Raw genomic sequence first — 54348 nt, 5'->3', positions numbered from 1 at the left:
AGGTCCGCTGTGACGTGCGCGTCGCGCAGCGCCTGGGCCAGCCGGTGCCCGGAGGCGTAGGTGGCCACCACCAGGCGCCGGCCAGCGCCCCCGAGAAGCCACTTAGTGATCCCGGCCGGGTCGGTGGACACCTGGGCCGGGATGTCCGCCAGGTGCGCGGGGGCGTCGGTGACGGTGTCGTCGCTGCACACAGCCAGCACCGCATCCACCCGGGACGCGGCACGCCACTCGGTGATGGTCTGGGCCACCAGGGCCAGCGACGGGGTGAAGACCACGAGGAGGCCCGTATCGGGGACCAGTCGGGCCGCGGCCCGCACCGACATCAGCGTCTTTCCGGAGCCGCAGGCCGCGTGTAACTGGCCGCGGGCCGCTCGGCCCGCGACGATCGCCTCGACCGCTTCCTGCTGGTAGGGGCGCAGCATCTTGGAGTCGCGCACGAACTCTTGCTGAGGGCTCGGGCCATGGGCAGCGCAGGAAGGCACGCGGCTCACCGGCCAGCCGTCTCCGCGGCCGCCGTGCGGCCGCGGAGACGGTCCTCGGTATCCGCGTACGCGATGGCCAGGCCCGGCACCCGCAGGGCGATACGGGCGACGACCGCGCGGTGCCAGGAGGCGGGGAACAGCGGGTCCAGCTCGGGGTGCGCCGCCCAGTACTCGGCATCCGTACGGTAGGTGAACAAGCCCGGTTCCGGCAGGTCCTGCAGTTTCTCCGCGGCCCCGGCGACGAACTCGCCGGTGCGCTGCTCCAGGTCCTCCATCTCCAGGCGCACCCCGTCCGGGATCTGGTACTTGCCGGCCTCCCAGTGCCGGACCGTGCGCGCGGACACCCCCAGGTGGCCGGACAGCCACTCGGGGGTCAGCCCCAGGTACTCGCGCACGACGCGGAACTCGGCGTCGGTCATCCGCTCGTCCTCGGGCATCCCCGGCGGATCGGTGTATTCAGTCATCGGTTCTCCAAGGTGATGCCGCCCCGGCTGTCGCCGGGGCGGCGCAGGATGAAAACGAGGGATCAGTCGTCGTCTTCCTCGCTGAGGCCGTCGCGCAGCTGCCGCAGGTAGTCGTCCACCCCTTCCAGCACGACCACGCTGCTGTCGCTGACGCTGGCCAGGTCCTGGCGGATCAGCTCCTCGATCTCCATCAGGCGGTCGTCGGTCGTCTCGGCGGTGATGCCGTACTCGTCGGCCTCGCACCTGTTGGTGGCGCCGTCCACGTCCCAGACCGTCACCTGGTCCGATTCCACGAAGCGGTCCTCCAGCAGCCCTTCCAGCTCCTCCTCGGCGGCCCGGGCATCCTCCCCGAGGCGGGCGACCAGGTTGTTGCCGTCCCAGACCTGTTCCCAGTCGGCGAGGATCCGGTCGGCCAGCGGCCTGATGTCGCGCATCGCCTGGTTGGCGGCCTCGGCGTGCAGCAGGGGAATACCGTAGCGGCGCTCGAAGCCGTAGTGGACGCTGAACGGCACGGCGTTGCCGATCTCGGCGTTGTAGCTGGCGAGCAGAACGCCCTCGCGCAGGTCCAGTTCGATGTAGCAGGGCTGGGGTTCGCTCTGGCCGGAGTACTGGCGGTACAGCTCGTCGGGGCTGGTGCACTCGATGACGCGGGTCGTGGTGGTGGTCATGCTGTCCCCCTTCGGGACGGAGCGGACGTGGCGGTGTCGGTGTCAGAGGGCGGCGATGGCGGCGCGGATGCCGGAGACGACGGCGGCCCAGACCTCTTCACGGGAGGCGACGCGCGACTCGGAGAAGCCGTAGCGGCCGTGCAGCTTGCCGTCGGCGGTGTCGAACCAGACCTTGTCGATGCAGCCAGCGAGCTTGTACGCCTGGGAGTTGGAGATGTGCTCGCCCTGCCAGGAGGCGGAGGAGATGTTGCCGGTGTTGTAGTGGCTGGTCTCCAGCCCGGCGAAGGCGGCCCAGTCGTTGAGGTAGACGCGGTCCTTGTCGCCGCGCTGCCAGCGCCTGCCGCCGATCGCGGTCATCGTCTCGACCGAGTACACGACCGCGGCGGTCTTGCGGGCGGGGCGCTTGAGGGCGCCGAGGGCGATGCGGTGGGCCAGGGAGGCGGCGTCGATGACCCAGCGGCCGGCCTGCTTGACGGCGGCGACGGCTCCGAGACGGCACCAGGTGCGGACGGTGGCGACGGTGACGCGGGCTTCGAGTGCGGCAGCGGTGGTGTTCATCGACCGGTTCCTTCCGGCGGGGTCTGGGGCTAATCCCCTGACCTCACAACACCAAGGTAGCTTCCAAATATGGAAGCCGCAAGGGGTAATCCCGAAATGGGTGCCCGAACGGTCTACCACCGCTGCCCACAACGAAGTTGACGCCCCCGGTGAAGTCGGAGGCGTCAACGTTTCGAAGGCGGCAGACCTGGTGCGTTCTCTGCATCGGGTCTGCCAGCCGGTCCCAAGTGCGGAGACCCCAGCTGTTACCCGGGGCCTCCGAAACCCGCCGGCCGACTCTCACCGTACGCCGCGCCGCACAGCCGGGCAGCCGCTTCCGCCCACTTCACCACGGCCGGACAAAACGGCTGACGCGCCCGATGGGACGCGAGGTGAACCACCAAGCGCATCAGCCCACGCTGACGACCTCGCACACAGACGCGACCGGCGCAGCACTCCCCGGACCGCTCCAGCACCCGCTGGGCCCGCACCAGGTCCGGGGCGCCGACGTTGGCGAGAAGCCACGGCACCAGCCGGTCCGCCGACACTTCACTCCAGACGAAGGAGTGCAGCGCTCCCGGCCGCACCGCCGGAACGGCGCGTCACTGCTGGTCCTGTTCCAGCCTCTGCAGCGCTTCATAGAAGAGCTGCCGGTACTCCTCCGCATGAGCAGCGATCAGCTGCTGGATGGCTTCCTCTCTTGCCGCGTCGCGCAGCGGCCGACGCGGACTCGGACGCGGACGGGCGATACGGTCCCGCGCTTCCCGACGGCGCTTGAGCACCTTCTCCTGAAACACGCGCGCCTTCTTGCGCCACTGCCGCGCCTCCGCCGAGTCGTCCTCCTTGCGTTGCGACAACTGACCTTCCAGACTCACGAGTATCTCGGTGAGAGCCAGCTCCCAGCGGCGAAGGTTCTTCCGGTGGCGCAGGGACAGGGCCTCCTCACGAGTGGTCCCCTCACGGATATCGCGTGCCACGATCTCGTCGAACTGCGCTTGAGGGAGATCCCGCAAAAGCAGCTCGTCGCCGTCCTGCGGTAGCAGGCCGGCGGCCTGAAAGTCACGCTCTTGCCTAGCCATCGGGCAGGACTCCCCGTCTCGGAGGTGTGATCTTTCTCGGTGGTGCGGTGGGCGGCGGTGCGGCGTTCGTCTTCGGCCCCGGCCTTCCAGCTGGCCGCGTGGCGCTGCGCTGCAGCGTAGCCGGGGGTGGTGTAGCCGAGCGCGACGAGGCGCGTTGCCACCAGTGTCCCCTGCCCACGACCGCGGCGGTCTTGCGGGCGGGGCGCTTGAGGGCGCCGAGGGCGATGCGGTGGGCGAGGGAGGCGGCGTCGATGACCCAGCGGCCGGCGGTCTTGACGGCGGCGACGGCTCCGAGACGGCACCAGGTGCGGACGGTGGCGACGGTGACGTGGGCTTCGAGTGCGGCAGCGGTGGTGTTCATCGACCGGTTCCTTCCGGCGGGGTCTGGGGCTAATCCCCTGACCTCACAACACCAAGGTAGCTTCCAAATATGGAAGCCGCAAGGGGTAATCCCGAAATGGGTGCCCGAACGGTCTACCACCGCTGCCCACAACGAAGTTGACGCCCCCGGTGAAGTCGGAGGCGTCAACGTTTCGAAGGCGGCAGACCTGGTGCGTTCTCTGCATCGGGTCTGCCAGCCGGTCCCAAGTGCGGAGACCCCAGCTGTTACCCGGGGCCTCCGAAACCCGCCGGCCGACTCTCACCGTACGCCGCGCCGCACAGCCGGGCAGCCGCTTCCGCCCACTTCACATACCGGCGCAGCGCCCGCCCGGACGGCTCCAGCACCCGCTGGGCCCGCACCGGGTCCGGGGCGCCGACGTTGGCGAGAAGCCACGGCACCAGCCGGTCCGCGGGCACCACCGTCACCCCGCGCAGACGGAACCCGCCCGGCTTCGGCGGGGCGTTGTGGGACAGCACCGCAGCGGTGGCCGGCGGGCCGCCGTCGACCGCGCCACGCAGGCTACGCCGCGCTGCCGAGGTAGCGGGCGGCAACGTCCAAAAAATCGTCATGCGCGACCTTCGCGCCCTCGCGAGCGTCGGTCAACGCCTGCCTGCTGGACCACGAGTCATGCATCGCATACGTCAGCGTGATCATTCGTTCAGCGGCAGCACGCACAGCCTGGTCCTCAATGAGGACGCGCACCGCGACCAACGGGCGGGTGACCGCGCTCCGGGTCATGTGGCTTTCGTCTAGCAGCGTTTGCTTCCTCGCAGCCGGAAGCTCTTCGAGGATCGCGTCGCCGCGCATCCACATGGCCCGGCGGTGGTCGCTGACCGCGCAAGCCAGCGCCGTAACTGCCTCCAGCCGGTCACGGCGGACCGCTTCACTGTGCGTGATGTGCGCCGCGCGTTCCGCAGCGCGCTCCTGAAACCGGCCGCTGACGATCGCCCCGAGCAGGGTGCCCGTGATGGCCAGGGCAGCAGTTATAAGTGTCGGTAACACGGGTTCCTCCTCTGAGACACTGGCTGGCCCGGCCACACGCGCGGCTTATGGTCGGGCCAGCCACGTAGTGCCGGTCAGGCGTGTACGGGCACCTTGCGCACCAGGACGTCATCGACGCCCAGGCGCTGCTCGCCGTCGTCGCCGTCGGCCGTCTCGTAGGTGATCTCGATCCACTCCTCACCCGCGCCGTACTCGTCTTCGTCCTCGCCGAAGTGGAGGTCGGTGATGCGGACGGCCTCACCCTCGATCAGCACCGTCTGGTCCACCTCCAGCTCATAGACGCCCACTTCCTCTTCGGCGGCCTCCGGCAGGGCCGGGGCCTCGGCCGGCTCCTGGCCCTCGTCGTCAGCCGCGGCCGCGATGGGTGCCGGGGCCGCCATCTGCCGCTGCTCCGCCGTCCAGCCCAATTCGGCCGTGTTGAGGTGACCGAGGAAGGCCAACGGGTCGTTGGCGTGCTGCGCGGCCTGGGTGTTCATACGGGCTACGAGCTGGTTCCAGATGGCAGCGTCCTCGGTGTCGAACGCATCGTCGTCTTCTGGTGTGAGCAGGCGCAGCACCTGAACCTGCATCGGCCCGTCGGGGCCGGTCGCGATGCCTCGGCCCTGGATGTTGGGCAGGTCGGTGCCGGTGTGCGCGTCGCCCCACATCATGCGCGCGGCTTCCGGCGTGGTCCGGTCCAGGCTGATGCGGAACCGGAAGCTGTCGCGGGCCAGGCCGGACAGGAACTCTGCGTCGGGCCTTTGGATGCCCTGCACCAGGTGGATGCCGGCGGTACGGGCCAGGACCGCCATCCGCCGCCACTTCGCCAGGCAGGGGTGGTCCCTGCCCTTGAGGTCCTTGTTCAGCGCCTTTTCTTCCGCCCACATTTCCGCGAATGCTTCCTTGGCGATGTAGAACTCATCCAGGATGAAAAGGAGGCGCGGGAACTCGCCCTTCTTTGCCTTGCGTTGCTTGATGGCGGTGTAGCGGTACATCATTTCGTCGTGCGTGCGCTCGATGGCCTTGGCGATGTGCTCCGGGTCTGTCAGTACGGTCACGCCCTCCAGGTCTTCGAAGTCCAGGTATTCGGTCATCTTCGGGTCGCACAGGATCACCGGAATGCCGAGCACGCGGGCCGCGACGACGAGGTTGCGGATGAGGACGGTTTTACCGCTGCCCGTGGGGCCGATCACCAAGGCGTGAGGGTTTTTGCTGCCCAGCTTCCAGGACTGGATCGAGTGATCTTCCGCGATGGCGAAAGGCAGCTCGTTCGGCCGGAACTTGTGCAGCAGCGGGTAGCGGACGTTCGTGGGGAACGGTGGCCGCAGCGTGAACGTGACTCGGTCGTTTTCCAGGTCCCAGTTATCGCGCCAGTCCCCGGGCAATTTGCTGTCCATGGAAAGCGTGACGCGGTGCCGGAAATTCGCCGACAGGTCGCGCGACGTTGTCGGATATTTGACTTCGATGCGTGTCGGCGTGTCGCCGTCGAAGGCGAGGTCGGCGACATCGGCGGCGGCGCCCATGATCGAGCGGACGACGCTTGTCGTGCGCTCGCGCAGCCGGGCCTGGTGCTGGGTGTCGTCCTGGCCGACCGGCGACACGGGGGTGTCGCTCTCGACGATGACGCCGGCTGTCGCTGTCGCCTCGACCCGACACAGCAGGCGACGGCGCCGGGTCTCCCATGTCGCCTCGATGTCGGCGCCCATCCGGGTGGCGATGATCTGTCGCACCGCCTTGCGGGCCTTGTCGTCGCTGTCGGGGAAGGTCGCCGGGTAGGTGATCCTGATCTTCTCCGGGAGCCCCGCGTTGCGCGCGGTGATCTTGACCATCTTCCGGGCCCCGGCTCGGTCGGTCTTCATCACGGGGGCGAGGGCGGCGGCCAGGTCCCGCTGGAGCTGGGTGCGGCGGTGGTGCCACAGGCCGCCGAGGCTGCCGAGGACCGCGACCAGGACCACGGCGCCGAGCAGTGGTGCACGCAGCTCGGTGTGGCCGGTCAGGCTGGTGGCCGCCCACCCGACCAGGCCGAGGCCGACGGCGGCCATCAGGACGGAGGGGACCGGCGAGCGGTCCGCTGCGGTGTCGGTGGGGCTGGGTGGTGCTGTCATGCTGGCTGACCTCCGGGTGTGACCTCGTGTGATGGCGCGCTCCAGCGCGCCCCCTCACTGGGCTTGACAGCGGGGTGTACGCTGAGACTGAACCGCACGAAGGAGGATCTGAGGACTCAGCGTCCCCCTCCGCTTCCGCCCATCTCGGGCGAATTTTTCCGTCACGCCCCGTCACTGCCCTTCGGGGCCGGGGCCGGTGGGCTTCCCCCTCGTCTTGCGGTTGTGCGCCCGCAGGCGGGCGCCGCGGACCGCCGCGGAGGAGTCGGGCCCGCTCGTCAGCCGGCCCTCGACCCGGGGGAAGGGGCGGCCGTGGTTGTAGCGGGCCTCCAGCCGCTTGACCTCCCGCAAGATCACGGCGCGCACCAGCGCGCTCTGGTTCGGGGAGCCGTCCGGCCGGTGGGCGGTGTGCTTGATCGCGGCCTTCATCCGCTCCACGAGACTCGGCGCCAGGGTGTAGGAGAACTGCCGCATCGCCTCCAGGTCCTCCTCCGGCGCATCACCGCCGGCGAGGTCGCCGTCGGCCGCCGTGTCGCCGACGCCGGCGGCAACGGCGCCCGTGTTTCCTGTGTCGTCTGTCGCCGACGCGTCGCCTGTCGCCGGGGTGGCGTCTGCGGCCGCCGTGTCGCCTGTCGCCTGTCGCCTGTCGTCGTGTCGCCTTGTCGCTGTGTCGCCCGGGGCGGTGTCGCTTGTCGCCGTGCCGGCTGTCGGCTGTCGCTGTCGCCTGTCGGCCGTCGTGTCGTCTGTCGCCGGGGTGTCCGGTGTCGCCGACGTGTCGCCCGTCGCGTCCGGTGCCGCTGTCGCGTGTCGCCCGGCCGTGTCGCCCAAGACGACATCGACCGGGTCCGGCTCCGTCCTGGGGGTAATGCCCGCAGGCTGTCGGCGGTATTTCGTGCCCGTCGGCATATCTGGCTCCCCCGTGCTTTCTTTGCCCGCCATCATGACGCGCTCTCCTGCCTCGGCAGTGAATCGTAGATGTGCTGGTAGATGTCGCCGACTTCTTTCAAGTCGTCCCCTCCGAATTCACGGCACGGCGTGTGATAGCTTTCGAGCGCTTCGGGAACCCGCGGGCTCCGCGGAACTGGTGGTTCCAGTACTTTGCTGCCGAATCTGTTTCTTATTTCACCGAGGACTCTGCGGGAGTCTTCTGTTTCTTCGAAACCGGTGACGATAACCCCGGCGATTGTCAGCTCCGGATTTCCCTTTTCTGCGATCCGCTGGGCTGTGTAGCGCATTTCTTCCGCGCCTTGTGCGCTCCATACGGTGGCCCTCGCCGTGATGAACAGGTGCTCCATTCCGAGGAGCCCTGTTGCGGACAGCTTTCCCAGGTCCCGCGGCAGGTCGATAATGACGTCGTCCACGAGGCCATCCAGCTCTCCATCAATCCGGGCACGGCGCAGCGTGCCGATTCCCGCGGTGGTGATATCCACCTCGCGATTGGCCAGGAAACGGTCCGCCGGTGCGACCAGGACGCCCTCCCACGCGGTGGGCACCAGGACGTCGGCGAGCGGCAGCGGCTCCCGTGCGCCGGGTCCGTGGGCCTGCAGCGCGTCCTTGATCCCGACCCGGCGGGAGGCCGGTTCCAGTACGGCGGTGGCGTCGCCCTGGGGGTCCAGTCCGATGACCGCCACCCGGCGCCGCCGTGGGCCGTTATGCCGCTGGGTGGCCGCGTAGGCCAGCTCCAGCGCGGTGGTGGTGCAGCCGCTGCCGCCCTTGCCTTTGCCTACTCCTATCCACATCCCATTTGCCCGCAATCTCCCTCGTTGTCGGCCCCCGTCGGTAAAACCCATGGGACATGGTAGGGCTCGCTAGCTGACCTGCAGAGACCGCATATCCGGCCACGCAATACCGCTTCGAAAACCGCGCCGCACACCCTATGCTGGTCAAGTCCCATGGGTTACATGGGTTTTCAACATCCCGTCTCGCAGAAGGGGACACTCCCGTGAAGATCCGGATCCGCGAACACCTGCGCCGCCTGCGGCCGCTGACGCCCGCCCAGCTCACCCACCGCCGGCGCGTACGCCAGCTCCGCACCGGCCACCAGCTCCACGCACTGACCGGTGCTGCCGTCCTCGCCGGCGGCGGCACCCAGCTCGCCGCCTTCGGCACCAACGGCCTGGAGGAGTTCCTGAAAGGGGACGCCCTGCAGGTCGGCATTCTGATCGCCGGCCTCGTCGTGATCTTCAGCGCCAAGAAGAAGGACGCGCCCGGCGCCCTGGTCGTCGGCGGCATCGGCCTGTTCGGCCTGGCGATCATGGGCCTGTCGGGCAAGGGGTTCGACATCGGCGAGTTCCTGTCCGGCTGGATCTGGCACTAGGAGCAGCCGCCATGCAGATGCACACCGACGACGAGATCTACGCGGTGGACGACATTTTCCTGGGCCCGCCGCGCGCCTCTTTCCCGTTCCGCGTGCGCTACCGCGCCTACCTCATCGGCGCGGCCCTCTTCGCCCTGATCCTGGTCCTGGAGATCTGGACGGGCGTCATCGGCCCCTGGAACGCCGTCTACGGCCTGCTCGCGACCATCTGGCTCACGATGCAGGTCATGGAGCGCGTCGACCACGAGCACACCGCCAAGGCCGTCTTCGCCTCCTTCGCGCACGAAGTGGCCGCCCCCGCGGCACGGCCCGCACCACCGGCCGCAGCCGCCTGTCCCTGGCCGGCGTACGTCACCGCGCACGCCGCACCCGCTGACCCACCCGCCCCTGCGTACCCGCCCGGCCCGCGGCCGGGCCCACGCCTGCCCAACACTGCACAAGGGGAACCCGTGAAGAAGAAGACCAAGGAGCAGCGCGGCCTGCTGGCCCGCCTGCTGACCACCAGCCGCCCCACCACCGACGCCGCCTACCGCAGCGGCCTGCAGCTGTCCGACGTCGTCGGCAACCTGGCCGTCAGCCGGTCCGGCACCGTCACCGCCTGGTACGTCGCCGGACCCCAGCGCTGGAGCTTCCTGTCGGATGCCGACCGCAACCAGCTCCTGCTGGCCCACGCCCAGCGCCTGGCCGAGCTCAACGGCCGCCGCATCCACCTGCGCATCACCCACCGCCCCTACCCGGTCGCGCGGTGGGCCCGGGCGCTGGACGACAGCGTCATCAACCCCCTGCCCGGCTGGGACCGCTACCTCGAAGAAGAGCAGCGCAAGGTGGGGCGGCTGCCGCTGGACGACAAGGTCGTCTACTACGGCGTGACCGTCGGGCGGCTGTCCGGCCTGGGCCGCAGCACCCACCGGTGGTTCGCGGCGAGCCAGCGGGAGGTCGACGCCCTGGGCCGCGACCTGCAGACCATCACCGCCACGATGCGGTCGGCCGGCATGACCGCCTCCCCCGCCGACCCCGACGACATGCACTGGCTGCTGACCCGCTCCCTGGGCCTGGGCCTGCCCGCCCCGCTGGACGTCCCACCCCAGCCCGATGACCAGTGGTACCCCGAGGACCTGGCGGAGTTCACCGAGGCTGCCGAGTGGTCCTCCCCCGAGCCCTACACCCCGCACATCGTGGTCACCGGCACCCGGCAGGAGCCCGTCACCCGCTACGTCTCCGTGCTCAGCGTCGGCCGCATGTCCCTGTCCCCCATCCCGGAGTCGGGCGCCTCGCCCTGGCTGCAGCGCCTGGACCGGCTGCCGTTCCCCTACGAGGTCAGCGCCACCTTCGACGTGCGCGAAGGCGACGTCGTCAACAAGGAGATGCGCGACCAGCTCGACCGCATCCACCACCAGGTGCGCCACCACCAGGAGCACGGCGTGGACATCCCCCATCAGCTCGCCCGCCAGCGCCAGCAGGGCCTGGACACCGAGGACGAGGTGAAATCCGCAGGGTTCGCGGGGGTGTCCACCCGGACCCACGGCTGGGTCCGTATCGCCGTGGCCGGCACCACCCCCGAGCAGACCCACGACCGCGTCAGCCGCGTGCAGCAGCTCTACAAGGGGCAGATGCTCATCCACCGCCCGGCCGACCAGTACAAGCTGGCCCGGGAGTTCATCCCGTGCGAGCCGATCGCCAACGACGCCTACAAGCGCAGGCTGCCGGTGACCACGCTCGCCGGGGCCCTGCCCGCCGCGTCCGCCCTGGTCGGCGACCGCATCGGCCCCAACCTCGGCTACACCAGCGGCGCCAGCCGCCGCGCAGTGATGTGGCACCCCTGGCGCTCCACCGAGGTCGCCGAGCGCTCCGGCCTGACCCTCGTCGTCAGCACCCTCGGCGGCGGTAAGAGCACCCTGGGCGGGAAGTTCGCTTACGACTCCACCCGGATGGGCGCACCGGTCACCGTACTGGACCCCTCCGGGCCGATGACCAGGCTGTGCACACTTCCGGAGCTGCGCCCGTTCGCGCGCGAGATCGACCTGATGGGCGCCGAGCCCGGCACCCTCAACCCCTACCGCGTCATCCCCGACCCGCGGCCCGACCATTTCGAACCCGAGCAGTACCGGGATAAGCCGGACCCCGTGCACGCCGCCGACACCGCCTACCGGACCGCCCAGCAGTCCGCCCGGGCGCAGCGCCGCACGCTGGCCGTGGACGTCCTGCGCGGCCTGCTGGACCACTCCCTGCGCTCCTCCGAGGCGACCAACAAGGCGCTGCTGATGGCCTCCCAGCGCGCGGACACCTCCATCCACAGCAGCCCGTACGCGATCATCGACGTCCTGGAAAAGCTGGACGGCTCGCTGGCCGAGCACGGCAAGCACCTGGCCGAGCTGCTGCGCGGCGCGGCCGAACTGCCGCAGGGGCAATTGATCTTCCCGGCGGTCGACGCCGGCGACGACCACTACCTGACCGCCCACCACCGCCTGGTCGTGATGTCCCTCAAGGGCCTCAACCTGCCCACCGCCGGAGTGCCCGCAAGCGAATGGACACTCGATGAGCAGTACTCCATGCCACTGCTGTACCTGGCCGGGTGGTACGCCCAGCGCTCCATCTACGACCGCCCCATGCACGAGCGCAAGGGCCTGCTGATGGATGAGGCGTGGGCGCTGCTCAACGTCTCCAGCGGGCGCGCCCTGGTGAAGAAGACCGGCCGCGACTCCCGTAAGCACAACGCGCGGGCGGTGGTCATCTCACAGGACGCCGGCGAACTGATGGCGGCCGACCTGGGCAACTGGATCGACTCTGTGTTCATCGGCCGGACCACCGGCGAGGAAGCCCAGCGCGCCGCCCTGCGGCTGATCGGCATCGCGCCAGGCAACGGCTACGAACGCGTCCTCGAAGGGCTGTCCGCCCCGCGCCGCAGCACCGGCACCACCATGCAGGCCGACTACATCGACCGCGAATTCATCTTCAGCGACGGCAACGGCGGCATCGAACGCATCACCGTGGACTTGCGCCACCGGCCCTCGCTCTTCAGGGCCCTGAACACCACCGCGGCCCCGCTCTCCCAGCGCACCGGGACCAACCCCTGGACGGACACGGCCGTGCAGGGCCTGGTCCAGCAGAACGGCGGTGCCCGGCGATGACGACGCCTCTCCTGGCCCCGGGGGCCCGGCTGCTGCGCGGCCTGCGGCCCCGGCGCACCTGGGCGCTGGCCCTGCTCCTCGCCGTCCTCGGCGCGCTCCTGGTGGGCCCTTCCGCCCACGCCGCCCCGCCCGACCTGTGCGACAAGGTCCCCGGGCAGGCGGCCGACTGGTGCCAGCGCGACGACAGCACCGAGGCACCCAAACAGCCCCCGTCCCTGGACGACCCGGCGGGCCTGACCCCGAACTGTAAGAATGCCCCCGCCCCGGCGATGCCGGGCAGCGGCCCGGCCGCCTGGGCCGACACGCCGCCCAAGAAGCCGCTGGCCCCCCTCGACCCGAAGTCTCCGGAGGCCCGCGCCCACCTGTACGAGCAGTACGGCCTGTCAGGATTCCGCTGGTCGACCTACGATCTGGGATGCTCCGGGACCGGCGTCGGCGAGATGATCAGCGCGGCCAGCTCCGGCTACGAGACCAAGGTCGCCAACTGGCTCTACAGCGCTTCTACTTGGTGGACGTCGCTGGCGGTCAGCCTCCAGCAGGAGGCCACCGGCGACGGCTACCTGAACAAGCTCAACGTGGTCTTCGGCGACGCCACCAAGGCCGTGGCCGAGGCCATCTACCGGCCGTGGATCAGCATCTCCCTGCTGGTCCTGGGCCTGGGCATCGTCTACCAGGCCCGGCGCAAGAACCTGCCCGACGCGACGAAGTCCGCGGTCTGGGCCCTGCTGGTCATGACCGTCACGAGCGTGGTGTTCAACTGGCCCCAGGAAGCGGGCAAGCTGGCGGATGCTGCCGTGACCGAGACCGTGGGCCGCATCCAGCAGGGGGTGGCCGGGGACGCCGCCCATGGGTCGGCGCCCGCCACCAGCCAGGGCAACCTGATCGCCTCCTCGATCCTGTACGAAGGGTGGGCAACCGGTGTCTTCGGTGACAGCAAGTCCCCCACCGCCCGCAAGTACGGCACCGACCTTTTCGACGCGCAGGCGCTGACCTGGGCAGAGGCCAAGCTGCCGCCCAAGGAGCGCGCGACGGTCATCAACGCCAAGGCCAAGAAGTGGGAGACGCTGGCCGCCAAGGTCAAGGCCGAGGACTCCACCGCGTACGCGCACCTGACCGGCGCCGAGGACGGCCGCCTGGGCACTGCGGTCAACACGGCCCTGGGGGCTATCCCGACGAACGCGTACTCGTTCATGTCGTCCATCGCGATCACCTGTGCGCGCCTGATCCTGAAGATGATCGGGGTGTTCCTGCCCGCCATCGCGGCGCTGGCCATCCACCGGCAGCTCAGCGGCACCCTGCGTACCGTCGGCAAGAGCGCGGCGGCAGCCGTGATCAACGCTCCCGTCTTCGTCCTGGCCGCCTCCCTGGACACTCTCCTGATCCAGGTTCTTCTGCAGGAGGACAACCACCTGCCCCACTGGTTCGCGATCGTCCTGATCTGGATCATCACGGCCATGCTCTGGGCCATGTCCAAGCCGTTCCGCAAGATCAGTTCCATGGTGTCGCCCAACAGCGACTGGTTCGGCGGCGGGGTCGGCATCCTCGGCAAGGCGAAGACCATGGCGTTCGGCGCCGCCCTCGGCTACGCGAAGGGCAAGGTCAACGCCCGCCAGATCGGCAGCATCATCAACCCGAAGGGCAGCGGAGCCAGCGGCCGGGGCGGGGGCGGAGGCCTGCGGGGCCTGGGCCGCGGGCGCGGCGTGGAGGACCGCGGCGATGCCGACGAGCAGCTGCCCGGCGGCATCGACCACGACGACGAGGCCACCACCCGCCGCTTCGTGCGGCGCGAGGGCGAGCCCTGGAGCGAGGAGACCGAGTACGAGCCCGGCCCGGTCACCACCGACCACGACGGCGAGGACACCGGCTACTGGGTACCCGACCACGCCAGCCGCCCCGGCGCCTCCGTAGTCCCCTACCAGGGCGACGGCCAGCAGCCGGCCGTCGGCGAGACCGCGCCGGAGATGCACGCCGACTGGCCGCCGATGCACCGCGTTGACCCTGTCGCGCTCGCCAAGGGCGCCGCCGTGCAGCAAGAGGTGCGCCGGCGCCAGGCGGACGAGGCCGAGCGCCAGGCCCAGGAGGCACGCCGCGCCGAGGCCGCCCAGCAGGCCGCCGAGGCACAGCAGCGCTTCGAGGAGGAGCAGCGGCTCCGCGAGGAAGCCGACCGCGAGGAAGCCGAGCGCCGGGCGCAGCGGGCCCGGGAGGCGGAGATGCTCGCCGCCATCGCCCGGGCCGTCGGCGAGGGTACCGCCGCCGGCCTCGCCGGCCACGGCCGTACCGCCCCGCCGCCGCCCCGTGCTTCGCGCAGTTCGCAGCCGCCCCGGGACCGGCAGGGGACCTACGAGGCAGGCCCCAGCTCGCCGCCGCCCCCGCCGCCGAGTTTCGACGGGGACCGGCCCATCCCGGTCGCGCCGGAGTTCACCGAGGCCGACGGCTCGCGCACGTTCGTCATCTACTCCCCCACCAGCGGCTACAGCACCCACCACGACGACGGTCCGCGTGACAGCGGCAGCACCCCCGAGGACATCTGATGCGCGACCAGATCCGATCCGTGCTGCGCTGGCCGCTGTACAGCCCGCGCCGGCTGGCCGCCGTCCTGACGGCCGCCGTCGCGCTGCTGTTCCTCCTCAACGCCTGCAACGACAAGCAGCGGCCCGCCGACCCCAAGCCCGCCGCCGCTCCCAGCACGGCGCCGCGCACCAGCACCCCGGCGCCGTCCGCCTCCGCGGCCCCCAGCGCCTCGCCGGACATGGCGGCCGCGCTGGACACCGCGCGGGCCTTCGTGACCGCCTGGGCTTCCCACAAGGAGCCCGCCGCCTGGCTGGCCGGCGTACAGCCCCAGGCCACCCCCGCCTCGCCCAGAAGCTGTCCACCGTCGATCCCAGCCGTATCAAGGCGACCAAGGTCACCACCGCGACGGTCACCGACACCGGCGGCGGCGAGCTGACCTCGGCCGCCGTGCAGACCGACGCCGGACCGGTGTCCGTCGGCATGATGTGGGACGGGGCGCGCTGGTGGGTCCGCGACATCCAGCCCGGCGCGCAGGCGGTGGGGTAGATGAGCATCGCTGTGGGGGCGGCGGCCTCGCCGGTCGGACGCCGGCTGGCCGTCTCGGCGGCGGCCCTCGCCGCCCTCGGCTGCGCCGCCGTCCTGTCCCTGGGCAGCCTGGCCATGACCCCGACGGCCACCGCGATGACCGGCGTCAGCTGCCCGGTGGACGGGGTGGCCGTCGGCGACGGCGACGGCTCGACCGGACTGTCCGCCGAGCAGATCAAGAACGCCCAGGCGATCATCGCGGCCGGTCAGCAGATGCAGATCCCCGTCCGCGGCCAGATCGTCGCCATCACCGCCGCACTGCAGGAATCCGGCCTGCGCAACCTCGACCACGGCGACCGCGATTCGATCGGCCTGTTCCAGATGCGCCCCTCCCAGGGCTGGGGCACCCGCGAGCAGATACTGAACCCTGCTTGGGCCGCCCGAAAGTTCTACTCCATGCTGCTGAAAGTGCCCGGCTGGCAGGGCATGACCGTCAACGACGCCGCCCAGGCCGTCGAGCGCAGTGGCTACCCGGACGCGTACGGCAAGCACGAGCGCAAGGCCGTACAGATCGTGACGGCCATCGGCGGCAGCACCGCCGGCGTCACCCCGGCCGACACCGCCGGCTGCACCCCCGTCATCGACACCCCCACCGGGGCGACCGGCACCGCCCTGAAATCCATGCTGGACCAGGTCGGCAAGCCGTATGTGTGGGGCGCGACCGGCCCCGACGCCTTCGACTGCTCCGGCCTGATCGTCTGGGGCTGGCGCCAGGCCGGATACGAGCTGTCGGTACGGACCTCCCAGCAGATGTACAACGTCGCCACTCCGGTGCCCGCGGGCCAGGAGAAGCCCGGTGACCTGATCTTCACCGAGATGGACAAGCAGGCCGGCGTGGCGGGCCCCGCGCACGTCCTGGTCGTCGTCCGGCCCGGCCTCGCCGTCGAAGCACCGCGCACCGGCGTGCCCGTACGCACCCGCAAGTACGACGCGGCCAAGGAACACATGCGCTTCGGCCGCCTCCCGAAATCCGCCCTGACCCCCAAGTCAGCCGCCTGACACGAACCGGGAGAACCCGTGAACGACCACCACCAGCAGCTGCTCGACGCCGCACTGCACACCGCGACCCGGGGCTGGCCCGTCTTCCCGCTCCGCCCCGGCGGCAAAGTCCCGGCCCTCCAGCCCGACGGGCGCCCCGGCTGGGAGAAGAGCGCCACCACCGACCACGACCGCATCCGCCGCATCTGGAAGCGCGACAGCTACAACGTGGGCTTGGCCACCGGACGCACCGACCGGCTCTCCGGCCTCGCCGTCCTCGACATCGGCGACGGGAAGGCCTTCCGGGACCTGTGCGCCGAACACGATCAGCCCGTGCCGCACACCCGCATCGTGCGCACCGCGGCGGGCCGCACCCACCTATACTTCACCGCGCCCGTCGGCGTCCTCTTGCCCAGCGGCACCGGACCGCTCCCGTCCCCGATCACCCTGCACGCTGCCGGCGGATACGTCGTCGCGTCCGGCAGCGTCATCGGCGGCCGCTCCTACGCGACCGTGGGTCCGGCCCTGCTCTACCCGCTGCCCGGCTGGCTCCAGCACCTGCTGATTCCCCGCCGCTGAGGCGAGAAGGTGACACCATGACCACTCGTCACGGCAGCAGCACGACCGCCGGCAGCAAGTCGTCCGTCCGCCCGTACGCCTCGGTCCGCATGTGCCGGCGCTGTCGCTGCGAGGCGACCACCGACTGCCGTATCTGCCGCGCCCCGCTCTGCGCGGCCTGCACCGCCGACCACCACCACGAGGGGTACGGCACCCCGGCCAGCTCCTGAGAGCTGACAACAGCGAAGCGCCCGACCGTAGAACGGTCGGGCGCTTCGTGTGTGGGCAGTGGCTCGCCATCCGCGGATGGTGCACTTCCGCCCTGGGAATCAGGTGGCCTTACCTCCCTCCTTCGCTCCGGCCGCGGTGCTGGCGTGGGTGCGGGCGTCCCGGTCAGCGTCGGCGGCCCGCTGCGGGGAGCGCTGCTCCCGCGCCTGGCGGTAGTCCTCGGCGCACTTCTCGATCAGGCGCCGGTCCCGGGCCATCAGCCGCGGCCGGAGCAGGTCGGGGCCGGGCAGGGCATGAAGACGTTGGACTGGACCCCGGGCGTGGGGTACGAGGTTTCGGCGTACCCGCCCGCATTTCCGCACTGGTTGCAGGGGGGTTCGGGGGACTTGGGCTGGGTGTCGGCGTCGGCAGATGCCTGGGTACGATCCGTCACAGGACCGCCTCCTATGCACGTAGGGGGGTGTCTGAGGCCCTGGGCAGGTGTTGCGAGCACCGGCCCGGGGCCGTTCGCGTTGATACGCGAGGGGTGGGAGCTAGCAGCCCTCACCAACAAGAAAACTGTATAGCGACTAATGCACGATTGGCAAGGGGGTGCCCCGCGCCCGCTCCGCCCCGTCTTCGCGCGGCACCGGCAGCCCTGCGACATACCCGCGACGTCGCAGGGCTGTACTGGTCCCATGGACGAGGCAGCCGCGCGGCGGATCGCGTACACCCTCCTGGAGGCTCTGCGGCCAGCCGAACGCGCTGCCGCGCTGTACTGGCTCTCCGCGCTCGCCGATGACGCCCACGAGCTGACGCCGGACCAGCGCGCGGTCGCTGACACGGTGATGTCACCCGGGCACCCGCCCTATGAACTGGCCGCCCTCCGGTGGGTGCACGCCGCCCTGGCCGGGCTGGTGCCCACCGAGCGGCAGCGCGTACTGGGCTGGCTGCGCCAGCAGTTCCCTCTCTGAAGGGCCTTTTTCTGAACCTCGTCTCGTTCAGCCGGGCACCGGGAGGCCCCGCCTCCCCGATCCGGCCGGGGCCATGCGGCACGATCGGGTCATGACGGAAGAGGAGTACGACGATCTGCTGGAAGAGATCGTGGAGACCGAACTCGACATGTACTACGCGGCCGTGGCCGGAGTCGCGGACGCCGACGAGCTGGACGAGAGCTGACCGCTGGCGCCGGTCGCTACCTCGGCACCAGGTGCCTGGCGAGCCAAGAAGCTGTGTCATCCCCCCGGCAACCACCCTTTACGCCATCCTTGGTGCGCAGCGATCGGAAGTCAGGAGGCTGCGCATGGATGCCGAGGATCTAGAGATCACACCGACGACAGGCCCCAGCTGTGCCGGGGTTCGAGACCTGGTCATGGAGCTGCTGGCCAGCCATCCCCTTGTCACCCGCGTCGGAGAGATCCGCGAGTACCGGGGCGACGTCGGGCTCAAGGTAGAGATCGGCGGTATCGACTTCGATCTCTGGGTGGAACCCGCCTAGACCCCCGGATCACGCTCAGCTTCCAAGACGGCGATCACCGCCTTAAGATCGATCAAGCTCGCCGTCACCTGGTGGCCCCCCGGTGATTTGCCGATCCGGGGTTCAGGTACTGGCACTGAGGCGTCACCCGCGGCTTCCGTCCCCGCCGGTCGGCGACTGCGCGCCCCGGCCCGGCTCCCGGCCGGCCAGCACCTCCTGGACCGCTCGCAGGGTTTCGCGGTCGGCCTCCTCCAGTCGCGCCAGGAGGTTCCACTGGCGGACGTCGGTGACGAGTCCTTCGATGGCCTGGTCCAGGCGCTGGCGCAGGAGGTCCGGGTGCAGCGCCTCGACCTCGACCGCCTCGCGGGGGTCGAGTCCTTCGTCCGCGCATTCCTGCGCGAAGCGCCGGTAATTGACGTCGGCCGCGTTCGCCTGATGGGCGGTGTACAGGCCGCTGCGGCAGTCGGCCGGCGTGACCGCGAGCTGCCGGAAGTCCAGGTCGATGCCCCCGCTGTAGCGCTCCATCCGCTCCGCGATGGAGCGGGGTACTGAGCGGCCGGCCGCGTCCCAATCCCCGACATAAAGCACGGTCAGAGGCTTGCCGATGCGCTCGTAGGCGCGCACCGCTTCATGGATGAACGTTTTCGAGCTCTGGCCGCGACAGGAGTAGAGCCCGACGCCCCAGGCCGAGGTGACCGGGTGCAGGACGCCCGAGACCGAGTCGGACTCGCACCAGACCTCGACCCGCCGGGCCTGGGAGGCCCACAGGTCCCTGCGGAAGATCTGCGCCGTCCGCGCCAGGGCATCCTCCGCCGACTCGTACAGGATTTCTTGCCGTACCAGGCGGGTGCCATCGGTGATCCACTCCCACGGCATCATCCCGTGCTCGCGCATGTAGCCCAGTTCGCGCACCGGCACCGAGTAGTTCTTCCGGGAGCGCCCGCTGTCCTTGTCCCACAGCCGCCCCAGGCCGAGGTAGTACACGTGCCTGACCGAGCACGGCCGGGCCGCCTCCACCAGCGCGTACAGCTCCGCGCGCAGCGCTTCCATCTGCGCTTTCGTCCGCCGCGGCCGTTTTACGGCGCTAGCGCGGTACCCCATCTCTCCAGTCAACACCCGTACGGCGGGCCGGGGTTGGGTTTTGCGGGGCACAAGGGTTCGTCCGTCCGGCGGCGCGTTACGGCAGCACCCACGACACGACCCGTTCGGGGTGTTGACAAGTGTTTAGTGACTGAACACTATGGAGGGAGTCGGGCACTCGCCCGGCCGGACACGCACAGGGGCGCGGCCCCGCTTCCCAACGATGACCGCGCCCCAGCTCCAACAGGAGGGCTCCATTGTCCATGAACTTCCCACACGCCGCACCGCCCCCGGCGGTCGACCCCGGCCTGGTCTCGGACGCCGCGTGCACGCTCGTAGAGCTGAGCACCGTGCCCGACGACGTCGCGCTGCAGGCCCGGGCCGCCAGCCAACTGCCCCAGGTACTGGCGCAGTTGCGGCAGACTACGGTCAGCAACGCCGGATCGGACGCCGACTGGCTGGACGTCTGGCGCGGCATCGGCGTGGTAATCGAGAGGACCCGCTGATCCCATGACGACCACCCCGAGCAGCGCCCCGGCCCCGACCCACCACGTCCGCGCCGTCCTGAGCACGGGCGGGATGTGGCAGGCCGAGGTCATCGAGCTGCCCGAGGTGCGCGATGCGCACCGCTCCCTGTCTCAGCTGGAATCGCGCGTGCGCAAAGCCATCGCCCAGGTGCAGGGCGGGGACGCTGCCCTGCACCTGGAGTTCACCACCAGCACCGGAGACGCCGGCCTCGACGAGCGGATCGCCGAGGCGCGCGAGCTGCGGCGCCAGGCCCTGGAGATGGCCGACCGCGCCCGCGCGGCGGCCGTGCCGCTGGCCCAGCTGCTCGTCCGCCATCACGGCGTCTCCGTGCGCGATGCGGGCACGCTGCTGGACTACTCCGGCGGCGCCATCTCCACGATGACCAAGACCCCCACGAGCTGACCGACCGTCCGACGGGGAACACCCGCCCGCCTCACCAGCGAGCGCCCCGGCCGGACCCGACCCCACCGCACACCCTGCCCAACACCAGGGAGCCCAGATGCCCAACACCATCACCGCCGCCACCCCCTCATGGGTCGGCGGCCTGAACACCAGCCTGGAAGCGCTCCGGGCGGGCGCCGAGCGCGCCCGTACGGCGGCCGACGCCGCGACCACCGCCGCCGAATGCCTCGTACGCGACGCCGAGAACATGAGCGACGACAGCTCGGTCATGGCGGCCACCGTGCAGTGCGAGGGCTACGACCGCACGCACCTGCCCAGCGTCCTGCGGCAGGTCGCCTACGCGCACCACCGCATGGCCCTGGAACTGTCGTGGATCTGGCACCGCGCCGCGCGGGCCTACGCCTACGGCCTCGCGCAGGCTCTGACCGAGCTCAAGCGCGGCCAGAGCCCCGACCAGGCACACATCCGCGAGGACTTCCCCGTGCCCGCGCCGCCGGGGAAAACCGGGTGCTCACCCTCGCCTACGAGGCCGCCTACACCCGCGAACTCGCCCTGACCAACGCCGAGATCAGCACCGCCAGCGCCGCCCAGAGCGCCCCTTCGCTGTGCTGGTCGGAGTCGGCGGCGGCCTGGTCCGCCTACGCCGACCAGCTCTCGACCGTCGTCTGGTACGCGCTGGTGGAGCGCTACCTGCCCACGGACGGGCGGTGACCCGATGACCCTCGCCGACCGCCTGGCCAGCATCGACTGCCTGATGACCCAGCTCAACCAGCTGCACGCCGCCCGCGCCATCGAGGAGCTGCTGAACACGGCCCAGCCCGTGCTCGTCATCGCCTGGGAGATCTGCGGCAACGGCAGCGTGCGCGGACGCCTCGCCCTGCCCGCCCAGACCCGCGAGCAGGCGATCAACGCCGTCCGCGCCGTGCACCTCACGCACAAGCGGCGCTGCACCATCGTCAGCCGCACCGGACGCGGCGGCGGACGCGAACTGGCCGCCCGGCTGCCCAACAAGCTGCTGCGCATCGAGCTGTGGGCCTACACCGAGCCCCCGGCCGGCGCCCCCGCCCAGCAGACCCTGCCGCGCGCCACCTTCAACGCGCCCGCCCGCCCGCACCCCTGACCCCGCACCGCGAGGGCGGGTCCGCCGTGACCCGCCCTCGCCAAGGAATCCCATGCGCAACTTCCTCCGGCGCGGCGAATACCCCAGCGCCACCGACGACCCCGCCCGGCTCGCCCGGTACCTGATGGACCAGCGCGAGCGCTACCTCGGCACCGCGGCCCTGCCCGCAGGACAGCCGGTGCCCGCCCTGCAGATGCAGCAGGACCTGCTGACCGCCGTCACCGAGACGCTCAGCAGCCACCGCACCGCCCAGCTCACCCTCGACTCCGCCCTGCGCCAGCCCGTGGCCGAAGCCCTGACACAGGCCCTGATCTACGCCACCGAGCTGCAGCAGGAAGTCCTGCAAGAGCTGTACACGGCCGTCATGGCCACCACCGACCCGCCCGACAACCACATCTGACCGCGCCGCACCATCCCCGGACGGGGCCCGCCTGCCCAACACAGCCACCCCGTCCGGGCCGCACCCGACCACACACCACCCCACGGAGGACACCGCCGTGCAGCACCTGCCCGTACCCGTCCCGCCCGTACCCGACTCCATCTTCGACGCCGGGAACTCCGCCTTCGACCGCGCCCACACGCTGCGCCAGCAGGAGATCCGCCGCCAGCACCGGCGCGGCATCCCCGGCGTCATCGCGGCCGCCGGCCTCGGCTACCTGCTCGCCCTGCTCATCCCCGTCACACCGGCCAACCCCGGCCTGCTGGCCGCCGTCCTCATCCTGGGCCTGCCCGCAGCCGTCGCCCACCGCGCCTACCGCACCGGCCCGGAAGTCCGCCGCCTGCGCGACGACGCAGGCGGTGAACTCATCACCGCCTGCCTGCTCAACCCGCTCACGCAACACGGCTGGTACCTCCTGCATGACCGCCGCACCGAGGCCGACAGCAACCTCAACCACGTCTGCCTGCTGCCCGACGGCACCGCCGCCTTCTACATCGCCAGCCAGACATTCACCAACCGCCGCTCCGTCGTCCGCCTCGACGGCGACACCCTGTGCTGCGGGGGCCGCGTCTGCGGTTCGACCGTCACCGGCATCAAGCGCGAAGCCCGCTACCTCTCCACGGCACTGGGCGTGCCCGTGACCCCGGTCATCGCCGTACACGGTGCGACCGTGCCCGGCGGCCGCATCCGCGGCGAGGGCATCACCATCGTCTCCGCCGCCCTCCTGGTCCCCGAGCTGACCTCCGTCCTCCACCGGACCGTCCCCGCAGCCGCCGACCAGCTCACCCGGCGGGCCGCCACCGCCCTGCCCCGCCACACCAGGTGACGGTACGGACCATGACCGACTTCCACCGTGACCTGCGCGAGCTGACCGCCGGCGACGCCGACCTGGACGACTGCAGCCGCCTGCTGCGCGACACCGCGCGGGCCGTCATCCAGGGCGACACCGACGCCGACCTCACCGGCCTGTACCCGATGCTGCTCAACGTCGCCGCACTCCTGGACCTCAGCGCCCACCGCCTCCAGGACCGCGACCCCGAGACCGCCGCCGCCCGCCGGGCACTGTCCGTGCAGGTACGCCTGCGCGCCCGCCCCGCCGCCGGCGGCTGACGGCCCCTGGCCGGGCCCGGCACCGCACCCCGCGGGACCGGGCCCGGTCAAGGGCCGGGCAGCCGCCCGGCCGCCCTCACCGGCAAGGAGACGCTATGGACACCCCGGCCCAGGACATCCCCGACCTCAAGCGCGAATACCACTGGCACGCCGCCCGGCTGACCGCCATCGACAGCACAGCCGACACCGTCGACACGGTCGCCGAGTACTGGACGCACATGCAGAAGCGGCGCTCCGCACTGGCCGCCATCACCGGCACCCTCGTGGAACTCGCCGCGGCCCACGACCGGGCCGGTGACCGGCCCGCCGCCCTCGCCATCCGGGAGTTGCACGAGTTCTACATGCGCCTGTACCGGGCCGCCAACGACGCGGCCGCCGCCTCCCGGCCCACCGTCATCGCCGTCGAACACGGCACGGTCCGGGCCCGCTGCGGACGTCTGGGCCACCCCCGGCCAGCCGCTGACCCACCCGGCCGCCCAGCGATCGGTACCGCCTCACCACCCGGAAGGGACCATGAGCACGCACATCGTTGTCAGCCACGGCAGTGATTTCTTCGGCGAAGACCACCTCCCCGTCCGCCGCCTGCGCGAGCTGGGGGAGCACCTGCGCGGCGTACTGCCCGCCTGCGACCACCCGCCCCTGACCCAGCTCCTGGAGACCGCCGGCACCGCCGAGCACACCATCAGCGGCGAACAGGCCGCCCTGCTCGCCGTCCTTCTGCGCCGCGCAGCCGCCAGCAAGCACCTCAGCAAGCCGCACGCCGCCATCGCCGCCCGCCTGGGCTGCGCCGCCGCCAACGCGGCCAGCAGCCCCGACCCCTGGACCTGGCGCACATCCGCCGGAAGCTGACCCCGCACCAACCCGAGGCCCGGAGCCGCCGTAACCGGCTCCGGGCCTCGCCCATGTCCATAACCCCCTCCGGGCCGGTGCCAAACAACGGCCAGCCGGCGGTCTGGCTGGGCACCGCCCCCGACGACCGACACCAGCCACGCCCGACTGCCCCGCCCTCCCCCGGCGGCCGGCGGGACGGGATACTGCCCCGGTGACTGATGGCCTGCAAATCCTCGGCGGCGACTGGTACCTGGCCGTACCTCCGCCCGCCGTTCCCGTGCCCGCGGCCCACGTGCCCGACCTCCCCGGCCGCCGTGCCATCGAGACCTGCCCCGGCACCGGCATCATCACCGGCCTGCGCATCTACAGCACCGACGACCCCGCCACGTGCACGGTCGTCACAGAACTGGACTACTGGCGCGCCCGCATCGTCCCCGGCGGGCCGGTGCCCACCCGCCGCGTGCCCGTCGACCGGCTGCACGTCGAACACCGCCTGCCATACGAGCCGCCGCCGGTCGGCGAGCAGCCCGAAGCCGGCGCCGACCAGTTCGGCATCTTCCGGCGCATCGCCCCCGCACCGGACTCCCCCGCCGCCCGCACCCCCGTCCCCGCCCGCGACGTCCGCAACCTCCACGGCCGGCGCCTCGTCCAGGTGGCGCCCACCGGTTTCGCCTGGGACCTGCGCGCCGTCAGCGAGCCGTACGACCAGGACGGCGAAGTCACCGCCAACGTCACCAGCGCTCACGACTACTACCGGTGGGTGATCACCGGCGAGCCCCCCGAGGTGACCCCGCTGGGCCTCTACCTGCTGTGGACGGAGTAGACACCTGCCGTATCCGACGGCCCCCGCCTCGTCGCGTACGCGAGACCGCCGCCGCCCTCGGGCTAGGGTTCTGCCGGGAAACCGCCGATCAGGACAACCAGGAGGAGGGGCACATGGCTCGCCGAGGAGCCGGCTCGTCGCGAGGCAGCCAGTCGCAGAAGAAGGCGGCCACAGCGGCCGAACCGGAGGCGACGCCAGAGCCGCAGGACGACGGCGACACCGACCGGACCCCCTTCCGCAACCGCATCGAGGGGGAGCGGTTCCTTGCCGAGGTAGCGAAGATCGCGCCCAACCCGCGCAACGTACGCGAAGACTGGGAGTGGGAGGACGACCCCGACTTCGATGACCTGGTCGGCAACATCGAACGCCTCGGCCAGCTCCAGGACCCCACCGTCATCCGCCGGGCGCGCTTCCGCGCGGCTTTCCCCGAGGACGACGCCAAGCTGCCGCCGGACGCCGAGTGGGTCATCGGCACCGGAGAGCGCCGCTACCGGGCAGCCGTCCGGCTCAAGCAGAAGACGCTGCCGGTCGTCCTGGCGGCCGACAAGCTCGTCACGCAGATGGATGAAGTCCTCTGGAGCGAGAACCAGTCCCGCAAGGGCCTCGACCCGATCCAGGAGGGCGTCTTGTTCCTGCGGCTGCGCGACGGCCGCCCTGGTAAGGACAAGATGAAACTGGAGCAGATCGCCGAAGAACTGGGCAGCCGCGGCGGCAAGAAGCTCAGCACTGGTGAGATCTCCAAGAAGATCCAGCTCGCCAAGCGCCTGCCGGACGGCCCCGTACGCCGCGCCGTCCGCACACGCCAGCTCGGTGTCGAACCGGCATACACCCTGCTCACGAAGCTCAGGACGCCCGACCGGGTAGCCAAGGCCTACGCCCTCATCGAGGAGAAGGGCGTCACCGCCGAGAAGGCTGTAGAGCTCCTGGCTCCCGCCCCCCAGCAAAGGGCCGACAAGGGTCAGCCCGACGCTGCTCCCGCCTCCCGGAAGGCGGGCAAGGGCCAGACCGACCCCGCTCCTCTGACCACCGATCCGGCCATCCCGGGCCAGAACAGCGGGCCGAGCGACAAGGCTGACGGAGCACAATTTTCGGCGACGAAAACCGGCGAGGAGCGCTGGGCCGCGCTGGTAGCGGTCCTGGGCAACCGTACGTACCAAGAGCCTCACGACGCCCTCACCCAGCGGCTGGCCCGAGCACTGGTCAGGCACGCGCCCGACGACGCTTGCGTGCTGGCCGTCCAAGCGCTGGAGCAGGCCGAGGTGACGCTCTCTGAGGGCCCCTGGGAAGGCGCCGAGCTGCTTCGGGTAGCCGATGCCGTGGCTCTGGTCTGTGCCGAGCTGCGGCTGTTGAACCTGGCCGACTTGCCTGCCATCGCCTGGGGTGCGGCAGATGCGGCGTACATCCAAAGCCTCGTCACCGAAGGCGGCTATACCCCCACCGCAGAAGAGACCGCCCGCATCCACAACGTCACCGAGGTGCAGCAGTGACCCGCAGGAGCAAGGAGTTGCGACGCTACCCGGACGGCCCCGTGGCCTTCGGCACCGCCAACGAGGGGGCGGCACCGGCAAGAGCACCGACGCCGTGAACCTGGCCGTAGAGATCGCCCGGACCGGTAAGACCACCTGGCTCATCGACGGCGACCCCACCATGGTGGCCTCTTCCTACCTCGGCTACGGCGTGACCAACAAGAAATTCCACCCCGAGCGGGTCAAGCGGGTCGAACGGGACCTCAGCCGCAGGACCAGCATCTACGAGGTGGTGCTGGGGGAGGCCCCGCTCACCGAGGCCCTGGTGCCGGCCCGGACGCGCATCCTCCAGCCCGAGCGCGACGACGACCCGCACGCCGACGACGACGACCACTTCCAGGTGATCCCCAACCTGCATCTCGTTCTCGGCTCGCGCTCCATGTCCCAGGCATCGTCCGCAATCAACGACCCCACCAGGGACGCGGACGACTTCTGGCTCCGCCGAGCCGTCGAAGCCCTCCCCAAGGGCTTGGTGGACGTCATCGTGGTCGACTTCCGGGGCGCTGTGGACACCCTGGAAATCTCCTACCTCGCGGGCCTCGACTACGTGATCGGCTGCATCCGCCCGGACCCCAAGGCCGACGACACCCTGACCAGCCTGCAGACGTTCATCGAGCGCGGACAGCGCAAGTTCGAGTTCGCCGGCGGCTGCGCCGCAATGGAATACGTGCTGTTCAACGGCTACGTCACCAACCGCGGCAAGTTCTACACCGACAAATGGGACCAAACCCTGGAGTTCTACGGCAAGCGGGCCCTGCCGTACATCCATGACAGCGTCCAGTTCCTGGAGGCCATGGAGCACCAAGAGCCCGTCCTGTACTACTGCGGCGAGCACTCCCAGCAGGCAGAAGACTTCCGGAAGGTCGTCAAGAAGCTGCCGCTCTGAATTTTCGGCGCCGAAAACTCAGGACGCCGACCACGCACGCAGGGCCTCGGCGACGGCGCGCACATCCAGCCCCGCGTCCACCCGCGCGGCCAGGTTCACGGCGGTCTGTGAGTCCACCGTGACGGCCTGCCCGCTGGCCCGCAGGTACGCGTACGCCACCGCCACGGCGAAGGTCTCGTTGGAGTGCTCCAGCGCCGGCACCCTAACCAGGCTGTGCAGCAGGGCCGCCGCGCGGTGGCGGGCCTCGGTGTAGACCAGCGTGCCCATCACCTCGTGCCGGTGCCTGGCCGCCGCGGCGGCCAGAGCCCCGAAATCCGTGACATCCGGATCTCCGGGGAGGTAGGTCTGCGCGACCTCCAGCAGCCACGCCTCGTCAATCGTCAGGATGAAGGGCATCAGGCAGCGGCCCCGGCGGGACCGCCGAAGCGCTCCGCGAACGCAGCAGCGTGCTCGTGGATGAACTCGGCTGCGGCGCGGTTGAAGGTGGAGCGGACGACGTCGGCCGTCAGCAGCTCCTGGGCGACCGTCTCCGCGGGCACATGCTGCCCTGCGGCCTGCCGCTGCAGCTCCTCGTAGACCTCGTCGCTGACCTCAATACGAATTTCCGGCATACCCCGACGGTAGCCGGACCCGGCGGCCCGGGGGAGGGGAGTACCGCAACAGCGCAGGGCCCGACCGCAACCGGTCGGGCCCTGCGCACGCGGTGTCACTTCGTGGGAGACTCCGGCATCCCGTCCAGCGCCACGCACCGGAACCCCGTGTCGTCATCGTCCATGGTCAAAGAAGCGTCGTTGTACGACGACGGCTCACCCCGGAAAAGCGGAGTCGTGAACGCACCACCCTTTAGCTCGTAGCGGCCAGAGGTGGTCTGCGTCGATGTCCACTCCCACGTGTTGCCCACCAGGTCGTAGACACCGAACGGACTGACACCGCTGTGATAGCAACTCACAGGGGTGGTCGATTCAATGCCGGACTCGCGGACGTTCGCCTTCGCCGGCGTCTTCTGGCCGCCCCAGGGCCAAGGGCTGCCTGCGGTACCGCGGGCTGCCTTTTCCCATTGGAGCGCCGTGGGCAGCGTCTTGCCTGCCCACTTCGCGTAGGCGGACGCGTCCTGATGGGACACCCACACCACCGGGTGGTCGTAAAGCGCGCGAGCGCACCGCCCGCCCTCCCAGTGCCGGGGCACGGTGTGCCCGCTCGCCGCACAGAATCGCGCGTAGTCGGCATTCGTGACCGGGTGCGCGTCGATCCAGTAGGCATCGACCCACTCCGGCTCGCCCTCGGTGCCCGCCAAGAAGATGCCCGCCGGGATGTACGCCATCATCTTCCCGTCGCGGAGGTGCCGTACGTACTCGCCGACCGGCTGGGGCGGAAGCTCGCTGTCCTCGACCACCACCGGATGCGGTACGGCCGGGGCGATGTCGAGCAGGCCGACGAAGCGCGCGCACACGTCTCGGCCGGCGGTCGCCAGCAGCCGGTCCAGACCCGCCTGATTGATCAGCCGGGGGACCACAGACAGGCCGCCGCTCTCCCAGTTGACCACCATCCGGTCAGAGACCTGCAGCCGCTCCCCGAAGTCGACCAGGGACAGCCGCATGGCGAGGCGCAGCGCCCTTGTCTCCCGTCCTGTCCATTGCGTTACAACCGGCATAGCCCCTCCCCTGACCTGCTGCTGCTATACACCTCAGACAACTCCCGCCCCCCACAACGGTTACAGCACCTGGCCGGGGAGTTCGGCGTAGTGCTGCTGCAGATCGCTGATCACCGGGTCATCCACGCGGAACTCCGTCTCGTCAATCCGGGAGATGGGCCGCACGCCGATGCTGGTGTTGGTGGCGAAGGCCGCGCGCAACTGCGGCAAATCACCGACCATCACCGGCTCTGTGATCGTCTGCGAATACATGTCCTGAAGCAAGCGCATTGTGACGCCGGGCAGAACCGGAGCTTTCGGCCAGACCACGGTCCGGTCCTCGGCAACGAAGCCGATGTTCCACGTTCCGCCCTCGGAGACCCGCCCGTCCGCCTCGATGAACAAGGCATCGTCGTAACCGTTCCGCTGGGCCTGCCGACGTGCTTTGAGCTGGCCGAACAGTGCGACGTGCTTGACCTCGGCGCTGTCCCGGCTGAAGGGCACGCTGCTGACCGCCATTGCCGGCGGAGGCATGGCGCCGGCGGACCGCACCGTCACCAGCACGCTCGGGTGCGCGTCCGCTCCAGGGTGGCCCAGCTCCAGCGCGGGATCGTAGACGGTCACCCGCACCACGCACGGGCCGTCCTGCTCGTCCAGGACCTGCCGGGCGTACGCGCGGACCCGGTCGACGTCCAGGTCGGCGTCGAAGACTGCCCGGCAGTCGCGCTGCAGGCGCTCCAGGTGCAGCGACAGGCCGCGGATTCGGTGCTGGTCGTCGGCTCGCATACTCGTGAAATGCCCGTACGGCACGAGGGCGAGGGCCTGCAGATCGTTCAAGGTGGCGGGGGCGCCGTTCAGGTAAGCCATGGCCCCAGTCTGGCACTCAACCGCACTGGTCACGGCCCGAACTTCGGTGCAATTTCGGTGCTGTGGCAGGGCTACTGCCTACCGGGCGGCCAGTGACCGCGAAAGGCTGGAGAGGCACCACCGGACCACTCGCCTCTTCTGGGATCACTCATGCCTGACTGGGATTTGATCGGCCTCTCCGACCTGCCCGGCCACCCGCGCCGGCAGTCGCTGGAAGACGACCGCACCCACGCTCCGGCCTGGCTGGTCACCGGTGCCCCGGCCTATGACACGCGGCGCGGGTGCATCGGCGAGGTGATGGCGATCGGCTCGCCTCGCGGAGACGAGCGCCAGCGTGACCGCGCCTGGCTGCGCCCGATGGGCGGAGGCTGCGAATGGAACCCCCTGATCGCCGACCTGTCGCCCGACCTGCCTCACCCGGCCCTGCACGACGAAAGCGATTTCTGAGATGAGACCGCCCCACCTCGACTTCACGGACTACCACCCGGCGGACCTGAACCGTCTGCAGAACGCCCAGGCGCACCTCCTGGAGGAGCTGCACGCCGCCGTCCAGGACGCAACCGCGGCCGGCGATCCCGCCGACGCCCGCCACCAGGTGAACCGCGCGGAAGTCCTCACCGACCGCCTCTACCGGGCGCTGCGCCCGCTGCGCCAGGCCATCACCGACGCCGACGCCGCCGCCCTGGCCCGCCACGCCGAACGCACGGCCACGACGGGCCTGGACGACTTACTGGACGCGATCCCGCGCCACCCCCACTGACCGCCGGGCGCCCGTACGGGGCACGGGTGCCCGGCCCCGGCGCGGCGGACCGGCCCGTGCCGGTCCGCCGTCCACGCGGGGGTGCCGTCGTGTCTGCCCAACATCACACCCGCCGACACCCCCGCCCCGGACGCCCCCGGCCACAGGTCTGCCCAACACTTCTGACTGTGGCCGGGGGTTCGGCGCGTCCGCGAGAAAGGCGCAGATGAGCCTGCGATCAGGTCACAAGATTCGCGTGCAAGTCGTCCAGGCGACCCAGGGCCATCCGCAGCATCCCCGCCGCGTCCTCCCCGCCCAGCCGCGCCACCTCTACGACCTGCTCGCCGACCCAGACAGCCGTCGCCTGGTCGGCCACCTGCAGCCAGCACCGGTACGCGTGCCGCACGGCGGTCCGGTACGCCTGCCGGTCGCGCTCCGCCCAGCCGCGGGCCGCATCCGCGTACGCCTCCGCCGCGTCCGGCGCATCCCCGGACAGCATCAGCACGTACCCGTGCAGTTCGGCAGCCTGCAGGGCCCAGGGGTGGTCCGCACCGCGTTCGCTGGCGGCCTCCGTGCGCAGCTCCTCGGCGAGGCGGGCCGCAACGGCGTATCGGCCCGCCTCGCAGGCCGCGGTGATGACCCGCGTACGGGCCTGGTACTCCTCCGGCACCGCCTGCGCCGCCGGGTCCTCTGCTTCCCGCCGCGCGGACCGTGCGTCCTCGACCCGCCCGTCGGAGTGCACCAGCAGCCGCCACAGCGACCCGTCAGGCTCCGATGCCTCCACCCGCAACGGCGCGTCCGGCTCCGCCATTTCGGCCACCACCCGCAGCGCCGCCGCACGCGCCTGCTCCGGCGAACCGCCTGCCGGCGGCGCCAGCCGCGCCCCGTCGACCCAGGCGACGCCATCGGCCGCCACCCTCACCTTCACCACTGCCCGAGCCGCCATCCCAACCCCCTCTTCCGCCCCGGCACTGTCGCTGTGCGGGGGTCCATTGAACACACAAATCACCCGAGTTGGGCGCCGCCCCATTACCGTCGCTCGTTGAGCACGTGACAGGCCCTCAAAAAAAGCGCTGGCAACACGCGCCCCCCAGCTTCCATGATCCGGTGTACAGGGCTAGGGTCAGTACGCAAGTTCAGTAGTCACAGGGATGGGGATCACATGAAGGACACCGCATCAGAGCTGACCAAACGCAAGCGCAAGCTGCCGGCGGACAGAAAGCGCGTGACTGCCGATCTCCCCCTGCGGGACTACACCCTGCTGGATGAAGCCCGCGACGTTTTCAACGCGTCCACCACCGAGCTCACCCGCGCGTTCCTCCGCCTGCAGCACGACCGGCCCGATCTGGCCGAACTCGTCTCCAAGGAGCTGTCGAAACTGCGCATCGAAGCTGCAGAGGCCAAGCTCCACGCCGTTAAGCAGGGGCTGGCCGCATGAGCCCATAAAAACCTCTGGGCCCCCGGCACCACCCGGAGACCCAGAGAAAGCTGACCGCACACCCATGACGACTGTCCGTCGTCTGCCCAACCACCAAGTAAGGCTCTCGACCGTGTCACCGGTCGGGTGCGTGTCTGCCCAACACCACCGAGGATACCCATGTACGTCCCCGCTGCCGAGACGGCGGCCTCTTTTGTCCGCATTATCTCCGCACTGGAGTCCTGCGGGTCACGGTCCGCGTACGTAAGATCACACAAGGCGAAGTTCCAGTGTCCCGCGCACGAGGACCGCGAGCCCAGTCTGGCGGTCGACTACAAGGCGGCCGACCGGAAGACGGTCATCTACTGCCACACCGGGTGTCACCCCGCAGACATCATGTCCGCGCTCGGTATGACGCTGGCTGACCTGTACGACGACCCGATGCCCGAGGAGAAGAAGACCCGGCAGCGCATCAGTATCCCGCACGCCCGTCGCACCTCCAGGACCGCCCCTAAGAGCAAGCCCGCCGCGAAGACGACGAAGAAGCAGCGGCCCGAGTGCAGCGGCCGCTACACCGAGGTTGCTCGGTACGCCTACGTCTCTGCGGACGGTGAGCTGGTCGGCACCAAGGTTAGACGGGAATGCTCCGGATGCCCGGTATGCCGCGCCGACGGCGTCAAGCCCGGAAAGCGCATCTCCTGGGAACGTCCGGCGGACGACGGAATCGGCACCGTGCGCCGGATGCCGGAGAACCCTCCGCTCTACCGCACACCGGAGCTGGCCGCCGCGCCGAAGGGATCGACGGTCTACCTGTGCGAGGGCGAGAAGACGGTAGAGGCCGCCGAGGCGTACGGACTGCTGGCCACCACCAAAGCCGGGTCTGCCTCGACCCGCTGGAACCCGGACCACACGCCCCTGCTCGCCGGGCAGCACGTCGTCATCCTGGCTGACCGGGACACCGCCGGCTACAAGTCGGCCCATGACGCCCGTGACGCGCTGCTGGCCGAGGCCGCCTCGGTGACCGTGCTCCAGACGCCGCTGGAGGCCAAGGGCGCCGACCTGGCCGACCACCGCGCCGCGGGCCTGGCCCTCGATGACCTGGTGCCCGTGCCCGAGCCGGAGGAGGACACCGGGCAGGCCGCCGGCGACGAGGGCGGTGCCCAGGTGCTCACGCATCCCACCGCGGCCGCCGCCCCGCAGGAGCCCGCCGCCCTCCGGCTGTACGAGGGCGAGCCGATCCCCGGCGACGACGGACGGCCCAACCGCCGCGATCAGTACGCCATCCGGCACGGCGAAATCGTCAAGGTCACCCGCAAGCCGGTGGGCGAAAACGAGGACGGCAGCCCGCAGTTCGACGTCAGCTTCGACACGGTCCTGGGCTGCGTCGCCCAGATCGTGCGGGTGGAGACCCGCGACCTGGGCGACGCCAAGACCCACAAGCCCGCTGCCGTCCCCGGCCGTGAGGACGACGAGGACCAGGCCCTGGTCGACGTCGCCGACACCCCGCCCACCACCGGCTACGTACTGCAGCTCATCCACCCCAAGCGCCTGGACCGGCCCGCCCTGATGAGGGTGTCCCGCAAGTCCTTCGATGACGGCTCGTGGCTGCATGACCTGCCCTGGCCGGACGTGTACACCCGCCCGGCCACCCGCAGCAACACCGCCCAGCTCGCCGCCGCCGTGCGCGCCGTGTCGCCGGACGCGGTCCGCGTACCGGTCTACGCCGCGACCGGCTGGCGGCGCACCGAGGCCGGATGGATGTACGTGCACGCGGACGGCGGGATCACCGTCAGCGGCCACCTACCGCTGCGCACCCGCTTCCCCGGCCGCCTGGCCCTGATGGCACTGCCGGCCCCCACCACCGACCCCGCCCGCATCCGCGAGGCCGCCATCGCCAGCATCTCCATCATGGACAAGGCGCCCGCCTTCGCCGTGGCGCCGATGCTGGGCCTGCTCTACCGCTCACCGTACGGACGGTGCCCGTCCTCCATCTGCCTGTTCGGGCTGCCCGGGTCGGCAAAGAGCGCCATCGGCACCATCGTGCTGCACCACTTCGCCCCGGAACTGGACCGCAACGAGTCCCTGCTGTCGATCAGTGACACCGGCTCCACCCAGCTCGGAGCGACCGAAGTCCTGTACCGCATGAAGGACACGCTGATCATGGGCGACGACTCCGCGCCCGACAAGTCAGTCAAGGACGCCGCAGTACGCACCAGCCGCCTGGCCCGTACCCAGTACAACGGCGAAGGCCGCGTGCGTATGCGGCAGGTCGACGGAGAGTCGGACCTGGACGAGCAGCGCGGCCCGCGCGGCTCCCTCATCCAGACCGCCGAAGTCCTCGCCTCGACCGAATCGGCCCAGCAGCGGATGCTCACGCTCCAGATGGAGCGCGCCGAAGTTGACATCGCCCGTCTGGTCGAGATGTCCGACCCGGCCTTCGCGCACAACTGCGCGCTGCTGATGGCCAGTTACATTCAGTGGATCGCCGCCGACTACGAAGCGCACTGCCGCACCGTGCGCAAACTCGCTGCGGAATACACCCAGCGTCTGCGCCCCTACGCCGGCGACCGCCCCGCCGAGCACCTGGGCCATTTCGCCAGCGGCTGGCACATGATGCTGCGCTATCTCCTCGAAGTCGGCGCAGCCACCCCGTCAGAAGCATCCCTGTCGTGGGCCAACGCCTGGTACGGCCTGCTGGCCGCCTGCGACCGGGAACAGACCCTGCTGGAGAACGTCATGATGCACCGACGGCTCTTGACCTACCTCGGCACCGCGTTCAACACCCACCGCGCCTACCTGACCGGCCCCGACGGCAAGTGCCCGGCCGACCGTGCGACCGCGCTGCGCTACGGCTGGTACGTCGGCGACAACTCCGCCGACGACCCGGCAGCCCTCAATAGCGGGCAGCCCATCCTGCGCGCCGGGGGCGTCCAGCTCGGTGTGGTGACCACCGTGGCCACCGAGGACGGCCGCCTGGAAGAACGGCTCTGGATCGACCACGACGCCGCCACCACCGTTGCGCTGCGCGTGGCTGCGGAACTTGACGTGCAGTTCACCGTCACCCCGAACGTTCTCACCGAGGCCCTGCGCCAGGCTGGCGTGATCGAGACCGAATTCGAGACGGTGAAGGGCGTCCAGCGCCGAGTCAAGCCGCGCCGCCAGATGCCCGGCGGCCGCCGTCGGGTGTGGGACATGCCTGCCACCGCGCTGACCGACCCGGACGGCGGGGACACCCCCGGCCAGCCCGCAGGCCCAGGCCGGCCGACCCCGCCGCCGGTCCCGCAGGCCGACCCGCTCTTCGACCTGTCCGCGCTGACCACCCCCGCCCCGGCCGCTGTGCCGGACCAGGCCCCCGTACTCGCTGCCCCCCCGCACCCGTACCGGCCCCTGCCCCGCCGCCCGAGGCGGTACAGCCGGTGGCCGCCGCGCCCGCTCCGGCCCCGGTCACCGCCGAACCTCCCCGCGCCGAACCCGCCGCGAGCGAGGATGCCGCCCCGGCCTCGGCGGAGCCTGCGGCCGGTCAGCTCGATGCCGACGACCTCCTGGAGGAGGCAGCCGCACCGCAGCAACCGGACGAGGACGAGGCCCCGGGGCGTGTGACCACGCCGTGGCGGGCTGCCGTCGCCGTCGCCGATGTCGACGGCCTGCACTTCCCGGACGGCACCACGGAGCCGCTGCCGCCGCTGGAGGAGCTGCACAGCGGCCGGTTCGCCGCGCTGGTGCACGAACTGGGCCTGGGCCACGGCGGTAAGCGCGGCAGTGGCCCCAGCGCCTCCCGCCGCCCCTCGGACGGACAGATCTACATCACGGCGGCGCTGGCCGAAGCCCTGGATCTGCCGATCCCCGAGGACGGCCCGGACACCGAGCGCCGCGCCTTCCTCGCCGCGCGCACCGATCACCCGTTCCTGGCCCGCGCACGTGCCGAGGGCTGGACCGTCGCCCGGTGGGGGACTCCTCTGCGGATCTACCGCGAGCAGGAGACCGGCCGTGCCCTCAGTGCCCAGCTCGTGATCGTCCCGCACCACGCGCCGTTCGGCGACCGCTTCCTGGACGACGACCCGGCCCCGGCGCTGCTCGCCCGGCGCGTGCAGCAGCTCGCCGACACCGTCGGCATCACCTACCGGCGCAGCGCGGCCGCCACCGGTCACGCCCTGCTGGAGGCCACCCGTCCCAAGAACGGCCGCCGGGCCGATCCGCTGGAGCGCGCCGAGCTGCCCGCCACCGTGCTCACCAAGGGGCGCCAGCTCTACGTCGCCAAGAACTGGGACCGGCAGCCGACCCCGGAAGAGCGCAAGCGCCGCTACGTGCTCGCCTACGACACCCGCGCCTCCTACCTGGCACCCTGCGGTTCCCTGGCCGTCGGGCGCGGTGACTGTGAACACCGCACGGGCGAAGTCGAGTTCGACCCGAAGGTCCCCGGCCTGTGGCTGGCCAAGCGCCCGGGGTTCGAGCACTCGCGCACTTTCGACCCGTTCGGGCCGGAGCAGCGGCCGGGCGTGCCTGCGGCCGGGGACGAGCGGCGCTGGTACTACACGCCGACGCTGGCGTACGCGGACAAGGACCTGAAGGCCGACATCAAGGTGTACGAAGCGCTGGTGTGGCCGGACCACTACCGGATGCTCGAACCCTGGTACACCCAGCTCTCGACGGCCCGCAAGGGCATCACGCCCGGCACCGAGCAGTGTGTGTCCGCGACGGTCAAGGACGTCTACACCCACAGCATCGGCCTGTTCAACTCCGATCTGCTGCTCGGTGCCCCCGGCGTCAAGCCGGAGGAGATGGACCCGAAGGACCTGCCGCTGACCTTTAGGCCCGACGTCCAGCAGTCCATCCTGGCCGCGCAGCAGGCCAACTTGACCCGCACCATCACGCGCGTGGGCGAGACCTGCGGCCTGTGGCCGATCGCGGTCAAGACGGACTGCCTCTTCTACGTGGTCGATGACCCGTGCTTCGAGACGGCCGTTCCCGGGCTGAAGCTGGAGTCCGCCGGCGGGCCGGGGCAGCCGATGACGCTGGGCAGCTACAAGCCCGAGGGCGCCGCCCTGGCGGAGGACGTCTTCGCCCACCTCAAGCCCGGCAAGCGCTGGTTCCCGAAGGCTTCGGCTTTCACCGCCCCTGAGGACTGGAGCGTCTGATGGCCATCAAGGACCAGCGTCAGGTCTTCTGGCGCGCGTGGATCGGCGACGAGCCCCGCACCACCCGCGAGCGCGTGGACCTGGTCGGCGGAGCCGAGGAGGCCGCCCGCCTGGCCGGTGTCACTCCCCGGACGGTGAAGGACTGGATCCGGCAGGAGGAGCGTGCGATCCCCCGTACGGCCGCCGACGCGGTCCGGACGTACGGCGACGTCACCGAGGCCGCGCGCGCGGCCGGTGTCACTCCCCGGACGGTGCGGGACTGGATGCGGGCCGAGGCCCGCGGCGAGCCCATCGGCGCCCGCAAGGCGCAGCACATCGCCAAGCTCACCGGCGGCGCGGCCAAGCGGCACCTTGACGAGCAGCGGCCCAGGGGCAACCGCGCCAAGCTCGCCGATGCGGTGCTCTCCTCTCCGGCCGCACGGCAGAACGCCATGAGCAGCCGCCGCGCGGCGCGCATGTCCACCAGCGGGGCACACCTGTCCGTGAACGCCAAGGTGAAGATCGATACCGGCCGCCGGCCCGACGAGCGATGGCGTCAGATCAGCCTGAACTTCAAGGACGACGTGATGGCCGAGCCCACGAACGCGTTCTTGAGCGGCGATGACGAAGGCGTGGTCGACAAGCTCAACGCTGCGTTCGGTGATCACTACGCCCCCGGCACCGACTGGTCCTTCGGTGAGTTCCGGTCACTGGAGATCAAGGAGTTCGGCGCCGGGTCCGGCGGCACGTTCCCGCTCGACTGACACCGCACAATCCGTACAGACCGAAGGTCGCCACCTACCCAGTGACGGCCTTCGGTCTGTACAGCGGCAGTTGGTGCCCAATCTCTCCGAACAGTCATCGTCAGGGTTCCCTGACGGCTATATTGCCGTCAGGGAACCCTGACGGCCGTTCCGGCCGCAGCGGTACGGTCGGACAAGGAGCTGGTGATGGGCTGGGTTCACGACGACTACAACAGCGACCACGAAGGGCACGTGGTCGCTGTCCTGCCGGACGGCACCAGCGCCCCCGCGGACGTCTGGGAGGACGGCGAGGCGGCCGACGCGCGTGACCTGACCTGGGCGTGGAGTCTGAAGTACGACGGCGCCGACGGGCGGCCCCGCGCGGCCGGCATCCGGACCGTGTGCGCCTGCGGGTGGGAGGGACCGCGCCGCCCGGCCGACCCTACCGACCCCGAGGCGGCCGAGGCGGGCCTGTACGAGCAGTGGCTGCACCACGCCGAAGTCGCCCTCTCGCGCACCCTCCCGGAGGAGATCCAGCGGCTGGTCAACGAGCTGGAGGAAGCTGTGACCGGCTTCTGCGCGGCACCGACCGAGGGCCGGCCGGAGGACTCGCGCCCCCTGGTGGCCCTCTACGCCGCGACCCTGCTGCGCCAGGACTCCGAGCGCTGGCAGCAGCTCGCCGTACAGGCCGCCAAGAAGGACTACTCCTGGGAGGAGATCGCCCGCCCGCTGGGCACGAGCAAGCAAGCCGCCTGGGAACGCTTCCGCGACCTGCCGTAGACCGCGTCGCCGGGACGCGGTGGTACGCCAAGCCGGCGCCCCGCCTGTGGCGAAAGCCGCACGGCCGGTGCCCAGTTCTGGGCAGCCACCGCGCCGCCACCAGCCGGCTGCTGTCGAGACCTCCTGACAGAAGGACTGTGATGGACACCCTGACGCGGCACCGCAACATCCGGCTGAACAGCGATCTCCTGTACCCCATCGCGGGTGACTTCGCCGGGATGCTGGGCCTGTCTGCCCAGCAGGTGAGGGAGTCGGGCGCCGCTCACGAGCTGGGGCACGCGGTCGCCCACCTCGCCCAGGACGCGGGTGTTGAGTGGCCAGAGCTGGACGGGTTCGTTGTTCGGGTATGGACGACGAAGATGTGAAGCCGAAGCTGCTGGACGGATGGCTGCGTACGGAGTTTCAGAGGCTGGTGATGGCCGATCCCGAGCAGGCGTTGAGCTTGGTAGATCAGCTGGTACTGACGATGCACTCCGAGGCGCTGGCGGCGACAGACGCAGCGCGCAGAGCTGGCCTGGGTTGGCAGGAGATCGGGCGGGCCCACGCGCTGCTGGAAGACGCTGGAATTTTGCTGAGACAGGCCGCGGCCGTGCTGTTGGGGCTGCCAGCCGCCGACCGGGCCGCCGAGACGGAGATGGTGGCGCAGGCGCTCGCGGAAGGAGATGCCGAGGAACACCAGGCCGTCATGCCGGAACAGCGCTTGGAGAACGACGTATGGACGGCTGCGGTTGAGCGGTTTCAGGGGAACACGAGGATCAAGGTGTTGACCGACGGCGCACCTGTATCCGGACCGCTCCGGTCAGGCGGCTTCGGGCATCACGTAGCCGTGGGCGACATCGCGGCGTTCAGCGGGGCGGGCCCGGCCGCGGGTGAGGCGCCTTGTCATCAGGGTGATGCAGGCCCAGGTGATCAGTGATTCGCTCATCTCGGGCAGCCGTTCGTGGGTGACACCGACATCGACTACGGCCTGCTGCACGACGAAGCCGACACCGTCATCGAGTGTCACTGGAAGAACCTGGCGGCCGCCATTCCTGTCCTGCTCGCCTCGGGCCGGATGACCGGTGACGAGCTGGGGGGCCTCGTGGGCCTGCCGAATCCGGCCCTCCCACCGGGCACCGCCTGACCCGCGGGCGCACGTAAAAGGCCGGCGCCCTCAGTCTGCGCGCGAGCGCAGGTGGCACGGGCACCGGCCAACCCGAATCACCTGGGGACCGTACTCACGACCCACAGGAATTCGTCTCCCATCGTACGGCCCGTACGGCCCGTGCGGGGCAACACTCCGGGCCTGCCGGCGATTGCCCCGGTGGGCAACTGCCGATACAGTTTTTTCACACTGCTGTGTGATCGTCCCGGACCACCGAGGCGACGTCGCCCGGCGCCCGCCCGTCTTCCCGTACGCCCGCCCTGGAGCCTTCGATGATCCGTGCCGGCCGCCGTCACCTGGTGCGCACCCTGGCCGACCTCGCCGCCGAGCGCGGTGTGACCAGACGCAGCTACCTCAACCGCAAGGACTACCGCGCCGACGACTTCCCCGCGCCGGTCAGCTCGCCGGACGCTCAGACCCTGCTCTACGACGCGGAGCAGACCGACGCCTACTACGCCGGCGACCCCGTCCCCGCCCTGCCCGAGCAGGACGACGACGCCGATTTGCTCGACAAGCACGAGGCCTCGGCCGCGCTGTCCCGCCCGGTCTCGCCCCGGTCCTGGGACGTGTACAAGAAGGACGCGGCCCTGGCCGACCACATGGTCAGGGCCGGGGGAGTGGAGCACTGGCCGCGGGGCGTCGTGCGCGCCTGGGACCAAGCGCGCCCCGGCCCCGGCACCGGCGCCGGCGGGCGCCCCCGGCGCTCCGGCGACCAGGTCCCGCGCGACGAGATGCCCGCCCGCATCCAGGCCCTGCTGGACGCCGATCCGGCCATCACCGCGGCCACCGCCGCCGACCAGCTCGGTGTCCACGAGTGGACCGCACAGCACGCGCTCTCTTTCGCCCGCGCGGACCGCATCGCCGAACGCCTGGCCGGCCAGCCGGACCTGACGCCGCAGCAGGCCGCTGCCGACCTCGGCTACCCGGCCGCCGCCGTACGGCGCGCCGTTGCCCTCGTCCCGGCCCAGCAGCGCATCCGCGAGATCACCCCGTACCTGGCCACCGTGGCCGACGCGCTGGCCGCGGCCGGCATCCCCGTGACCGACGGCCCGCACGCCCTGGTCCTCGATGCCACCGCGGTCGCCGCGACGCTGGTCCTGGGCCCCGGGGCGCCCGTACCGGCGCTGGTGTGGGACGAGCGCTACGGCTGGTACACCTCCACCAGCCGCCGCCATCCCATCCCCGGCCAGGCCCACGGCGAGCCGCCCGCCGGCGCCGGCATCCGCTACCTCGCCCGCAGCACGACGCCCGAGCCGGACGACGTCCTGGCCGCACTCCGCGACCGCCGCAAGGGCAGCCGTACGCCGCGCACCGCCCGGTCAGGGAGAATCGGGCAGTGACTACACCCACGTTCAGCCAGCCCCACCGCGACCGTGCCCTGGGGCGCGGCGTAGCCCAGGTCATTCCCACCCCCACGACGCCGGTGTCACCAGCCGACCGGGCCGCCGCCGCGCTCGCCGCACTGGAGACCGTGCCCGTGCACGTCGGCGTCCTCCAGGCCGCCGTGGCCCTCCTGGACGACGTCGCGCACACCGGCCCGGACGACGCTGTCCAGGCCGCCGCCCGGGCCACCGCCGAGCGCCTGCGCACCGCGATGTCCGCCGGCTGAACCGCAGTACAGCACCGTGGAATTGCCGGTGCAGGGAAGGTGCACGCGGGTGTGCGCCCCCTGCACCCCACGGCACGGCACAACGCCGGTATTCAGCCACATCGGCGCCTTTGTGCCATCTGCCAGCAATCCCGTCTCCTCCTCCCCGCAGTCCGGCTACACAAGAAAGGCTGGGGCGGTGTGCGGCTGTCCCGGCCTGGGGGAGGGCTGGACGGTTGCTGACCATCAATCTTGCGGTACTGCTCGCGATCATCGTCTTGGTGCGGCTGCGGCGACGTACGCACTCGCGCAGCCGCTTCGACGAGAAGATGACCGTTGTCATCGTGCTGGCCCTGGGCGTGCTGATCGCCCCCACCCCAGTAGGCCAGGGCATCCTCAACGTCCTGGGCCAGCTCGCCAGCGGCCTTACCCAGGCCAGCCGGTGAGCCCCCGCACCCGAAGGCGGAGGACGTCTGCGGCCAGGCGCCCGCCGGCGCGGCGGCGCACCCGCAGGCCGGGCAGGCGGCGCCAGCGCGCCGAGGACCAGTTGATCGTCCTGCTCGCGGCCGCGGTCCTGTCCGTCGCCCTGGTTGTGGCCGCCGTCGACTGGCTGCTGACCCACTGGTGGTTCCTGGCCGCTGCCGCCGTCCTCGCGGCGCTGACCGGCGGCGGGTGGCTGTACCGCCAGCGGCACCGGGCACGGTGGGAAGCGGACCGCACCCAGGGCCTGCGCTACGGCCTGGCTCAGATCGACGCCCTGCACCACAGCCGCTTCGAGGACGCGGTACGCGACCTGATGCGCCGGGACGGCTGCCGCGACGCCCTGCGCGTCGGGGGCGGCGGAGACCTGGGCGCCGACGTGAAGGCCACCGACCCCTACGGACGGCGCTGGGTCATCCAGTGCAAGCACCGCCGCAACGGCGCGGCCGGCTCCGCGGTCGGCACGCCGGACCTCCAGGTCCTCAACGGCACCGCGCGCCAGGTCCACGGCGCCGACATCGCCGTGATCGTCACCAACGGCCGGGTCAGCGCGCCGGCCGTCGCCTTCGCCAAGCAGCAGCGCCTGCACGTGGTCGACCGCCACACCCTCGGCGTATGGGCGGCCGGCTCACGGCCCCTGTGGGAGTTGCTGCGCGCCGTCCCGCCGCCCCGCAAACCCTCTGCCTCCTTGTGAACCGTCCCGCCCCGCGAAGGACGGCCGCACCCAGGTCAAGAACGGTCAGATCGTCCGTCGCTGACCACCCCGCCAGCTGGCCGCACAGGCCCCATCGCGCAGGCCTGCATCTCCTCGGCCAGGCGATCGCAGGGTGGCATCCGCCCTCTCGCTGCCCCGCCGTCATCGAAGGGCGGTGGCGGGCTGAATGCGCAGTGGCCCGGTCCGTACGGACCGGGCCACTGCCGTCTCCACTACCCGGGCGGCATCACTTGTGGATGATCACGCAGGCGCGGCCCCGGTACCCCTTCCACTCGCTGCACAGCCGTGTCCCGTTCGCGAACTTCCGCTTCAGCGTCCAGGTCCGGTAGTCGTAGTCCCGCTCCCGGCCGCCGGCGAACGACGTCGAGAAATTTGTGTCCTGGTACGGCTGAAGCTGACGGACACCGTGCCGGGTCTCCATCACCAGCCGCGCCTGGGCCTTGTAGCGGTGCGGCGAACGGCTGGTGGTCACGCTCTTCACGTACAAGCCGCTCCCGCGCACGGTGATGTGATTGGCCCCGCGCTGCGCGTGCCCGGTGGCTTCAGCCGGCGTCTGCAGCATCGCGAGGGCCACGACGGCCGCCACTCCCGGAATGATCATATTTCGCATACCTGCTCAACGCCGCTGCCCCCTGGCCGGAACGGCCACCGGCGGGCCATCACCCGACAGGGTCAACTCGCAAGCAGTGACGACATGTTGCTACCTCGGCTACTACTGGCATTCCGCCACGGACAGCCAGCCGCGAAAACCAGCCAAGTGCTGTCCATTCAATAGACATGTCCATTGAATGGACAGCATGATGGTGGAGTGAGTACAGCACGAGAAAGAGCCCTGGCCGCCCTGCGTGACTGGTCCGCCCCCGGTCGGCGAGCAGCCCTGGTCGCCGCGGCCTGGAACGCCGGCGCAACCAACGTGGTGGAACTGGCCGAGGCCGCCCGCGTCGGCAATCGCCAGACCATCTACGACGACCTCAAGTCCCGGGGCATCAACATCCGCAACCGTCCCAAGGAGAAGACCATGGCCACGCCCGTATCCGTCGAAGGGCTCGACGGCATCCACGATCTGGACGACAACAACAGCCCCCTCGCCCGGGCCACACTTCGCGCCCATGACGACCGCGCCTCCACCGCCGAGGCCGCCCGGCTCTTCAACCTGAGCCTGGCACTGGGGCAGTACAACGCCCTGCGTGCCTGCCTGGCCGCCGAGGAAAACGCCCGCGCCGAGCGCGACCGCGCCCTGCACCTGGTCGAACTGCGCTGGGAATCCCTCGCCGACCCCAACGCCAAGGGCAGCTGGCTGCACGGCCACCAGGCGTACGTCCGCGCCGTACACGAGGCCCGCGATGCCATCGACGCCTGGGACGCCGCGCTCGCCGAACTGTCGCAGGCACCCTCCCTCCGTCGAGGCCCGGGCCACAACCGGCTGGCGGACGCCTACGAGCAGCACATCCTGACCGCAGGTCACCCCCGGTGTCCGTGCCCGACGACATCACCGAGACCCGGGCCGAGGCCGACCGGATGCGCGAGGAGCTGGAAGTCGCGCACTCCCGCCGGCAGGCCCAGGCCGCCGAGACGCTCGCCCTCACGGGAGCCTGACCCGTGGACCGCGCACGCTTCGACCGCTTCCTCATCGATGACGGCCGGCACCTGCTCAAGGTCGTCATTGACGAGGACGCCTCCGCGGCCGCCGGCACCGCCCGTTACCGGGCGCACTGCTCCTGCGGCCGGATGCCCGCCCACACGCCCGGCACCGGCCAGCAGGCGCTGGCCGCCCACCTCGCCCACGTCAGCACCCGCCTCGGCCCCTCCCGCGGCCCGACCTGGCTGCCCGAGGGCGCGCGCATCGTGCTCCTGATCCTCGGCTGCGCCGCGCTGTTCGCGGGCAGCGTCGCCGCCGCCTTCGCCCTCGACCAGGGCCTGCGCCTGGACTCCCCGGCCTCCCAGCTCGTACGCGTCGCCGGCGTCCTCCTCGGCTACCTCCTCGCCGCGGCCCTGATGGTCGCCGTCCGCCGCTACATCGCCCCCACCCGCGCCTGACCCTCCGACGACCCAGCAGGTACCAGATCCGAGCCCCACCAGCCAGAGCATCGACCGAAAGGCAGCACCGTGATCACCAACCTTGCCCCGCTCGACATCGAGGGGTTCACCGGCGTATACGAACAGGCCGACGCCGAGTGCAAGAAGGCCATCCAGCGCTGGCGGACCGCCCACCCCGAGGCCGACCCGCACGGCGAGGAAGCCCACGCGGAGGGGATGCGGCTGGTCGCCCTGATGGACACCACCACCCGCTACGCCGATGTCCGCGACCGCCTGGCCCAGGAGCAGGTCGCCCGCACCGAGCGCGACCGCCTGCTGGACCAGGTCGAGCGCGCATGGGAGGCGCTGGGCACCGCATCGTCCTGGCTCGCCGCCCACCACGCCTACACGCTCGCGGTCGATGAGGCCCGCATCGGGATCGACATGTGGCGCGAGCGCGCCGAGTGCGCCCTCAAGCGCTCCTTCTTCTCCTCCTCCCCGAGGGACGAGACCGCCTACCGCCAGATTCTGGAGGCCGGCCACCCCGCCCTGGAGGAGGAGCAGGCCGAGCTGGACCCGGCGCCGGTGCAGACCGCCGACCGCCTGCGCGCCGATCTCGACTCCAGCCACGAGTACCGCCGGCAACTGGCCGCCGAAACCTGGGAGCTGGCCGTCATCGGCCGTCCGCAGAACGGCTGACGACGGACACGGGCAGCAGGCGCGAAAGACCGAAGCCGACCAAGGACCAGGGAGACGACAGTATGAGCATCACGATCGAGAACACGTACGGCACCGCGCACAACGTGAGCCCGAACAATCCGACGCATGTCACGAGCTGCGATCGCTACCGCCTGCCGCTCGTCGGCACCATCGCCCCCGGGAACCCGGGCTACGAGGACATGGTCGAAATCCTCAAGGAGAACGGCCACGACACCCGCCCCGAGGGGTACGGGCTGATCTTCCTGGAGTCCGAGGAGTTCAGCGCGACGTACTTCGGGTCGATCGAGCAGATCGAGCAGTACAAGCGCGAGAACGTCGACGGCACAGCCACCTTCGATGCCTCGCAGGGCGTCATGTACGCACAGTGGCCCCACGGCAAGGGCTGGGACGACTTCCTCCCCCGCATCTTCTGGAACATGAAGGCGCGGGGTGCGATCGAGGACGGCGTCGGACTCGTCACCGCCTTCGCGCACCCGGTGACTCCCGGCGCCGAGGTGATCGTCTACGAGTTCGAGGGCCGGTGGCTGCCTGACCAGGACCCGATCCACATGGTCACGTACCACTGCACTGCCTGCCACCTCGACACGTTCCACAACGGCGGCCACGTACACGAGAACACAGGTCCGCACGACCGCAGGTGGGCAGCCCGGCAGGCGCGGCAGCACATCGTCAGTGCCGCGAAGCATGGCGTGAACCGCGACGGCCAGTCGTCATGCCGACCAGCCGACCCCGCAATGCTGCGCACAGTCAACGCCGTCGCCAAGGACAAGCTTGGGCTGTCGCACAACCCCCTGCCCAACACCGACGATGCGTACTGCGCCACCAAGGGCCCGTGTTCGATCATCCGAGAGCTGCGCGCCGGTGTCCGCCCGGCCGTATACCGCACCTGACATACCGCCCGAAGTCATGGGGGAAGGTCCCGCAGCCGTTGGAGTCGGCTGCGGGACCTTCCCCATGACTGTATGGCGCGGCACAACGTCATGAGATGGCACAACCAAGCTCCGGCCTTTCGCGTGCGCCGTGCCGGTGTGTCGCTTGCAGGTCGTGACCTGACCCCTATACAGTTTTCTCGTTGGTCGGCAGTGGCAGCCGCCAACACCCGAAACACCAACCACACCACAGGAGTTCACAATGGCCATCACGCCGTACCTCGCCGACAACCTGGCCCCCCGCCCGAACGCCCGCAACACCGAGAGCATGAAGCGGGCCTTCGCCCGTCTCGCCGCCACCGCCTGGACCCCGCTGGGCGGCTACCCGGGCAGTGACGTCCGCTGGCCCGTGCGCTGCGAGCTGTGCGGCACCACCGTGGCCGTCTTCTACTCGCACATGCGGCGCGACCGCGTCCGTCACCGCGGCTGCCTCCCCGTCGCCCAGCGCCCCGCCGCCATCGCGGCCTGGGTCACCCAGCAGAAGAACCAGGCCGACACCCCGGCCTGACCGTACGGCGGGGCGCTCCGGCCCGGAGCGCCCCGCCCCGCCCGTCCGTTCTTCTGCTGAAAGGCCAGCCACCATGACCCGCGAACTTCTCACCGTCCGGCGCCTGCTGGTCGATGACCGCGGCCACTCCCGCACCGAGATCACATTCCCCGACGTCGCACGGCGCGGCAGTCAGCGCCGCGCCGCCGCCCAGCACCTGGCCGGACTGTTCCCCGTGCAGGTCGAGCGCCCCGCCAGCGAGCTGTACCACGACTGGGGAACCCGTATGCGCGACGGCCGCCCCACCCTGCGCCACGAGACCCGCCGCCTGATCGTCTCCGGCCCCGAACGCGACGTCGCCCGGGTCTGCGTGGCCCTGACGCACTGCCTGGAGCGCGCCGAACAGCTCACCACCCTCGCCGTACGCCGCGCCGGGCGCTGGCTGCGCACCTCCGCCTACGCCGCCGACGCCCTGGAGTACGAGGACGCGGCCAGCCTCCGCGCCCGCCGCCGCACCTTCCGCCGCGACGTCTACGAGACGGTCGTCAGCCACCTGCGGCAGATGCCCATGTGGTGGGAGACCTACGATGAAATCCCGCCCTGGACCCAGGCCAACGCCTACGCCGCCCAGGTATCCCTGCGTGGCACCGGCGCCTACCTGCATCTGCTCGAACTCATCCCGCGCGCCGAGGCGGAGCAGCTGCTGGCCGACGCCCAGCGCACCGTCGATCCGTACCGGGCCCAGTGGGAAGCCGAGCAGGCCGCCATCCACGACCGCGAGGAGCGCGCCGCCTCGATCTGGGAGGACACCTCTTTCGAGCGCGACGTCCCGCGCGACGCGCACCTGGTGCCGGCCGCCTGCCCCGACCCGCGCCTGCTGGGCCAGCTCCAGGACGAGCCGGTCACCGTGGCCGAGGCCCTGCCCGACGAGCCGCGACCGCAGACCCGCCAGCCCGAAATCGCCGTCGCCCGCGCCCCGCGCCGTCCCTCGAACCGGTGGAGGCCGCGCAGCGCTCACGCCAACTGGGCGCGCTCTAGGGCACGGTGGGCCCATGCGTCCGCCATCCGCCGCCGTCGCCGCCTTATGCCTGCTCCTGGTGACTGGTGGCTGTGCGACCGTCAGTCCGCAGGGCACCCCGGAGCCTCACACCCCGGCCACTTCCGCCCGCACCTCGGCGCCAGCCGTGCCCAGCCCCGACCCGCCGCACATCCTGTTGGTCACCACCCCACCGGCCAGCAGCCGCCCGCCCGCCCCCGCCCCGGCCTCGGCGGCCGCCAGAGCCACCCAGACGCCGCACCCCGAACCGCGCACCGGCCAGCCGCACACCCGCCAGCGCCAGTACGTACGCCCTGCACCGCCCCGCCGGCGCCCGTCGGCAACCCGAACTTCGCCCCATCGCGCGGCCAAGCACCGGCACGCCCGGCCGCAGACGAACCGCCCCCGGCCGCGGCCTCGGGCACCGCGACGTCCGCACTACGACATGCGCACCGTCTGCCGGATGGCGCAGGGCATCGTGGACGCCTCCGTCATGGCCGCCTGCAAGAGCACCTACCGCCGGTGAACGCCACGCCCAGCACTGCCCGGGGCCACATCTTCGCGGCCTTTCTCGCGAAGCCTGCCGTGAAACCGGGGTACACCGCGCTATCGTGAGTGTGCGGCCTTCACGGCCGTGGGCCCGGCTCGCGGCCCGGTTCGTCTGGCCCAGACCGGACGAGCAACACCGAAGGTGCTCCGCGCCGAGCCACCCTCCACATCACATCACCCTTGCTGGCCTCGCTCTTGGCGGCCGGTGAGTCTGGGATCACCGCGAGCCGCGGAAGAGAGCTGGAGATGCCAAAGAACCACGCGAGGAAGAAGGCCCTCGCCTCCCTCAAGAGCGCGCTGGACATCAAGCACGCCTGCGCCATCGCGCTCCTGGACCACCCCGACACCGACGAGCGGGAGACCCTGGAGCGGTACCTGTCGGAGTACGTCGACATCAACACCTACCGCGAGGCAGTCGACTACCTCCGCCAGGAGCAGGCCGACCCGCGCAACCAGATCATGTGCGACCGGTGCGGCTGGACGAACGGGATGGTCTGCCCGGAGTGCGCTAAGGGCTGCGGGTGCGATTACGAGTGCCCCGGCTGGAGGCACGCGGAGATGCGGGCCGCGACCGGCGACTACGACGAGGACGACGACCCCAACGCCTGCCCGGAGTGCGGGGCCGGTGGCGGGGGCGACCCGTACGGCGAGTGCTGCTGCTACGAGGACGAGGACGACGAGGACCAGGTCGCGTGAGCGTCCGCGACGTCCAGGCCGTCATCGCCGCGAGCGGCTACGCGCGCCACGGCAGGCCGCACGGCGGCAGCGCCTTCCGGGCCTGCACCTGCCCCAAGGTCGGCTGCGGAGCCGTGGCCGACGGCAGCGAGCGCGACGACTGCCCCGAACACCGCCTCGCCCCGGCGCAGCTCTGGCACTGGTCGGCCGAGTGCCCGCAGGTCCTCGCCGCCGCGCGGACAGCCGTCGGGCGGGGCCTGGCCGTCTTCCCGCTCCCGATCGGCGGCCGGGTTCCCGAGCGCGGGTGGCAGCGACAGGCGACCCTGCTGCCCGAGCGGCTGCCCGAGCTGCTGGCCGGGCGAGGGGTCGGCGTCGGCTGCCGGGCCTCCCACGTCGTCGTCCTGGACCTCGATGTGCACGGCGACGACGACGGCCCCGGCGTGCTCGCCGCCCTGGCCGACCGGCTCGGGGAAGCGGTGCCCGCCACGTTCACCGTGGCCACCCCGTCCGGGGGCCGGCACCTGTACTTCCGGGCGCCGGCGGACTGCACCATCGGCAGCATCTCCGGCGGCCGTACGGCGCTCGGGCCCGGGATCGACGTCCGCGGCCCCGGCCGCCGAAGCGGCGGCTACCTCGTCGGACCCGGCTCCGTCGTGGGCGGCCTGCCGTACCTCATCGTCCGCGACGTGCCGGTGGCGCCGCTTCCCGCCTGGATCGCCGACCGCCTCGGAGGGCTCTGATGCGCTACTTCCGCAAGTCGCTGCAGAACATCCTGGGCCTGTGCCAGTACAACGTACGAGCCTTCACGAACCCCGAGGTCGACGCCATTGAGGAGTACGACGACCAGGTCCCCGTCCCCGCGCCTTTCGAGCTGGAGACCCTGCTCGCCGACACCGACGACACCGCCGGCGCCTTCCGCAAGCGCGCCGAGGAACTGACCCGCTGGCACGACGCCCTCACCCGGCTCCTCACCGACCCCCGGCTCAAGAACACCGGCGACGACGAGGAGCCCTACAGTCCCGCCGTCCGCCGCTTCCTCAAGGGCGCCGCGGGCGACTACCACCGCCACCGGCACGGGTACGAGTACGCGGTCACCGTCTGGGCTCTCGGGCTCCAGGCCCCGACCAGCTACCCCCCGGAGACCCGGCATCTGCACCTGGCCACCCGGGAACTCAGACTCTGGGACTGAACGACACGGGCAAGCCGCCCGGTGCCCCCTGTGGTTTTCCGCAGGGGGCACCATCACGTCCAGACGCCACGCGCCGTCCGGGCGCAGCGGCGGCCGCCACCGCCGGGCGCGCCGCCACCGGCCACCACCCGCCGTACCGGCCAGGGTTCAAGCCGCTCCCCGAGGAGGGAGGACGGGGTGCTGCGCACCCCGGACAGCCGCGCGCTGCGCGCACGGCACGGGCGCAGCGAACCGCCGCCCGACTGCGCGGCGGCACCGAAGAGACGCGCGCTGCTCCGCAGCGACAGCGCGCGGACCTACGGCCCGCAACCGCCTGCGGCGGGACACCCGGCCGCTACGCGGCCCCAGCGACACCGGGCGCTCCGCGCCCAGCAACGCCGCGCACCGCGACCCGCGAAAAGGCGGTAGGCCAGTAGGCCACCCCCAGAACACGCCCGTGACCTGCGTCGATACCCCGCCCGGCACCCCCTGGCCTACTGGCCTACAGGCCGGTGAAAACACACCCCCTCAGAGCGCGCGTCACACCCACACCGTGTGCACTAGATGCGATACAGTTATCTCGTTGGTCGGCAGTGGCAGCCACCGACAACCCGAACCACCACGAACCACAGGAGACACCCATGAACATCTCGAACAGCGCACACCGCTCTCCCACCGGAGATGCCATCGCGGCGGCTCATCACCTGCTCACCGACATCACCGTGAGCGCCGCCCCCGGGCGGCACACCCTGTTGCTCTCCGTCCCCGCTCCGGACGGCACGCCCAAGATCCGCGAGGGCGAATTCAGCGTCTCCCCCACCGAGTTCGCCACCATCAACGCCATCGCCGCAGTGCGCTACCTGCTCGCGACCGCACTGCGCGACGTCGCCACCGCCGGTCTCGTCATGCGCAGCGAGCACCTGACCGGGCCGTCCACCGTACGAGGATGGGTACTCCATGACGGGCTCTTCCGCCCGCTCACCCAGGGAGAGGTCTTCACCGCCTACACCACGGACTGCATGACGGGAGAGGTGATCCCGGCGGAGCCCGGCATGTCGTACCAGGCCGGATTCCCCGTAAGCACTGCATCGCTGGCCATCGGCCTGTCCGCCGACGGCCACCCGACCGGCCTCCCGACCCTCGCCAGCGACTACCGGATGCTGCTGCGCCAAGCGGGCAAGCCCGAAGTCCGGTGCCCCGTCACGCAGGCCCATATGCTCTCGGACCTCTCCCTGCTCCTCCCCGGCGACGACACCCGCGCCTACACCCGGGGTCAGGTGATCCACGTGGAAACCGACATCGAGGACCTGCCGTATGCAGAGGTGATCTACGCGCCGGTTACTCCCTGATCCGCCCGCACACTGTGCCCCGTACGGCCTGCCGTACGGGGCATTTCCATGCCCGTGCAACGCCCCGCAGCGCGGACCGCGAAAACCCTGTAGGCCAGTAGGCCAGCCCAGAAACACGCCCGTGACCTGCGGCGACACCCCGCCCGACACCCCCTGGCCTACTGGCCTACAGGCCGGTGAAAACACACCCCCTCAGAGCGCGCGTCGCACCCACACCGTGTGCACTAGATGCGATACAGTTATCTCGTTGGTCGGCAGTGGCAGCCACCAACAACCCGAACCACCACAAACCACAGGAGACACCCATGCAGGACAAGCGCCCCCTTTCCCCCGCGATGATCACCATGCTCGTAGCCGCACTCGCCGACCCGGAAGAACGCCACCTCCTTCGGGGCCTCACCGGCACGGCGGTGGCCCTCATGGTCCGGGGCCTGGCCACCAACCCCCGCCACGAAGACCACCCCCACCTCACCGCCGAAGGCATCCGCCAGGCCCGCCTGCTCGCCGGGCGCAGCCCAGCAGCCCGCCCGGAACCTTCCGACACCGTCAGCCCCAAGGCACTCGCCCGAATGCTGCTCACCGACAGCGGCTACACCGTGCACGTCACACACTCCGGCACCCGGCACACCAAGACCGTGACCAACGAGCAGGCCGTAAAGGCTCTGACGTACCTGCTCGCAACCGTGACCCCCACCGTCCCCCCGCTGAGCATCCCCGCAACCACCTACACCGCCGAGCTGGACGGCGCGGTCGTTCTCCACTACGGCCTCAACAGCAGCTCCGACTTCCGGCCCCTCGTGCCCCGCGCCCAGCCCTCGGCCGGTGACGACCAGGCCGTGCCGCAGCTCTGACCAGACCGGCGCCCCTGTCCCTGGCGGCCGGCACTTTCGCCGCGACCCCAAAACTCCCGCCCCCTGTGGTTTTCCGCAGGGGGCACCATCACGTCCAGACGCCACGCGCCGTCCGGGCGCAGCGGCGGCCGCCACCGCCGGGCGCGCCGCCACCGGCCACCACCCGCCGTACCGGCCAGGGTTCAAGCCGCTCCCCGAGGAGGGAGGACGGGGTGCTGCGCACCCCGGACAGCCGCGCGCTGCGCGCACGGCACGGGCGCAGCGAACCGCCGCCCGACTGCGCGGCGGCACCGAAGAGACGCGCGCTGCTCCGCAGCGACAGCGCGCGGACCTACGGCCCGCAACCGCCTGCGGCGGGACACCCGGCCGCTACGCGGCCCCAGCGACACCGGGCGCTCCGCGCCCAGCAACGCCGCGCACCGCGACCCGCGAAAAGGCGGTAGGCCAGTAGGCCACCCCCAGAACACGCCCGTGACCTGCGTCGATACCCCGCCCGGCACCCCCTGGCCTACTGGCCTACAGGCCGGTGAAAACACACCCCCTCAGAGCGCGCGTCACACCCACACCGTGTGCACTAGATGCGATACAGTTATCTCGTTGGTCGGCAGTGGCAGCCACCGACAACCCGAACCACCACAAACCACAGGAGACACCCATGTTCGACCTGGACAACACCGAGTTCGCCATCGTCGTTAATCCCGACGGCACCTTCGAGGCAGGCGAGTGGATCCCGATCCCCCGCACCAAGGTCCGTGAGCTGTGGGCACTCGCCGGATGCACCCGCCCCGGCGTCACCCTGACCAACAGGCTCACACTCTGGGCAGGCATGTCCAAGTGCTGCACCAGCCAGCCCCGCAACCCTCTCGCGTCCGCCCTCGCCGCCCTCTACCAGCCGACCCGGACCGACTACCACGGCGCGGTCCTGCTGACCGGCGGCGGAGACCACCCGCACCAAGGGCTGACCGCCGACCAAGTAGACACGATCATCGGCCGGTTGACCGAACTCGCCGCCGTCGACCTGCCCCCCGCGCCGGACACCCCCCGCAACATCACCTTCCCCTCCCCCGGCCCAACGCCGACTGACCACCCCCGCCCCCGGGGCCAGGCCCCGGGGGCGCCCCATAAACGGGAGGGAAACCCAATGCAATTCACATACATCGGCGACTGGTGCACAGAGTCCCCCGTATTCACTTCCGCTTTCGCGGTAGTAGCGGAAGGCGAAACACCCGGCCACGCCAGAATCGCAGCAGCCGCCGCCGTAATGAACCAGTACCCCGAAACCGAAGTCACCGACCCCCGCGACTTCTGGACCGACGACAAAGGCGCCTACCTCATCACCGCCTTCATGGGTGACGTGACCTCCCTACTCGTGGCCGAGCACCCCGTAATCCGCGCCTAGAAAGCCCCTGAAGGGGCGGGGGAGTGGCACCCCCGCCCCACCCGAGACACCACCCGAAGGAGACCCGTGGACACCCGACAGACCGTGATCCGCATGTTCATGCGACCCAGCGTGACCGTCCGCACCGAAGGACGCGGCGCCGTCCTGGACACCCGGCACACCAAAGCCGTCATCAGCGCCATGGAGACAGAGCGGGACAGCGAGGCTGACGCCCTCACAGAGCGCGGCTGCTCCCCCACATCCGTACGCGCCCGGAAGTGGAAGCCGCGCTCCGCAAAGCTCGACCTCAAGCCCACCAAGCCCAGCCCGCCGAAGCCGTCGACCACCCCCTACGCCGCCGGATCATGGGTCACATGGACCCACCCGGACACCGGGCAGAAAATGGCCGGCATCGTCTCCCGCGGCGAGGCAGCGGACATCGGCGTCGGCGGGTACCCCTACCGCGCCATCATCCCGAACGACGGCAGCGACATCCTGATCATGCGGCCCCGCCCCGGAACGAGCGTAAAGGATGGCGAATGGATCGCAATTTACGACTACGGAATTTCTGCGCAAATCCAGCCACATTCGGTCCAGCTCGAATTTAGCGAATAGCGGAAACCCTCGTAATTCCCCCGCCCCCTGCGGGGGAATTACCAATCCGCGAAGCGGATTGGAGTCACTTACCGCAACAAAGGACGGCCCGCAAGGAAGCGACGAGGGCAGCGAATTCCGCTTTAGCGGAATTCCCGCATAGGCATTCTGCGCGATG

The 54348-nt window shown here is 70.8% G+C and carries 70 protein-coding genes (1 of these 70 only partly in view); 49 read left to right on the top strand and 21 right to left on the bottom strand.

The annotated features are described in order from the left end of the window. The 11 genes from ACEXOX_RS44320 to ACEXOX_RS44270 form a co-directional block, all read right to left on the bottom strand. Positions 1-437, bottom strand: partial view of a Helicase associated domain protein gene (locus ACEXOX_RS44320; RefSeq protein ID WP_406526784.1) — the 5' end (the start) only. The gene continues 2113 nt to the left of window position 1, outside the view; 437 of the gene's 2550 nt are visible here — the first part of the coding sequence; its start codon is at positions 435-437; its stop codon lies beyond the left edge, outside the window. Between the two features lie 50 nt (positions 438-487). After that, a complete protein-coding gene (locus tag ACEXOX_RS44315; protein WP_406526783.1) occupies positions 488-946 on the bottom strand; it encodes a helix-turn-helix domain-containing protein in 459 nt (152 codons plus the stop codon). 62 nt (positions 947-1008) lie between these two features. Next, entirely contained in the window at positions 1009-1614 is a 606-nt protein-coding gene (locus ACEXOX_RS44310; RefSeq protein WP_406526782.1) for a hypothetical protein, read from the bottom strand. A gap of 42 nt (positions 1615-1656) precedes the next feature. Further along, complete coding sequence (locus tag ACEXOX_RS44305) at positions 1657-2172, bottom strand: hypothetical protein (RefSeq protein WP_406526781.1); 516 nt, start codon at positions 2170-2172, stop codon at positions 1657-1659. A 581-nt stretch (positions 2173-2753) separates the two neighbouring features. Then, complete coding sequence (locus ACEXOX_RS44300; protein WP_406526780.1) at positions 2754-3230, bottom strand: hypothetical protein; 477 nt, start codon at positions 3228-3230, stop codon at positions 2754-2756. Continuing rightward, positions 3223-3591 (bottom strand): hypothetical protein, encoded by a 369-nt coding sequence (locus ACEXOX_RS44295; RefSeq protein ID WP_406526779.1) that lies wholly within the window; start codon positions 3589-3591, stop codon positions 3223-3225. Before ACEXOX_RS44295 ends, ACEXOX_RS44300 begins: the two co-directional genes overlap by 8 nt. Positions 3592-3836: 245 nt before the next feature. Further along, on the bottom strand, positions 3837-4088 hold the full coding sequence (locus ACEXOX_RS44290; RefSeq protein WP_406526778.1) for a hypothetical protein: 252 nt from the start codon (positions 4086-4088) through the stop codon (positions 3837-3839). Positions 4089-4131: 43 nt separating this feature from the next. After that, positions 4132-4614 carry a hypothetical protein gene (locus ACEXOX_RS44285; protein WP_406526777.1) on the bottom strand — a complete coding sequence of 161 codons (483 nt, stop codon included), beginning with the start codon at positions 4612-4614 and terminating at the stop codon, positions 4132-4134. Positions 4615-4688: 74 nt separating this feature from the next. Further along, positions 4689-6698 (bottom strand): FtsK/SpoIIIE domain-containing protein, encoded by a 2010-nt coding sequence (locus tag ACEXOX_RS44280; RefSeq protein WP_406526776.1) that lies wholly within the window; start codon positions 6696-6698, stop codon positions 4689-4691. Positions 6699-6869: 171 nt separating this feature from the next. Continuing rightward, a complete protein-coding gene (locus ACEXOX_RS44275) occupies positions 6870-7169 on the bottom strand; it encodes a hypothetical protein (RefSeq protein WP_406526775.1) in 300 nt (99 codons plus the stop codon). Between the two features lie 464 nt (positions 7170-7633). Further along, positions 7634-8485, bottom strand: coding sequence for a ParA family protein (locus tag ACEXOX_RS44270; protein WP_406526774.1), 852 nt, complete (start codon positions 8483-8485; stop codon positions 7634-7636). Positions 8486-8637: 152 nt separating this feature from the next. Between ACEXOX_RS44270 and ACEXOX_RS44265 the strand changes: the two genes are divergently transcribed. From ACEXOX_RS44265 to ACEXOX_RS44235, 7 genes are all read left to right on the top strand, one after another. Further along, on the top strand, positions 8638-9012 hold the full coding sequence (locus tag ACEXOX_RS44265) for a hypothetical protein (RefSeq protein ID WP_406526773.1): 375 nt from the start codon (positions 8638-8640) through the stop codon (positions 9010-9012). A gap of 11 nt (positions 9013-9023) precedes the next feature. Further along, on the top strand, positions 9024-12140 hold the full coding sequence (locus ACEXOX_RS44260; protein WP_406526772.1) for an ATP-binding protein: 3117 nt from the start codon (positions 9024-9026) through the stop codon (positions 12138-12140). Beyond that, the gene (locus tag ACEXOX_RS44255) at positions 12137-14671 is read left to right on the top strand and encodes a hypothetical protein (protein WP_406526771.1); all 2535 of its coding nucleotides are present in this window, start codon (positions 12137-12139) and stop codon (positions 14669-14671) included. Before ACEXOX_RS44260 ends, ACEXOX_RS44255 begins: the two co-directional genes overlap by 4 nt. Continuing rightward, positions 14671-15087: a hypothetical protein gene (locus ACEXOX_RS44250; protein ID WP_406526770.1), complete on the top strand. Its 417-nt coding sequence runs from the start codon at positions 14671-14673 to the stop codon at positions 15085-15087. Before ACEXOX_RS44255 ends, ACEXOX_RS44250 begins: the two co-directional genes overlap by 1 nt. 110 nt (positions 15088-15197) lie before the next feature. Continuing rightward, on the top strand, positions 15198-16235 hold the full coding sequence (locus ACEXOX_RS44245; RefSeq protein WP_406526769.1) for a C40 family peptidase: 1038 nt from the start codon (positions 15198-15200) through the stop codon (positions 16233-16235). 18 nt (positions 16236-16253) lie between these two features. After that, the gene (locus ACEXOX_RS44240; RefSeq protein WP_406526768.1) at positions 16254-16793 is read left to right on the top strand and encodes a bifunctional DNA primase/polymerase; all 540 of its coding nucleotides are present in this window, start codon (positions 16254-16256) and stop codon (positions 16791-16793) included. Positions 16794-16810: 17 nt separating this feature from the next. Next, the gene (locus ACEXOX_RS44235) at positions 16811-17002 is read left to right on the top strand and encodes a hypothetical protein (protein ID WP_406526767.1); all 192 of its coding nucleotides are present in this window, start codon (positions 16811-16813) and stop codon (positions 17000-17002) included. A gap of 99 nt (positions 17003-17101) precedes the next feature. Here the strand turns inward: ACEXOX_RS44235 and ACEXOX_RS44230 are convergent, their stop codons facing one another. Together ACEXOX_RS44230 and ACEXOX_RS44225 are read right to left on the bottom strand one after the other, a co-directional pair. Then, positions 17102-17257 (bottom strand): hypothetical protein, encoded by a 156-nt coding sequence (locus ACEXOX_RS44230; RefSeq protein WP_406526766.1) that lies wholly within the window; start codon positions 17255-17257, stop codon positions 17102-17104. After that, a complete protein-coding gene (locus ACEXOX_RS44225; RefSeq protein WP_406526765.1) occupies positions 17257-17433 on the bottom strand; it encodes a hypothetical protein in 177 nt (58 codons plus the stop codon). The genes ACEXOX_RS44230 and ACEXOX_RS44225 overlap by 1 nt, the downstream gene beginning before the upstream one ends. Positions 17434-17677: 244 nt before the next feature. Here ACEXOX_RS44225 and ACEXOX_RS44220 point away from each other — a divergent pair, with 244 nt between their 5' ends. Continuing rightward, on the top strand, positions 17678-17953 hold the full coding sequence (locus ACEXOX_RS44220; RefSeq protein WP_406526764.1) for a hypothetical protein: 276 nt from the start codon (positions 17678-17680) through the stop codon (positions 17951-17953). 329 nt (positions 17954-18282) lie between these two features. Beyond that, positions 18283-18477 carry a hypothetical protein gene (locus tag ACEXOX_RS44215; protein WP_406526763.1) on the top strand — a complete coding sequence of 65 codons (195 nt, stop codon included), beginning with the start codon at positions 18283-18285 and terminating at the stop codon, positions 18475-18477. A gap of 123 nt (positions 18478-18600) precedes the next feature. Here the strand turns inward: ACEXOX_RS44215 and ACEXOX_RS44210 are convergent, their stop codons facing one another. Continuing rightward, positions 18601-19506 (bottom strand): hypothetical protein, encoded by a 906-nt coding sequence (locus tag ACEXOX_RS44210; protein WP_406526762.1) that lies wholly within the window; start codon positions 19504-19506, stop codon positions 18601-18603. A gap of 293 nt (positions 19507-19799) precedes the next feature. Here ACEXOX_RS44210 and ACEXOX_RS44205 point away from each other — a divergent pair, with 293 nt between their 5' ends. From ACEXOX_RS44205 to ACEXOX_RS44145, 13 genes are all read left to right on the top strand, one after another. Next, entirely contained in the window at positions 19800-20042 is a 243-nt protein-coding gene (locus ACEXOX_RS44205; RefSeq protein WP_406526761.1) for a hypothetical protein, read from the top strand. 4 nt (positions 20043-20046) lie between these two features. After that, a complete protein-coding gene (locus tag ACEXOX_RS44200) occupies positions 20047-20466 on the top strand; it encodes a hypothetical protein (protein WP_406526760.1) in 420 nt (139 codons plus the stop codon). 97 nt (positions 20467-20563) lie between these two features. Further along, the gene (locus ACEXOX_RS44195; RefSeq protein WP_406526759.1) at positions 20564-21022 is read left to right on the top strand and encodes a hypothetical protein; all 459 of its coding nucleotides are present in this window, start codon (positions 20564-20566) and stop codon (positions 21020-21022) included. Beyond that, positions 20974-21177: a hypothetical protein gene (locus ACEXOX_RS44190; RefSeq protein ID WP_406526758.1), complete on the top strand. Its 204-nt coding sequence runs from the start codon at positions 20974-20976 to the stop codon at positions 21175-21177. The genes ACEXOX_RS44195 and ACEXOX_RS44190 overlap by 49 nt, the downstream gene beginning before the upstream one ends. Before the next feature lie 4 nt (positions 21178-21181). Further along, positions 21182-21586 carry a hypothetical protein gene (locus ACEXOX_RS44185; RefSeq protein WP_406526757.1) on the top strand — a complete coding sequence of 135 codons (405 nt, stop codon included), beginning with the start codon at positions 21182-21184 and terminating at the stop codon, positions 21584-21586. A gap of 52 nt (positions 21587-21638) precedes the next feature. Then, positions 21639-21986, top strand: coding sequence for a hypothetical protein (locus ACEXOX_RS44180; protein WP_406526756.1), 348 nt, complete (start codon positions 21639-21641; stop codon positions 21984-21986). Between the two features lie 97 nt (positions 21987-22083). Next, positions 22084-22851 (top strand): hypothetical protein, encoded by a 768-nt coding sequence (locus ACEXOX_RS44175; protein ID WP_406526755.1) that lies wholly within the window; start codon positions 22084-22086, stop codon positions 22849-22851. A gap of 11 nt (positions 22852-22862) precedes the next feature. Beyond that, complete coding sequence (locus tag ACEXOX_RS44170) at positions 22863-23135, top strand: hypothetical protein (protein ID WP_406526754.1); 273 nt, start codon at positions 22863-22865, stop codon at positions 23133-23135. Positions 23136-23230: 95 nt separating this feature from the next. Continuing rightward, positions 23231-23683, top strand: coding sequence for a hypothetical protein (locus ACEXOX_RS44165; protein WP_406526753.1), 453 nt, complete (start codon positions 23231-23233; stop codon positions 23681-23683). After that, positions 23649-23984, top strand: a complete 336-nt coding sequence (locus tag ACEXOX_RS44160) for a hypothetical protein (protein WP_406526752.1) — start codon at positions 23649-23651, stop codon at positions 23982-23984. Before ACEXOX_RS44165 ends, ACEXOX_RS44160 begins: the two co-directional genes overlap by 35 nt. Before the next feature lie 193 nt (positions 23985-24177). Beyond that, positions 24178-24789: a hypothetical protein gene (locus tag ACEXOX_RS44155; RefSeq protein ID WP_406526751.1), complete on the top strand. Its 612-nt coding sequence runs from the start codon at positions 24178-24180 to the stop codon at positions 24787-24789. A 113-nt stretch (positions 24790-24902) separates the two neighbouring features. Next, a complete protein-coding gene (locus tag ACEXOX_RS44150) occupies positions 24903-26276 on the top strand; it encodes a ParB/RepB/Spo0J family partition protein (protein WP_406526750.1) in 1374 nt (457 codons plus the stop codon). Between the two features lie 94 nt (positions 26277-26370). Then, complete coding sequence (locus ACEXOX_RS44145; protein WP_406526749.1) at positions 26371-27201, top strand: ParA family protein; 831 nt, start codon at positions 26371-26373, stop codon at positions 27199-27201. Positions 27202-27219: 18 nt separating this feature from the next. Here the strand turns inward: ACEXOX_RS44145 and ACEXOX_RS44140 are convergent, their stop codons facing one another. From ACEXOX_RS44140 to ACEXOX_RS44125, 4 genes are all read right to left on the bottom strand, one after another. After that, positions 27220-27597, bottom strand: coding sequence for a fic family toxin-antitoxin system, toxin component (locus ACEXOX_RS44140; RefSeq protein ID WP_406526748.1), 378 nt, complete (start codon positions 27595-27597; stop codon positions 27220-27222). Beyond that, entirely contained in the window at positions 27597-27812 is a 216-nt protein-coding gene (locus ACEXOX_RS44135) for a hypothetical protein (protein ID WP_406526747.1), read from the bottom strand. The genes ACEXOX_RS44140 and ACEXOX_RS44135 overlap by 1 nt, the downstream gene beginning before the upstream one ends. Before the next feature lie 95 nt (positions 27813-27907). Beyond that, the gene (locus ACEXOX_RS44130) at positions 27908-28852 is read right to left on the bottom strand and encodes an SUMF1/EgtB/PvdO family nonheme iron enzyme (RefSeq protein WP_406526746.1); all 945 of its coding nucleotides are present in this window, start codon (positions 28850-28852) and stop codon (positions 27908-27910) included. A gap of 60 nt (positions 28853-28912) precedes the next feature. After that, positions 28913-29731, bottom strand: coding sequence for an aminotransferase class IV family protein (locus ACEXOX_RS44125; RefSeq protein ID WP_406526745.1), 819 nt, complete (start codon positions 29729-29731; stop codon positions 28913-28915). A gap of 117 nt (positions 29732-29848) precedes the next feature. Here ACEXOX_RS44125 and ACEXOX_RS44120 point away from each other — a divergent pair, with 117 nt between their 5' ends. Together ACEXOX_RS44120 and ACEXOX_RS44115 are read left to right on the top strand one after the other, a co-directional pair. Then, a complete protein-coding gene (locus ACEXOX_RS44120) occupies positions 29849-30145 on the top strand; it encodes a hypothetical protein (RefSeq protein WP_406526744.1) in 297 nt (98 codons plus the stop codon). A gap of 1 nt (position 30146) precedes the next feature. Further along, positions 30147-30458, top strand: a complete 312-nt coding sequence (locus ACEXOX_RS44115) for a hypothetical protein (protein WP_406526743.1) — start codon at positions 30147-30149, stop codon at positions 30456-30458. A 217-nt stretch (positions 30459-30675) separates the two neighbouring features. On the opposite strand, the gene ACEXOX_RS44110 is transcribed toward ACEXOX_RS44115, so the two are convergent. After that, positions 30676-31353: a hypothetical protein gene (locus ACEXOX_RS44110; RefSeq protein WP_406526742.1), complete on the bottom strand. Its 678-nt coding sequence runs from the start codon at positions 31351-31353 to the stop codon at positions 30676-30678. 246 nt (positions 31354-31599) lie between these two features. On the opposite strand from ACEXOX_RS44110, the gene ACEXOX_RS44105 reads away from it, so the two are divergent. From ACEXOX_RS44105 to ACEXOX_RS44050, 12 genes are all read left to right on the top strand, one after another. Then, positions 31600-31875 (top strand): hypothetical protein, encoded by a 276-nt coding sequence (locus ACEXOX_RS44105; protein ID WP_406526741.1) that lies wholly within the window; start codon positions 31600-31602, stop codon positions 31873-31875. A gap of 159 nt (positions 31876-32034) precedes the next feature. After that, positions 32035-35454 (top strand): hypothetical protein, encoded by a 3420-nt coding sequence (locus ACEXOX_RS44100; RefSeq protein WP_406526740.1) that lies wholly within the window; start codon positions 32035-32037, stop codon positions 35452-35454. Beyond that, the gene (locus ACEXOX_RS44095) at positions 35451-36989 is read left to right on the top strand and encodes a hypothetical protein (RefSeq protein WP_406526739.1); all 1539 of its coding nucleotides are present in this window, start codon (positions 35451-35453) and stop codon (positions 36987-36989) included. The genes ACEXOX_RS44100 and ACEXOX_RS44095 overlap by 4 nt, the downstream gene beginning before the upstream one ends. After that, positions 36989-37732 (top strand): hypothetical protein, encoded by a 744-nt coding sequence (locus ACEXOX_RS44090; RefSeq protein WP_406526738.1) that lies wholly within the window; start codon positions 36989-36991, stop codon positions 37730-37732. The genes ACEXOX_RS44095 and ACEXOX_RS44090 overlap by 1 nt, the downstream gene beginning before the upstream one ends. A 186-nt stretch (positions 37733-37918) precedes the next feature. Beyond that, complete coding sequence (locus ACEXOX_RS44085; protein WP_406526737.1) at positions 37919-38491, top strand: hypothetical protein; 573 nt, start codon at positions 37919-37921, stop codon at positions 38489-38491. Between the two features lie 140 nt (positions 38492-38631). Then, entirely contained in the window at positions 38632-38856 is a 225-nt protein-coding gene (locus tag ACEXOX_RS44080) for a hypothetical protein (protein ID WP_406526736.1), read from the top strand. Continuing rightward, positions 38838-39407: a hypothetical protein gene (locus ACEXOX_RS44075; RefSeq protein ID WP_406526735.1), complete on the top strand. Its 570-nt coding sequence runs from the start codon at positions 38838-38840 to the stop codon at positions 39405-39407. Before ACEXOX_RS44080 ends, ACEXOX_RS44075 begins: the two co-directional genes overlap by 19 nt. Before the next feature lie 24 nt (positions 39408-39431). After that, the gene (locus ACEXOX_RS44070; protein WP_406526734.1) at positions 39432-39614 is read left to right on the top strand and encodes a hypothetical protein; all 183 of its coding nucleotides are present in this window, start codon (positions 39432-39434) and stop codon (positions 39612-39614) included. Between the two features lie 293 nt (positions 39615-39907). Beyond that, complete coding sequence (locus ACEXOX_RS44065; protein WP_406526733.1) at positions 39908-40975, top strand: DUF6292 family protein; 1068 nt, start codon at positions 39908-39910, stop codon at positions 40973-40975. Next, positions 40972-41244 carry a hypothetical protein gene (locus tag ACEXOX_RS44060; RefSeq protein WP_406526732.1) on the top strand — a complete coding sequence of 91 codons (273 nt, stop codon included), beginning with the start codon at positions 40972-40974 and terminating at the stop codon, positions 41242-41244. The genes ACEXOX_RS44065 and ACEXOX_RS44060 overlap by 4 nt, the downstream gene beginning before the upstream one ends. A gap of 215 nt (positions 41245-41459) precedes the next feature. After that, entirely contained in the window at positions 41460-41669 is a 210-nt protein-coding gene (locus ACEXOX_RS44055; protein WP_406526731.1) for a hypothetical protein, read from the top strand. Positions 41670-41770: 101 nt separating this feature from the next. Then, on the top strand, positions 41771-42397 hold the full coding sequence (locus ACEXOX_RS44050; protein WP_406526730.1) for a restriction endonuclease: 627 nt from the start codon (positions 41771-41773) through the stop codon (positions 42395-42397). Between the two features lie 247 nt (positions 42398-42644). On the opposite strand, the gene ACEXOX_RS44045 is transcribed toward ACEXOX_RS44050, so the two are convergent. Continuing rightward, positions 42645-43019 carry a hypothetical protein gene (locus ACEXOX_RS44045; protein WP_406526729.1) on the bottom strand — a complete coding sequence of 125 codons (375 nt, stop codon included), beginning with the start codon at positions 43017-43019 and terminating at the stop codon, positions 42645-42647. Between the two features lie 111 nt (positions 43020-43130). Next, entirely contained in the window at positions 43131-43883 is a 753-nt protein-coding gene (locus tag ACEXOX_RS44040; RefSeq protein ID WP_406526728.1) for a hypothetical protein, read from the bottom strand. Between the two features lie 5 nt (positions 43884-43888). Here ACEXOX_RS44040 and ACEXOX_RS44035 point away from each other — a divergent pair, with 5 nt between their 5' ends. The 13 genes from ACEXOX_RS44035 to ACEXOX_RS43975 all read left to right on the top strand — a co-directional run bounded on the left by ACEXOX_RS44035 (position 43889) and on the right by ACEXOX_RS43975 (position 54191). Next, positions 43889-44014 (top strand): hypothetical protein, encoded by a 126-nt coding sequence (locus ACEXOX_RS44035; protein WP_406526727.1) that lies wholly within the window; start codon positions 43889-43891, stop codon positions 44012-44014. A 3-nt stretch (positions 44015-44017) separates the two neighbouring features. Continuing rightward, positions 44018-44455: a hypothetical protein gene (locus ACEXOX_RS44030; RefSeq protein ID WP_406526726.1), complete on the top strand. Its 438-nt coding sequence runs from the start codon at positions 44018-44020 to the stop codon at positions 44453-44455. 69 nt (positions 44456-44524) lie between these two features. After that, a complete protein-coding gene (locus ACEXOX_RS44025; RefSeq protein WP_406526725.1) occupies positions 44525-45133 on the top strand; it encodes a hypothetical protein in 609 nt (202 codons plus the stop codon). 62 nt (positions 45134-45195) lie between these two features. Continuing rightward, the gene (locus ACEXOX_RS44020; protein ID WP_406526724.1) at positions 45196-46044 is read left to right on the top strand and encodes a hypothetical protein; all 849 of its coding nucleotides are present in this window, start codon (positions 45196-45198) and stop codon (positions 46042-46044) included. 241 nt (positions 46045-46285) lie between these two features. Next, a complete protein-coding gene (locus tag ACEXOX_RS44015) occupies positions 46286-46591 on the top strand; it encodes a hypothetical protein (protein WP_406526723.1) in 306 nt (101 codons plus the stop codon). Between the two features lie 73 nt (positions 46592-46664). Then, positions 46665-48221, top strand: a complete 1557-nt coding sequence (locus ACEXOX_RS44010; protein ID WP_406526722.1) for a hypothetical protein — start codon at positions 46665-46667, stop codon at positions 48219-48221. 180 nt (positions 48222-48401) lie between these two features. Next, on the top strand, positions 48402-48851 hold the full coding sequence (locus ACEXOX_RS44005) for a hypothetical protein (protein WP_406526721.1): 450 nt from the start codon (positions 48402-48404) through the stop codon (positions 48849-48851). Further along, positions 48848-49570 (top strand): bifunctional DNA primase/polymerase, encoded by a 723-nt coding sequence (locus tag ACEXOX_RS44000; protein WP_406526720.1) that lies wholly within the window; start codon positions 48848-48850, stop codon positions 49568-49570. Before ACEXOX_RS44005 ends, ACEXOX_RS44000 begins: the two co-directional genes overlap by 4 nt. Continuing rightward, positions 49570-50019 (top strand): hypothetical protein, encoded by a 450-nt coding sequence (locus ACEXOX_RS43995; protein WP_406526719.1) that lies wholly within the window; start codon positions 49570-49572, stop codon positions 50017-50019. Before ACEXOX_RS44000 ends, ACEXOX_RS43995 begins: the two co-directional genes overlap by 1 nt. Before the next feature lie 620 nt (positions 50020-50639). Beyond that, complete coding sequence (locus tag ACEXOX_RS43990; protein ID WP_406526718.1) at positions 50640-51347, top strand: hypothetical protein; 708 nt, start codon at positions 50640-50642, stop codon at positions 51345-51347. A gap of 305 nt (positions 51348-51652) precedes the next feature. Continuing rightward, positions 51653-52198 (top strand): hypothetical protein, encoded by a 546-nt coding sequence (locus ACEXOX_RS43985; protein WP_406526717.1) that lies wholly within the window; start codon positions 51653-51655, stop codon positions 52196-52198. 655 nt (positions 52199-52853) lie between these two features. Then, the gene (locus ACEXOX_RS43980) at positions 52854-53597 is read left to right on the top strand and encodes a hypothetical protein (protein ID WP_406526716.1); all 744 of its coding nucleotides are present in this window, start codon (positions 52854-52856) and stop codon (positions 53595-53597) included. A gap of 66 nt (positions 53598-53663) precedes the next feature. Continuing rightward, positions 53664-54191, top strand: a complete 528-nt coding sequence (locus tag ACEXOX_RS43975; RefSeq protein WP_406526715.1) for a hypothetical protein — start codon at positions 53664-53666, stop codon at positions 54189-54191. Positions 54192-54348: the final 157 nt, after the last annotated feature.

The sequence above is a fragment of the Streptomyces sp. Ac-502 genome, from assembly GCF_045222935.1.
Classification (GTDB): Bacteria; Actinomycetota; Actinomycetes; order Streptomycetales; family Streptomycetaceae; genus Streptomyces; species Streptomyces monomycini.
This window is presented reverse-complemented; position numbering and strand designations above follow the sequence as displayed.

Bases quoted from the DNA above. Each gene is read 5' to 3' on its own strand.
- ACEXOX_RS44195 (WP_406526759.1), top strand. From the start codon at position 20,564: ATGCCCAACACCATCACCGCCGCCACCCCCTCATGGGTCGGCGGCCTG.
- ACEXOX_RS44105 (WP_406526741.1), top strand. From the start codon at position 31,600: ATGAAGGACACCGCATCAGAGCTGACCAAACGCAAGCGCAAGCTGCCG.
- ACEXOX_RS44280 (WP_406526776.1), bottom strand. From the start codon at position 6,698: ATGACAGCACCACCCAGCCCCACCGACACCGCAGCGGACCGCTCGCCG.
- ACEXOX_RS44015 (WP_406526723.1), top strand. From the start codon at position 46,286: ATGGCCATCACGCCGTACCTCGCCGACAACCTGGCCCCCCGCCCGAAC.
- ACEXOX_RS44215 (WP_406526763.1), top strand. From the start codon at position 18,283: ATGGATGCCGAGGATCTAGAGATCACACCGACGACAGGCCCCAGCTGT.
- ACEXOX_RS44090 (WP_406526738.1), top strand. From the start codon at position 36,989: ATGGCCATCAAGGACCAGCGTCAGGTCTTCTGGCGCGCGTGGATCGGC.
- ACEXOX_RS44270 (WP_406526774.1), bottom strand. From the start codon at position 8,485: ATGGGTTTTACCGACGGGGGCCGACAACGAGGGAGATTGCGGGCAAAT.
- ACEXOX_RS43995 (WP_406526719.1), top strand. From the start codon at position 49,570: ATGCGCTACTTCCGCAAGTCGCTGCAGAACATCCTGGGCCTGTGCCAG.
- ACEXOX_RS44120 (WP_406526744.1), top strand. From the start codon at position 29,849: ATGCCTGACTGGGATTTGATCGGCCTCTCCGACCTGCCCGGCCACCCG.
- ACEXOX_RS44005 (WP_406526721.1), top strand. From the start codon at position 48,402: ATGCCAAAGAACCACGCGAGGAAGAAGGCCCTCGCCTCCCTCAAGAGC.
- ACEXOX_RS44295 (WP_406526779.1), bottom strand. From the start codon at position 3,591: ATGAACACCACCGCTGCCGCACTCGAAGCCCACGTCACCGTCGCCACC.
- ACEXOX_RS44250 (WP_406526770.1), top strand. From the start codon at position 14,671: ATGCGCGACCAGATCCGATCCGTGCTGCGCTGGCCGCTGTACAGCCCG.
- ACEXOX_RS43980 (WP_406526716.1), top strand. From the start codon at position 52,854: ATGTTCGACCTGGACAACACCGAGTTCGCCATCGTCGTTAATCCCGAC.
- ACEXOX_RS44300 (WP_406526780.1), bottom strand. From the start codon at position 3,230: ATGGCTAGGCAAGAGCGTGACTTTCAGGCCGCCGGCCTGCTACCGCAG.
- ACEXOX_RS44160 (WP_406526752.1), top strand. From the start codon at position 23,649: ATGAGCACGCACATCGTTGTCAGCCACGGCAGTGATTTCTTCGGCGAA.
- ACEXOX_RS44315 (WP_406526783.1), bottom strand. From the start codon at position 946: ATGACTGAATACACCGATCCGCCGGGGATGCCCGAGGACGAGCGGATG.
- ACEXOX_RS44255 (WP_406526771.1), top strand. From the start codon at position 12,137: ATGACGACGCCTCTCCTGGCCCCGGGGGCCCGGCTGCTGCGCGGCCTG.
- ACEXOX_RS44165 (WP_406526753.1), top strand. From the start codon at position 23,231: ATGGACACCCCGGCCCAGGACATCCCCGACCTCAAGCGCGAATACCAC.
- ACEXOX_RS44220 (WP_406526764.1), top strand. From the start codon at position 17,678: ATGGACGAGGCAGCCGCGCGGCGGATCGCGTACACCCTCCTGGAGGCT.
- ACEXOX_RS44235 (WP_406526767.1), top strand. From the start codon at position 16,811: ATGACCACTCGTCACGGCAGCAGCACGACCGCCGGCAGCAAGTCGTCC.
- ACEXOX_RS44065 (WP_406526733.1), top strand. From the start codon at position 39,908: ATGATCCGTGCCGGCCGCCGTCACCTGGTGCGCACCCTGGCCGACCTC.
- ACEXOX_RS44305 (WP_406526781.1), bottom strand. From the start codon at position 2,172: ATGAACACCACCGCTGCCGCACTCGAAGCCCGCGTCACCGTCGCCACC.
- ACEXOX_RS44115 (WP_406526743.1), top strand. From the start codon at position 30,147: ATGAGACCGCCCCACCTCGACTTCACGGACTACCACCCGGCGGACCTG.
- ACEXOX_RS44130 (WP_406526746.1), bottom strand. From the start codon at position 28,852: ATGCCGGTTGTAACGCAATGGACAGGACGGGAGACAAGGGCGCTGCGC.
- ACEXOX_RS43985 (WP_406526717.1), top strand. From the start codon at position 51,653: ATGCAGGACAAGCGCCCCCTTTCCCCCGCGATGATCACCATGCTCGTA.
- ACEXOX_RS44310 (WP_406526782.1), bottom strand. From the start codon at position 1,614: ATGACCACCACCACGACCCGCGTCATCGAGTGCACCAGCCCCGACGAG.
- ACEXOX_RS44080 (WP_406526736.1), top strand. From the start codon at position 38,632: ATGGACACCCTGACGCGGCACCGCAACATCCGGCTGAACAGCGATCTC.
- ACEXOX_RS44205 (WP_406526761.1), top strand. From the start codon at position 19,800: ATGAACTTCCCACACGCCGCACCGCCCCCGGCGGTCGACCCCGGCCTG.
- ACEXOX_RS44185 (WP_406526757.1), top strand. From the start codon at position 21,182: ATGACCCTCGCCGACCGCCTGGCCAGCATCGACTGCCTGATGACCCAG.
- ACEXOX_RS44045 (WP_406526729.1), bottom strand. From the start codon at position 43,019: ATGATCATTCCGGGAGTGGCGGCCGTCGTGGCCCTCGCGATGCTGCAG.
- ACEXOX_RS44245 (WP_406526769.1), top strand. From the start codon at position 15,198: ATGAGCATCGCTGTGGGGGCGGCGGCCTCGCCGGTCGGACGCCGGCTG.
- ACEXOX_RS44010 (WP_406526722.1), top strand. From the start codon at position 46,665: ATGACCCGCGAACTTCTCACCGTCCGGCGCCTGCTGGTCGATGACCGC.
- ACEXOX_RS44100 (WP_406526740.1), top strand. From the start codon at position 32,035: ATGTACGTCCCCGCTGCCGAGACGGCGGCCTCTTTTGTCCGCATTATC.
- ACEXOX_RS44200 (WP_406526760.1), top strand. From the start codon at position 20,047: ATGACGACCACCCCGAGCAGCGCCCCGGCCCCGACCCACCACGTCCGC.
- ACEXOX_RS44140 (WP_406526748.1), bottom strand. From the start codon at position 27,597: ATGCCCTTCATCCTGACGATTGACGAGGCGTGGCTGCTGGAGGTCGCG.
- ACEXOX_RS44135 (WP_406526747.1), bottom strand. From the start codon at position 27,812: ATGCCGGAAATTCGTATTGAGGTCAGCGACGAGGTCTACGAGGAGCTG.
- ACEXOX_RS44075 (WP_406526735.1), top strand. From the start codon at position 38,838: ATGGACGACGAAGATGTGAAGCCGAAGCTGCTGGACGGATGGCTGCGT.
- ACEXOX_RS44275 (WP_406526775.1), bottom strand. From the start codon at position 7,169: ATGCGGCAGTTCTCCTACACCCTGGCGCCGAGTCTCGTGGAGCGGATG.
- ACEXOX_RS44230 (WP_406526766.1), bottom strand. From the start codon at position 17,257: ATGGCCCGGGACCGGCGCCTGATCGAGAAGTGCGCCGAGGACTACCGC.
- ACEXOX_RS44085 (WP_406526737.1), top strand. From the start codon at position 37,919: ATGGGCTGGGTTCACGACGACTACAACAGCGACCACGAAGGGCACGTG.
- ACEXOX_RS43990 (WP_406526718.1), top strand. From the start codon at position 50,640: ATGAACATCTCGAACAGCGCACACCGCTCTCCCACCGGAGATGCCATC.
- ACEXOX_RS44180 (WP_406526756.1), top strand. From the start codon at position 21,639: ATGCGCAACTTCCTCCGGCGCGGCGAATACCCCAGCGCCACCGACGAC.
- ACEXOX_RS44260 (WP_406526772.1), top strand. From the start codon at position 9,024: ATGCAGATGCACACCGACGACGAGATCTACGCGGTGGACGACATTTTC.
- ACEXOX_RS44170 (WP_406526754.1), top strand. From the start codon at position 22,863: ATGACCGACTTCCACCGTGACCTGCGCGAGCTGACCGCCGGCGACGCC.
- ACEXOX_RS44150 (WP_406526750.1), top strand. From the start codon at position 24,903: ATGGCTCGCCGAGGAGCCGGCTCGTCGCGAGGCAGCCAGTCGCAGAAG.
- ACEXOX_RS44210 (WP_406526762.1), bottom strand. From the start codon at position 19,506: ATGGAAGCGCTGCGCGCGGAGCTGTACGCGCTGGTGGAGGCGGCCCGG.
- ACEXOX_RS44020 (WP_406526724.1), top strand. From the start codon at position 45,196: ATGAGCATCACGATCGAGAACACGTACGGCACCGCGCACAACGTGAGC.